Origin of the sequence: Streptomyces sp. NPDC051133, from assembly GCF_040682635.1 — a bacterium.
Lineage (GTDB): Bacteria > Actinomycetota > Actinomycetes > Streptomycetales > Streptomycetaceae > Streptomyces.
Map to the genome: position 1 here is coordinate 4,962 of NZ_JBFBBK010000054.1, position 53,854 is coordinate 58,815.

A 53,854-nucleotide genomic window follows, 5' to 3' on the forward strand; every position below is an offset into this window, starting at 1 on the left:
GCGCGGCCCCACGTTTTCCCCCGCGCCCTCACCCGGGGGGGTGTACCCGCCCCCCGCAAAACCCCCCCGCGGGGGGGCGGGCGCCCGCCCCCCCCCCGGCCCCGGCATGTCGGCTACGTGGAAGGACACGAGGTCGACGCTGAAGGAGATGTTCGCGCCGCTGTGTCCGGGGCGCGCTCGGTTCGGATCACGTGCTCCGCAGCCGGGTGACCGTGACCACGGCGTGCCGGGTCGTTCCGGCGAGGACCTCGACCACCAGCCCGGGAGCGACGGTGGTGTAGGTCTCCCCGGCTCGGGTGAGTGCGCTGCGGGGCGGGCCGCTGGCGGCGAAGTGCACCGCGACCTGAGCAGCGAGCGGCGCCTTTAGGGACTGGGTGAGCGCGGTACGTCCGTCGGGGAGGCGGACCGCGAGGGCCCGGGGCCGCGCGGTCGACCCGGTGTAGCCGACGACGTCAGCCTCCACGGTCTCGGCATGCCGGACCTTCTTCCAGATCCGGCCCGCCTTGTAGACGGAGGTGGCGCGCTTGGCCACGACTCCTTCGATCCCCTGCTCCGGGAGTTGTTGGTACCAGGTCATGGCCACCGTGGGGTCGTCTGTCATCGGCACCAGTTGGATCGGCGGTCTCACGTCGTACTCCTCGAATAGTTCGGTGAGCAGAGCACGGCGGTCGTCGTATCGGCGTGCTCGGACGTCTCCGTGCTCGGGGTGGAGCAGGATGTCCCAGGCCGCGAAATGGGCGGGCAGATCCTCGGCGAGACGGCGCGCGCGTGCCGGGGACGACAGGGCACGGGACTGCGCGGCCCCGAAATCGATCTTCCCATGGGTATAGATCACGGCTTCGCCGTCGAGGACCACGCCCGGTGGGAGCATCTCGAAGGCCGCGAGGGCCAGGTCCATCCACACCGCGGTGACGTCGCGCCCGGAACGGGCCTGGAGCCGGACGGTGTCTTCCTCACGCCAGACGACGGTCCGGTGCCCGTCCAGTTTCATCTCGTACCGCCAGCCCGTCCCGACCGGCAGAGCCGGGACGAGCTCGGCGAGGGCGACGTCGACGGGGAAGTCCACATCATCAGACTCCGGCCCCCGCGCCGCGCACGCATACGCAGGGGTACTACCTGAGCAGGGGCATCACCGCCTTCACGACCAGCGTGAGCGGCGTGTCCTGGGCGGCCAGAACGGCACCGTAGGCGATCGCGACGCGCTCGACGGCCTTGATCGCGGCGCACAGGACGCGGGCCTGGGGCTCGACGAGCTTGTCGCGGGCGTCGACCGTGAGCGAGGCGAGCGCGATCGCCGTGAGAGCGACGAGCGCCGCGAGCAGCGCGAGATGCTCGAACAGGTGGGACATGGATGCCTTTCCGGGCCGGACGGGGAGTCGTCGGCCTCACCCCTTCCGCCGAGAACCAGGCCCTCTTACAGGATCGAAAGACGAAGTGAGACGCACGTCACACGTGGACGCCGCGGGCCGCTGATTCAAGGTCAACCCGCTCCTTGCGTCCGCCGCGCGAGGTGGGACAGCACCAGTTCACTCATTCGCACACTTGTGCGAATTTGAGTTATCGTGGGATACCTGGAGTGGACACAGGTCAGGGAGGGGCACGCGAAAGACGGGAGGTGCGAGGCCGTGGATTTACTCATCTGCGAGTCGCCTCCGGATACGCCGCCCGTTACGGAGCCTCCCTCCCCGCCGCCCTCGTGCAGCGCGCCGCCGAGCGCGGGATGACGACGCTCGCGCTGACCGACCGGGACACCGTCGCGGGCACGGTCCGCTTCGCTACCGCCGCCGCGGCCGCCGGTATTCGGCCCGTCTTCGGTGTCGACGTCGCCGTCGCCCCCCTCGCCCCCCAGGACCCGACCGCCGGCCGGTCGCTTACGCCTGTGCGCGGCGGCGCGCACGTGATCGAGCCGCCGCTGCGGATCACGCTGCTCGCGCAGAACGCGGCCGGGTGGGCGCGGCTGTGCCGCCTGGTCTCCGCTGCACATGGCGAGGCAGACGGCGCGGCGCCGGTCGTGTCCTGGTCCGCCCTGCGCGCGTACGCCGACCAGGACCTGGTGGTGCTGCTCGGGCCGGCCTCCGAACCGGTACGGGCCCTGTCCGCCGGCCGCCCCGACGTCGCCGAGCAGCTGCTCGCGCCGTGGCGGGAGCTGGCCGGAGAGCGGCTGCGGATGGAAGCCGTGTACCTGGGACGGCAGGGTACTGGCGCCGGCTCGCTGCGGCTGGCCGCGCGCACCGTGGGCCTGGCAGACCAACTCGGCGTCCGTACGGTGCTGACGAACGCGGTCCGCTACGCCGACCCCGACCAGCACCGGCTGGCCGACGTTCTCGACTCAGCCCGGTTGCTGCGGCCCGTCGACCGACGGCATCTGGATGGCGGCGAACGCTGGCTGAAGGGCCCGGGCGCCATGGCGGCGGCCGCCGACCGCATCGCCCAGGCCGTCGGCAACGGCCCCGCCCGGGCGGTCCGCCTCCTGGCCGAGACCGAGGCCACCGGCCAGTCCTGCACCCTCACCCCGGCCGATCTCGGGCTCGGGCGGCCCCACTTCCCCGAACCCTCCGTCGTCGGCGCCGGCCCCGAGCACGGCTCGGCAATGCGGCTGCTGCGGCAGCGGTGTGAGACCGGGATGGTCGCCCGGGGCCTGGACACGGACGAACATGCCGTACGACAGCTCCGCTACGAGCTGGAGGTCATCGGACGGCTGGGCTTTGAGGGGTACTTCCTGGCCGTGGCCCAGGTCGTCGCGGACACCCGGGCGCTGGGAATCCGGGTCGCCGCGCGCGGCTCCGGCGCCGGCTCCATGGTCAACCACGCGCTGTTCGTCGCCACCGCCAACCCGCTCGAACACCGGCTCCTGTTCGAGCGGTTCCTCAGCGAGCGGCGCACGTCGTTGCCGGACATCGACCTCGACGTGGAGTCCGAGCGGCGCCTGGAGGTGTACGACGCGATCATCGAACGATTCGGTCGGGAGCGGACCGCGGTCACCGGCATGCCCGAGACCTACCGGGCCCGGCACGCCCTGAGGGACACCGGCCTTGCCCTCGGGATTCCGCCGCAGGTCGTCGGCGAGATAGCCAAGAGTTTTCCGCACGTCCGGGCCCGGGACATCCGCGGTGCCCTGGCCGAGCTGCCGGAGCTGCGGCAACTCGCCTCCCAGGCCGGAAAGTTCGGGCCACTGTGGGAGCTCGCCGAAGGCCTGGACGCGCTGCCCCGCGGCTACGCCATGCACCCGTGCGGAGTGATCCTGTCGAACGCGTCGCTGCTGGACCGGCTTCCGGTGCAGCCGACCCCGGCCGGCTATCCGATGGTGCAGGCCGACAAGGAGGACGTCGAAGATCTTGGTCTCCTGAAGCTCGACGTCCTAGGCGTCCGCATGCAATCCGCGATGGCGTACGCGGTCGCCGAGATCCGCCGCACGACCGGACGCGCGCTCGATCTCGACAACCCCGACCACGTCAGCCTCAACGACCAGCAGGCCTTCGAGATGATCCGGGCCTCGGACACCGTTGGCCTCTTCCAGCTCGAAAGCCCTGGTCAGCAGGATCTGGTGGGACGTCTGCAACCCCGGCACATGCAGGACGTCGTCGCGGACATCAGCCTATTTAGGCCAGGACCCGTATCAGGGGGCATGCCCGCTTTGTATATCGCCGCCCGGCACGGCGCCGCCCCCACGTACCCGCACCCGGACCTGGAGCCAGTGCTCAACGACACCTACGGCGTGGTCATCTGGCACGAGCAGATCATCGCGATTCTCGCGAGGATGACCGGCTGCGATCGTGCCGCCGGCGACGTCGCCCGCCGCGCGCTGGCCGACCCCGACCGGCTGCCGAAGGTCGAGCAGTGGTTCCGTCGCACGGCCGGGGAGCGCGGCTACGCCAAGGAGGTGCTGGATGAGGTGTGGGAGATCGTCTCCTCCTTCGGCGCGTACGGCTTCTGCCGCGCGCACGCGGTGGCCTTCGCCGTCCCCGCTCTGCAGTCCGCGTACCTGAAAGCGCACTTCCCGGCCTATCTGTACGCCGGGCTGCTGGAGCACGATCCGGGCATGTGGCCGCGCCGGGTCATCGTCGCCGACGCCCGCCGCCACGGCGTTGCTGTATTGCCCGTCGACGTCAACCACTCCCGCGGGCAGCACAGCGTGGAGAAGACCGGGCAGGGCTGGGCGGTGCGCCTGGCGTTCTCCACGGTCAAGGGCATCACCGAGGCGGAGACCACCCGCCTTGTGGCCGGCCAGCCCTATACCGGCCTGCAGGATCTATGGCTGCGCGCCCGCCCGTCCCTGCCGCTCGCCCAGCGCCTGATCCGCATCGGCGCCCTCGATGCCCTCTCCCCCGGTCTGACCCGGCGGGATCTGCTGCTGCAGGCCACCGAACTGCACCGGCAGTCCCGCAACCGCACGGCCACCGACGGGCAGCTGCCGCTGGGCGGCGAGCTGGTGACCGCCGGACCGAGCGGGCTGCCGGAAATGACCAGCCGCGACAAGCTCGGCGCCGAACTCGACACCCTCTCCATCGACGTGAGCCAGCATCTGATGGAGCACCACCACCGGCTGCTGCGTGAGCTCGGCGCGACCGACGCCGCGCACCTGCGCGGCATGGTGCCCGGGCAGAAGGTCCTCGTCGCCGGAGTACGAGCATCGACGCAGACGCCGCCAATCCCGTCCGGCAAGCGGATCATCTTCTGCACGCTGGAGGACGGCTCCGGCCTGGTCGACATCGCCTTCTTCGAGGACTCCCACGAGGCGTGCGCGCACACCGTGTTCCACTCCGGGCTGCTGCTGGTACGCGGCACCGTGGAGGCCCGCGGCCCGCGTCGCACCGTCGTCGGCGAGATGGCCTGGGATCTGGACGAGGTGGCGGCTGCCCGCCGCGACCATGGCCCCCAGGCGGCCCTCGACCTCCTCGGCCGCACCAGCCCAGCCCCCACCCCGGCCCAGCCGGCCGCCCCGCAGCGCACGCTCGCCGACGGCACCGCCGGGGCCCGCCTGCACCCGTACGCCGACCTCCAGCCCGCCGGCACCCGTTCGGCCGACCTGCGACGGCTAGGCCACCGGAGTCCGGGAAGTGCCGGGTGATCGCTATGGGTCGTCGCATCCTTCACCTGCGGTTCGGCCTCCCGGCCGGCTATGACACCGAACTCCCCGAGCGGCTGCGTCGCCTGTTGGAGGACATCACACCGCGTGTGCAGATGATCGAGCCGGACATGGCTGTGCTGGACCTGACCGGGGCGATTCGATACTGGAAGCGGGACGCCCGTGGCCTGACCGAGGTGGTCCAGCTGCGCGCGCTCGCCCACTTCGGCCTGCCCAGCTCGGCCGGTTGCGCCCCCAACCGGATGCTCGCCGCGATGGCCTGCGCCCTCACCCCGCCCGGGCAGCGCACCGTCATCGACGACTCCCCCGAAGCGATCGCCGACTTCCTGCGCCCACGCCCGGTCCGGGAGCTGCCCGGTGTGGGAGCGCGGACCGCCGCGACGCTCGGCGAGTACGGTCTGCACACCGTCGGCGATGTCGCCCAAGTCCCCCAGCTCACGCTGCAACGTCTGCTCGGTGCCCGGGCTGGCCGCGCCCTCCACGAGCACGCCCAGGGCCGCGACACCCAGGTCGTCGACCCCACCCCGGCCCCGGCGAGCATCAGCACCGAGCACCGCTTTGCCCACGACGAGCTCGACCCAGCCCAGCACCGTCGCGCCCTGCTCGCCCTCGCCGACGACCTCGGTGCCCGCCTCCGCACCTCCGGCCAGATCGCGAGCGGCCTGACCTGCACCATCCACTACGCCGACCAGAGCTCCACCCGCCGCAGCCGTGTCCTGTCCGAAGCGACTCAGCACACCGTGCTCCTGGCCCGCGCGGCGTACGCGGTCTACGAATCCCTCGGGCTCCAGCGCGCGCGGGTCCGCAGCATCGCACTGCGCGCAGACGCCCTTCGGCCCGTCGATCTGGCCACCCGGCAGCTCACCCTCGACGCGAGCGACGACAAGCCCCTCGCGATCGAAGCCGTCGCCGATCGCGCCCGCGCCCGCTACGGGCACCAGATGCTCTACCCCGCCGCCCTCGCCATCGGCTCACGTCGCCCCTCACCTCGTCCCCGGGATCAAGGCAGTCGTCCCGAAGGACCGCGTGCGATATAAGCGCGACAGCAGCAGGCAACGCTACGCACTCCCCTGCCGAGGAGCGGCGATGACTCAGGACAGCTATCGGGACCTGCGGGTCCCGGACGACAGCGGACGGCCAGTACGCGAGGAAGTCGCCCGACTGATCTATGCCTTCGACGCGATTGCGGACGAGCACCGCACCTACGCGGACTACCTCCAGGCGGCGGACAACGTGCTCGAGATCCTCAACCGGCGCGGGCTCCTCAAGCCAGAGGCAGCTGACCGAGCGGCCGACCGCGCTCAGTCTGCGCCTCCAACAGAGCGGCCACGTCCGGAGTCCTCGTGAAGACGGGGCCTTTCCAGTGTGCCGGGACCGCCACGGGCGCGAGGTCCACCTCGGTGCCGTGGACGCGTGCGGCGTCCAAGAGGGTCTGCAGCATCTGCACGCCCGCCAGGTCGAGCGCGCCAAGCCGGGCGTGCCACGTCTGCGTCTCCGGCTCGTACGCGGCGATCTCGCGGAGCTTGTCGAGTTGCTTCTGCCATTGGGCATCGGCGGCTGGCGCTGTCTGGATGGTGGCCTCCAACACCCACGCGTTGTCACGGGAGTTCGGCGAAGTGGTCATGTAGGGGACGGTAGACGTCGGCACTGACACTCGCCCGGTCGGGTGAATCCGGAGCCTGCAGAGAACCCCGGCGTGCGCGAAGACGTACTGACAGACGTGGAACCGATCCAAGAAGTGCACCTGTCCGAACCCGGCCTGCTCGTCATCGACGTGGCGGGTTTCGATGACGCCACCGTCCTCGCCTTCCAGGCCGCGATCGCCCGGACCTGGGGAACCGCGCCCGCCGAATGCACCACCCGAGATGCCGGCCAGCCGGGTGTGCGGCTGCGGATGTACACCGATCTGCGGCAGGTCCTCGAGGAGGCTTCCCCGCCCGAGCGGGTGTCGGCAGGGAGTTAGTGAGGCGTGGTCCGTCACCACGGGGGGAGTGACGGACCCGCCAGCGTCCACGGTGCCACACCAGTCCCCAGGTGCGCTGGGTCTCCGGGTGAAGTCGCCGCGGGTCAACTCGACGTCGGGCGAGCGGGGGTCGTGACAGGCCGGGCCGGGCTGTTCAGAGAAGGCGGAGGACGCCGACAACCTTGCCGAGGATCCGCGCCTCGTCGCCGGGGATCGGCTGGTACGACGCATTGCGCGGCATGAGCCACACCCGCCCGTCCTGTCGGCGCAGCACTTTCACCGTGGCCTCGTCGTCCAGGAGCGCGGCGACGATGTCGCCGTGGTCGGCGCTGTCCTGCCGCTTGACGGTGACGATGTCGCCGTCGCAGATCGCCGCGTCAATCATGGAGTCGCCGGACACAGTGAGGGCGAACAGGTCGCCGTCGCCCACGACCTGGCGGGGCAGGGAGTAGACGTCCTCGACCATCTCCGTGGCGAGCAGGGGTGCGCCGGCGGCGATCCGGCCGACGAGCGGCACGTCGACGGGCGCCTCGCTCCGGTCTCCCAGATCGGGCGCCCACGAGGGCCGCACCCGGTAGGCACGGGGACGGTGCGGATCACGGTAGAGGACACCCTTGCGTTCCAGCGACATCAGCTGGTGGGCGACCGAGGATGTGCTCGCGAGATGCACGGCCTGGCCGATCTCCCGCATCGACGGGGGGTAGCCCTGTCGGCGGACCGCCTCCGTGATACAGCGGACGATCGCCGCCTGGCGGCTCGTCAGCTCCCCCTCGGCAGTCCGGACACCCGGAGGACGACCTCGGCGTGCGGGCGCGGCGTTCTCCATCCGGGGCACCTCCGTACAAGATCTCGCAGAGCGCGACCATAACCCGCCATCCCTCGTAAAAGGAACACTGTTTACGACGTCCTCGGAGAAGAAGGTGCAGGTCTGCGCTTCGAGCATCTCCAGCTCGACGCACCGACCCGACGCGTCAAGGGGCAGCGGTCCCCCACTTCGCCCCACTTCCATGAGCGCAGCCCAGGGCCACTAAGCGGGGCGTACCGGACTTCCGGGGCTAGGGAGCGAAGGTGTAAAGCACCCCAATCCGGGGCTCCGGCGGGCTGCTCCCCACTTCATCCCACTTGCGGCAGAGGCCTCTGCTCGCCCAGCACCAGGTGCTTCGATCACTTCACGTACACGGATCGCGGGTTCTCGCGCATCGCGTGCACCGTTCACAAGGCTCACGCCCGACGGGGCTCGTGACCGAGGCGGTGTCGGCGTTCCATCGGAGTGCTGGCACAGAAGGGAGGACAGAGGTCCTGGGCGCTCCGGACAACCATGGTGCCGGGACGTATGTCAACGCCGAACCGCGGCCATTGCTTGGCCACTTCATGGCCATCTCGGCGAAGCGTGGCCACTTCGCGGCCACGTTCAGAGAGCTGCCCCGCACGCGAAACGACCGTGCTTCGATGACGGCGCGCTTAACGATCTCGCAGCCCGAAGAGGGTGTTGGCGCGCAGCGCGCTCGGCTTCGATCGGGGCCATGCCGGCGCGCGCACCGGTCCGAACTGCACCAACGATCTCCCGAGGGGAAGCCGGGCTGGACAGCCCGTCACGCCGGTCCGGCCGGCTTCTCCCCGGGTCACAGAAGAACCCCGGAACTGGAGGAGTACATCCCCGTGACTCAGACCGACCGTAGCCCCTCGGCGCCTTCATCGACCATGGCGAAGGCGCTCACCTGGATCAGCGCGTTATCCGTGCTGGGCACGATCATCGCCGTCATCGTGCTCACCCTCAGCGGCAACAGCGACTACCTAGCACCCGTGATCGGACTCGGAGCCGCGGCGGCCGCCACTGGCGGAACGGTCCAGGTCCGTATCCACGTCCGCCGCTGAACTCTGCTGTGGCCTGTGCAAGACCCGGCGCCGGGTCCGCCCTCGGGGGAAGGGGCGTGGCCCGGCGCCGGGAGCTGGTTTCCCGCTGTGCCGCTGGCCGGACGGCAGGGCTGTGTTCAGCTGTAGCCGCGCAGTACAACCGCCTTCTGGCTCCGGCTCAGCGAGTACGTCCGGCGGAATGCCCATCCGGAACTCAGAGCCTGGATCTCGTCTTCGGTGAAGCCGCGGTGGAAGGGATCGGCGTCCGGCCTCCTGCTTACGCCGGGCTGGTCGACATACACGAGCGCGTAGAAGGTGCCGGAGGGAAGCAGCCAGCGTCCGACGTCCGTCAGCAGCCGCTCGTACTGGAGATACGGGAGCCCGTAGCGGCAAGTCACGAGGTCGACGCTGCCCGGACGCAGGTTGTGGTGAATGGGATCGCCGTCGATATCCCAGTACGCGTACGTAACGTCGGGCGCCCCGGCCGCTGCGGCCTGGCGGAGGGCTTCGGCGGAGAAGTCGAAGCCGTGTGTGTTCAACCCCCAGGCGGCGAGCTGCCGAGTCCACTGGCCGTTGCCGCACGCGAGGTCCACGGCTGACGTTCCGGGGCTCGGGGCGACGTGGCTGTAGAAGAGCTGGGCTTCCTTGTGGCTGACCACGGTGGGCCAGCCGGTCTGGTACCAGCGGTCCCACTCCTCGGGCGACAGGCGCACTCCGTTTGGGCTGCCGGTTTCATGTCCTGCCGCATCGACGGAGGCCTGCGAGCGGATCACAGCGACACCTCGCCCGGCAGCAGCTGAGCCCGGACAGTCTTGAAGCGGACGTCCTCGGACATGAAGCAGCTAAGCCTCGCGCCCAGGAGGCGTGCGTACTTCAGCCCTCTTCCCTCCTCGCCATCGCGGGCGGCGTCGCTGAGCGGGACCTCCGGGCGCGGGTCCTGCACGTCGATCACCAGCGAATCGTCCTCGGTCACGGCCAGGCGTACGGCCATGCACGTCGGCGCCTCGTCGTCGGGCTGGGCGTGCACGACGGCGTTGTGCGCGAGCCGGGACAGCACCTCGATCGCGGTGGCGATGTCACCGGGCCATCCCAGCAGGGTCAGAAACATGCGGGCATGGTCCCGGAGTTGGCGCAGGCTCGCCGGGGCCATGGCGTAGGAACGGGACCATTCCCGGTCGACAGGCGTGGTGAGGTCGGCCTCTGGGTCGCCGGAGGCCTCGGTGACGGGTGGGAGCGTTTCGTGGTGTCCGGCGTGGGGGTAGGCGGCGAACGCCGGGAGGCTCAGCAGCCACTCGCGAAGTTCTCGCTGCTCTGCAGGGGTGGTGGCTACCTCGTGCTCGGCCGGTACGACCAGGCCGGCTGCCTTGCCGGTGGCCAGGAGCCGTTCGACGGTGCGCCAACCGGTGCGCTGTCGGGCCGGGATGTGCAGGGGTGCCAGGTCGTATGCCTCGTGCGCGACGGTCCACCCCTGTTGTTCGGCGAAGTTGCGCAGGGTCGCGAGCGTCTGAACGGCGATCCGGGAGTTGATGCTGGTCGTGTACAGCACGACGTCCGCACCGACCGGGGCGTCCGCCGCCGGTGTGCGGGGCGGGCCGGCAGTGATGGGTGTCGGATGTGTCATGCCGTCAACTCCAGAGCCTTCGAGGTGATCGTTCGGCGCGATGCAGCTGACGGAGGCGGGTCGCCGTGCGGGCGGGGAAGGTCACAGGGCTTCCCTTCCGGCGCCGGCCGTCTCGATCTCGGCCCAGATGACGGAAGTGCCGTCGTGCTGGGTGTGTCCAAAGCGGTCGGCGGTTCGCGTCAGGAAGGTGAGCACGTGGACGTGGACCGCTTCGCTGAGCGCAGCGGGGACCGGTGCCGAGATACGGAGACCGGTGTCGGTGGCTTCGGTCCGGACAGCCTCGGGATCGTCGTCGGCCAGAGGTATGCCGAGCGCGGTGCTGAGCATGGAGGCGATCGCGGTGGCCCTGGTCGTCGGCGAGCTCACGGATCTCCCCTGTACACGCGTGATCACGTAACGTATATCTGATGCATTAGCTTGAACCTGATGCATTAACTTGTCAATCGAGAGCCGTGAACCGGCACCGAGAGCAGCCGCCGACCAGTACGGAGTCCACGCATGGGCAACGCCGAGCCGCCGCCGCACCAGGTGGTCGCAAGCGACCTGCGGCGTCGACTCGCGCAGAGCGAGTGGGAGGTGGGCGCGAGGCTTCCCTCCCGCGCACAGCTCGCCCAGCACTACGGCGTGGGCCCCAACGTGCTGCAGAAGGCCATGGAGCGCCTCATTGTCGAAGGGCTCCTCGAGGGCCGCGCGGGGTCAGGAACCTACGTGGCCCCGCCGCGCGAGCGGCGCCGGATGATCCGCTCCCGGCACCGCGAGCGCCGCGGCGGCAGCCCCTTCCGCGCCGACATGTACGAGGTCGGCGGCAACGGAACCTGGGAGTCGGCCTCCGAGGCCCGCACGCCCGCCCCGGAGCGCATCGCCCGGCGCCTTGGCATCGAGCCCGGGGACCCGACCGTGCGCACGGCGTACGAGTTCCTCGCCGACGGCAAGCCCGCCCAGCTCTCCGTCAGTTGGGAGCCCATGGCCATCACCGGCGACACACCGATCCTGCTTCCCGAGATGGGCCCTCTCGCCGGCAAGGGCGTGGTCGAGCGGATGCGCTCCATCGGCGTCGACATCGAAACCTGGCTGGAGATCCCGCGGCCTGCCCGGGCCACCCAGGAGCAGGCCGCTCTGCTCGGCCTCAACACCGGCGACCTGGTACTGGCGATCGAGCGGACGTACTACAGCAGCGACGGTCGTGCCGTGGAGACAGCCGACATCGTCGTCCCGGACCGAAGTTGGGAAGTGGCCTACGAGTTCGCCGTCGACCCGCCCCCGTCCGGCTGACCCGACGTCGGTGGGTAATCCTGCGGTGGCTGAGCCCACCCCGACCGGCGAAAGGTCGACGTTCACAGGGAGTTCGAGGGCTCTCCGGTCGACGCCAAGAAGGTACGACACCCCCGGCCGCAGGTGGTGATTTGGATCACACACCGCCGCATCCTGTGCAAATCTCGGCCTGAACCGCGGGAAGCGTCTCTGAGCTGCGGAAAGGGCGCGGAACCTACTGTCAGTGCGATGCGCTGTGGGAGACGTTCCTTGGCGCAAGTCGAAGGGCCCCTTTTCCACAGCCGAATCCGGGGCCGGTTGTCAGTGGGGGCTGGGACACTCTCCCTCGACCGCATCGCCCCGGAAAGGACGGCACGCCGCGTATGGAGACATTCACGTTCGGGCCCTTCGCCGCCGGAGCAATCGCCTTCGCCATGACGGCCGGAATGATCTACATGACCCGCATGCGCAAGGAACAGGGCCTGCCCAACGGCGCTCTCATTCTGGTGCCGTGGGTGGTCGTCCTCACCGCCATCTCCCTGGCGCCGTGGGCCTTTTCCCACACCGTCAACGCCCACAAGCCCGACGACGTGTTCAAGGCCTGGTCCATCGGCTTCCCCATCGGCATCTTCCTCGGCTCCTTCGGCGGAATCTTCTGGACCCTCGCCGCTCTCAAGGCGCACTTCCCCGAACGGTACGGACGGCGATAACCGCACACCGCAGGACGCAGGCCGCCATCCCCAGGTCGGGGTGGCGGCCTGCGTTGCGTGGTGGATTTACGCCGCCCGGGCCTCGGGATGACGGGCTCGCTTCCGCAGGTCGGCCTTGACCTCGTACCGCGGCCTGCCCTTGTGGGCTCTCCCGGGCTGGCTCAGGGGCGGGTGGCGACGATGGCTTCCGTCCGTACGAGCTCGTCGAAGACGCCGGCCGGGCTGAATTCCGTCAGGGCGCGGCGCACGTCGCGTTCGAAAGCGTCCTTCTGGTCGCCCAGCTGTGCGGGGCTGGAGTAGCTGTAGGAGAACTGCAGGCCGATGACCTCGTCCAGGGTGCGGGTGACCGTGCGGTCCCAGCAGGCGGTGTCGATGTTGGAGAACGGGGAGCGGGCGAGCACGTCCTGGTGGCGTTCCTTGGGGTGGGTGTAGGTGCCGGATCCGGCCCGGCGCTCGGGGCCGAGGTAGTGGGTGCGGACGTCGGCGATGATCTGGAGCCAGGGGGCGGGATCGACGTCGCCGGGTGCTCCGCCGGAGGCGAGGACGACGGCGCCGTCGGGGTTGATGAGCTTGTCGAGGTCGCGCAGGGTCTGGTCGCGGTCCATCCAGTGAAAGGCGGCGCCCATCACGGTCAGAAGGACGGGGTCCAGGTTCATGGCGGGCACGGTGGTGGAGTCGCCTTCGACCCAGTCGATGTTGGTGAGGTTCTGCTCGGCGGCGAGCTTGCGGCCTTCGTCGAGCATGCCGGGCTCGGGGTCGATGGCGGTGACGTGGCCGACGAGCCGTGCCAGCGGGAGAGCGAGTACGCCGGTGCCGGTGCCCAGGTCCAGGATGCGCTGGGTGCCGTCGAGGGCGAACCGGGCGGCGAGCATGTCGTACAGGGCGGGGTCGTAGCCGGGGCGGAAGCGCGCGTAGTAGGGCGCGGTCGAGATGAACAGCTCGTGGGGGGTGCGGGCGGCGGTCATCGGGTGCGTCTCTCGCTTTCGGGTCGCGGGCGTGCGGCGGTGTCATCCCGGCAAACGAGCCGGGTGCGGGGTGAGGTGCTCCCACCAGGTGCGTAGGGGCGCTGCGCCGGCGCCTTCGTGTGCGATGGAGCCGTCCGGGTGCCGATCCGGCCGGCCCAGCAACTGCCGTTCGATGTCGCTGAGGCCCTCGCGTTGCAGCAGTTCGGGGGCAGGGTCGTCGATGGCGGCGAGCCAGCGGTAGCCGTACTGCATCATGACCGCGAGCCGGGGACGGCCGGAGGTATTCAGGCCACCCGCGTGCCAAAGCCGGTTCTCGAACAGCATGACGTCGTACGGCCCGACGTCGGGGGTGATGGCCCCGGGCGGGTCGATGGCCCCGGCAGGGACGATGACGGGGCCGGTGTCGGTGTGGCTACCGGGCACGACCATGGTGACGCCCGCGTCGGGGCTGAGCTCGCTGAGGTAGTAGGCGGCCTTGATCGACATTCGCCGGACGGAGTCGACGCCGAGGTCGCGGGTGGCGGTGCTCATGTCGCGGTGCCAGCCGTGCCGTTCGGGCACGCGGATGGTCCGCGGGGCACCGGGCGGCATGGAGGGGAGGTGGATGAGGTTGCTGGACATCAGGTACACGTTCGGGCTCAGCAGCGCAACGACGACGGGCAGCACGGTCGGGTTGGCCACCAAGGGCAGGAAGGTGGTGTCGTCCATGGCCACGATGCCGCGGAAGCCGTCCTTTCCGTCCACGCTGCGGTCCCGGCCGAGCATGCGGTCGCTGGCGAGCAGCCGCGTCGCCGCGGCGGCGGCCTCCTTGCGCCACTCCGGCGCGATGGCGTCACGCAGGACGACGTATCCATCGCGCTCGAACGCGTCGAGGATGTCCGGATCCGGTCGGTATGCCTTGTCGAGGGTCATGAGCTGCTCCCCTTGAGCAGGTGCGCGGCCTGGGCGCACAGGGTGGCGGCCGAGAGGCCGCACTGTTCCCGGAGGCCTTCGGGGGTGAGGGGGCGTCCGGGGTCTTGGTAGCCGACGACGTGGAAGCGGTGGGCCTCGCCGCGGGCGGCGAGGAGTGCGCGGACGGTGCTGGCGTAGGTGGGGACGGCCATGAGGACGGGGATGTCGTCGCCGAACAGGCGGGTGAACGTCCTCTCACTAAGAGCGTACGGCCGGTGCGGGGTGGGGCCGAGGACGGCGAGGTCGTTGACGTGCACGTAGCGGATCTTGGCTTCTGGGTGCGAGCGGCGCAGGGCGGCAACCGCGGCGGTCAGCTCGCGGGCCGGGACGTCGCCGGCCGAGGCGAGGACGATGTCCGGGATGCCGCGGTGGCTCAGCTGGGGCCAGACGGCGGCGCCGTCGGTGAGCTCCTCGCGGAAGGGGTCCGGCGGGAAGGCGGACCCGGGGTGCTTGTCGGTGATCAGGACGTTGACGCGGTCGCGACCGGTGAGCATGACGGAGAGCACGGCTGCGGCCCGCGTCGCGTCCGCCGGGGTGTAGACGTGCACGAAGCTGTCCTCGGTGTCCAGGAGTGAGGAGGCCAGGCCGGGGTTCTGGTGCGTGTAGGTGTTGCGCCAGCCCAGCGAGGTGATCAGGTAGTTGACGGAGGGCAGACCGCCGTGTCCGGCGCGATAGCGCAGGCGCCGGTGCTTGAGGTGCTGGACGAGCAGGCTGGTGTTGACCGCGGCGAAGGCCTCGTACGTGGCGAGCAGGGCATCCCGGCCGGACTCGGTGTAGCCCTGGAGCCAGCCGTGGCAGATCTCCTCGTTGAGGATTTCGACGGCCCAGGCCGACGACGAGCCGTACTCCGTCACCCGAAGGCGGTTGGAGGCGAGCTCGTCGGGACTGAACAGGCGGAAGGCGCCGTGCGCCGCGCGCTCGCGGATCACCGCGGACACGTCCGGCCGGGACCGGGGCTTGCGTACTGCCGGCGAGGTCGGAGGCGGGGCGGTCTCCGCCTCGGTCGGGGGCCCGGGCAGGGCTTGGCGGACCAGGTCGGTAGGACGGCCTTGGGTGGTGAACAGCTCGGCCGGCCGGTAGGAGGTGAGCCACGCCGTCAGCGCCGCGAGCTCGGCGTCGTCGTGGGCCGGGTTTTTCAGCGGCGTCTTGTGGACTGCCGGGGTTCCAGCGATCTGCCGTCCGGCCACCTGCACCGGGCCGGTGTGGCCTTTGGGCATGGTCAGCACGATCACAGGCTGCGGCCCGGCCTCGTCCAGCGGGCGCACCCGGGTGAAGGCTTCGTGCAGCAGTCGGCGGAAGGCTGGCAGATCGGTGCCGTCGGCGATCAGGGGTGTGTATCCGAGACCGGTGAAGTAGGCGTGGATCTCGCATGTGCTCATGCCGGCGAGCAGGGAGGGGCCGCCCATCTTCAACCCGTTGGCCAGCACGACGGGCAGCACCGCCCCGTGGTGCCCGCTGCCGACGAGGGCGCGGCGGGCGAGCCACGCCGCGGCGGTCGCCCCGGTCTCCAGTTCTCCGTCGCCGATCAGCGGAACGACGAGACGGTGCGGGGCGTCGAGCGCCATGCCCTGCGCGACGGCGAGCGCGGGCCCGAGCTGTCCGCCGGTGTGCCGTACCCCGGGGATGAGCGGTGTGATCTCTCCGCCGAACCGCTCGGTGTGCGGGAAGCCGGTGATCAAGGCCCGCAGGTCGGGCATCGACCAGCCGGGCCCCTTCCCGGTCAGGTGCAGCGAGCCGTTGAGGTAGGCGTGGGCGAGCGCGGACGGCCCGGCGTGCCCGGCGCCGTGCAGTACGAGCAGTTCGCAGTCGGCGGGCCGCCAGGCGTTCAGCGGCCCGAGGTGAGCGAGCAGGTAGTTGACCGGCGGGCAGACCCCCCAGTGCCCGCTCGGGGTGGCCTTGATATCGCTTGTCCTGAGCGGGCGGGCGAGGCGGGGGTTGTCGAGCAGGTAGAGCTGAGCGGCCGAGAGGTAGTTCAGCGCGCGCCACAGGGCGTCGATGGCTTGGTCGGGAACGGCGTCGGCGGCCTGGTGTGCCGCGAGAGTCCAGTCGGGGAAGCCCAGGGGCGGGCCGGTCGGCCGGGACGCGGGGCCGGTGCCCGGGTCCAAGTCCGTTGTGGTGGTCATGTCGATCAGCTCCGGGTGCGGGTGGCGACCGCGTCGATGACGGCGGTGATCCGGGCGGTGCGGATGTCGGCGGTGGCCGATTCGGTGATCAGGTGCAGCATCTGGGCCTGCTCATGGGCGGGCAGCACCGACCAGTCCAGCTCGGCGCGCTCCAGCGCGGCGGCCAGGTCGTCGGGCACCCCGTGGGCGGCCCGCTCCCGGATGGGCTGCAGGGCGAGCGGAATGCCTGGTCCGTCGGGCGCGATCGTCGCGGTGGTCTCGGCGGGGACGGAGATGGCGGCCTGGCCGTGCACGGAGACGGCGACGGCGGTGCGGCCGCGGCCGTCGGGGAACGTGACGCGCAGCCGTTTGCCGCGCAGGCCGGCCGGTCCAGCGCAGGGCAGCAACAGCATGCTGCGGGTGCCCGCGCCGAGCGGGCGGGCGAGAACATGCAGAGTCTCGACGCCTGCCGGCAGCGGGAGCAGGGATCGGTGGTCACGGGTCGGGGCCGTGGAGACAGGCAGCGGGGGCTGGGTGACGGCGATGATGCCACCCTCTCCCCCGCTGGCGCGGCGGGCGGCCTTGCTCGCGAACAGCAGGCGATCGGTGGTGGCCAGCAGACTGTCGGTGAAGTGGTGCTTCCAGCCGCCCGGGCCGCGCTCGGCGGGGAGGTGCTCGGAGGATGCGACGGTCAGGGCGAAGGACACCCGGACCGGCAGTTCGTCGGCGAGCCGGTCGCGCAACTCGGCGACGGCCCGGTGGAAGGCGGCCGCGTCATCCAGCGCCGCCGCGATGATGACTTCGTCCCCGCCGAAGGTGGCAGCGCAGCCGTGCTCCCAGGGCTGGGTGTGGAACCAGGTCCGGGTGACGGCACCGAGGCGTGCCATCACCCGGTTCCCGGCGAGGTGCCCGTAACAGGTCGGGTCGGTGGCGTTGGCCCGTTCGACGTGGTCCTTGAGGCCGTCGACATCGCCGATCGCGAGCCCGACCAGCGCGCCGTCGGTCAGGGCGGCGGCGAGGGCACGCGGGATGTTGCTGTGGAAGTCGGGGAAGGTGACCAGCCCCGTGAGCGGATCTTCGCGGCTGCCGGCGCACCAGTTGCGTAACGGCAGCTGCGCGGGGTCGAACAGCGGAACCGAGTGGGCCAGAGCGTCGGTAACGGAAGCTTTCGGGCAGGGGGTGCCTGGAGTGTCCATCAGCGGGCCTCCGAGTTCCTGGTCGCAACCGGGGTGGGTACGGCAGACAGCAGCAGGGGCAGAGTGGTGAGGGAGTGGAGGCAGACCGTGTCCGACGGCACGGCGATGTCCGCGCGGGTGCGGTTGAGCCAGGCGGTGTGCCAGCCGGCCGCGGTGGCGCCGTCGACGTCCGCGCGCAGCGAATTCCCGACGTGCAGGAGTTCGTGCGGGCTGAGCCCGGAGGCGGACTCGACGGCGGCGAAGGCCGCGCGTTCCGGTTTCACCGCGCCCGTCTCGGCGGAGTAGATCACCTGCGTCAGGTCCCGGAACGCCGCGGGGGCGTGCTCGGGGATGGAGGAGCCGAGGCTGTTGGTCATGGCGAACAGGGCCAGGCCCTGCTCACGGAGCGCGGCCAGGGTGGGCCGGACGTCGTCGTACACGTCGGGCTCTGACGCCCGATGGCGGGCTCGCTCCAGGACGGACGTGAGGCTGCCGACCAGGTCGGGTCGCTGGAAGTCGGCGGCCACTTCCCCGGCGAGGTCCGCGGGGCTGATCCGGCGGCGTTTGGCTTTCTGCTCCATCAGCGTGCGGGCCTCGGCCAGGGAGATACCGAGGAGTTCGGCGACCTGTCCGGTGGTCGGCTGGGCTTCCGGCCGGACCAGAGTGCCGCCCAGGTCGAAGGAAACCGCGCGGACGCCGGCCCAAGAGGGGCGGGAGCGGCGGGGCTGGCCGGTCATGGGCCGGTCACCTCCACCGCCGATGCCCCGGCGGGCAGCTTCAGGGGTTCGGCGAATCCAAGTGCAGTGCGTACCGGCAGCAGGCCGCTGTCCACCTGGAGAGGAGTGGAGTAGATCTCCTGGCGCAGCGGTTCCACGGTCAGGTGCCACTCGATGGCGGGGATCTTGTCGCGGCAGCACGTCCCGGCCAAGGCCAGCGCTGCGGGCAGCCGGTCGCCGTGGGGGAAAGTCGCCATGCCCAAGTCGGCGGCGAGTTCGGTGGTCTGCAGCGATCGGGCCAGTCCGCCGGACCATCCCGGATCGACCTGCCAGACGTCCACCGCGTCGCCAGCCAGCAGCCGGATCTGCTCGGCCTCGTCGACCGCGTGCTCCCCCGCCGCAAGCGCGACCCCTGCCCTGGCCGACCGCAGCCGATGCCAGGCCCAGGTGCCGGCCGGCACGAGTTCCTCGACGAAGGTGACCTCCAGGTCGGCGAGGACGGGCAGCAGCCCGATCGCCTCATCCACCCGGCAGCGGCCCAGGGCGTCGACCATGAACCGGCCGTCGCCCGCCGCCTCCCGCAGAGGCCGGAGCGTCTTCGCGACCGCCTTCGGCCCGGCCAGGATGAGCTGCTTGGGCAGAGGCCACTTCTGACCCCAGAACCCGGCCTGAGTGATCCAGGCCGCTGCTTCCGGGGCCGCCGGGTGCGCGGGGTCGAGACCGAGGGCCGTGGCGTACGCCGGGACGGTGGTACGGATGGTGCCGCCCAGCAGAGCGGTCACGCTCACTCCTGCGACGCGAGAGGCCAGGTCCCAGCAGGCCAGTTCGATCGCGGACGCGGCCTGCCGGGCGTGCGGGCCGCCGTGGTGCCGCCCGGTCTTCCTGCGGTAGGCGAGACGGCGCGGAGCGGTGGCGTCGTGCCCGATCAGCCCATGGGCGAGGTTGTCGGCGATGATCTGAGCGACCGGTTCGGAGACCGGGGCCTGCCAGCCGGAGACACCGTCGCCAACGAGTTCGACGGCGAAGCGGGTGCGGTGTTCCGCCCATGCCGGGCCTGCCGGCGGCTCGCCCGCCGCCGCGGCGATCGGTTCGGGCAGGCCCTGCGGGAGTCCGGCCGGCTGCGGCGCCAGCTGCCAGGTGCGGACCGCACGGATCACGCTGGCCGTCGGTCCGGCGCCCGGTAAGGGCGTGGGGAGGGTGAGGGCTGTCATCAGATCTTCGCCCCCGTCAGCTCCTCGCCGGCGAAGGTGAAGCACCACGGGCTGCGGTAGTTCTGCCACCACTGCGGGCGCAGGCCGGTCGGGTCGAACAGCTCCTCCATGTGGCGGCGCATCGTCAGATGCCACTCGATCGTGTCGGAGCCGGGGGTGCGGTAGATGTCCATGAAGGCGTTGTGGGCCTGGTAGGTCTGGACGCGGGGGAAGGTCGTCGTGACGTCGACGAAGTTCCGCAGGTGGGCGACGGCGTCCTCGATCGGGTCCAGGCCGACGATGTAGGTGAAGTCGGTGGTGATGCCCCGCCGCTTGGCCCTGCCGAGGGCGGCGACCATCTCCTCGGGCGTGAGCTTGGCCTTGGACTCCTTGAGGATCTGCCGTCGTTCGGTGAAGCACTCGGCGGTCAGCGTCAGGTGGAAGGGGCCCAGGCTGACGGCCGCGTCCATGCCTTCATCGGAGGTCAGCACCGAGGACAGGAAGTGCAGAGTGCCGGTGCAGTCGTTCGCGCCCATCGCCGCACGGACCTCGGCGAGGTGCTCCAGCGCGAGGTGCTCGTGGAGGAAGCACCCGGTGCAGATGGTGACGGTCTCCACGGTCGCGAGGTCGGACAGTCCGGAGTTCGCGGCGAGGGCGCTGAGGTAGCCGGCCATGTCCAGGGCCTTGATCTGCGGGTCGGAGGCACCTTCGAGGGTGTTGGGGCAGAACACGCAGCCGGTGCACTGGGAGCGTGCGTTGGAGTTGAGGGTCAGCATCTTGGTGCCGTTGCGCCAGTAGCCGAGGACCGCGTCGTCGTCTTCGATGCCGTCGACCTCGCCGACCTTCTCGCCACCCAGCCGCAGCTCGTGTTCGTCGAGCTCGAAGGGCGAGTCGGTGCGGCCGAGCGAGAGGATCAGGTAGAGGGGGGTGTCGGGGCGGGAGTCCAGGCGCAGTTGGAAGCGCATGCGGGGCTTGGCCAGCGGGGACCGGGCGCCGGACGCGTTGAGCGCGATCAGCAGCACGTCCTCGGGGTTGATGTTCCATTCGCGGGCCACCTGGTCGAGGTGGCGGACCGACGTGAGCATGGGCAATGCCCCTTTCGGGTGGAGGGAGTTGTCGTACCGGCAGCGGGTGATGCTGCTGGTGCGGAGATCAGGCGGGGGCCAGGGGCAGGCGGATGCTGATCTGCTTGCCGCCGGTTGCGGAGTCCGGGACAACCGCGGCGTTGCCGCCCGCCTCGTAGACGAGGGCGTTGACCAGGTGCAGGCCGCGGCCGCCGAAGTCGTGCGCGGCCATCAGCGGCTTGGGCTTGAAGGGGTGAGCATCCGCGACGGTCAGCACCAGGTCGCCCGTCTCGTCGACGGCGAGGGTGACGGTGGCGGTCGGTGACACGACGGAGGCGTGCCGTACGACGTTCGTGACCAGTTCTGTGATGATCAGGCACGAGGTGTCCACCAGCTCTTGGGGTAGATCCCAGTCGGTGAGCACCTTGGCGGTCTCGTGGCGTGCCAGCGGGACGTGCCCGGGCGTGGAGATCACCGGGAAGTCGTGACGCACCGGAGTGCTGGTCATCGCGTGCCTCACCCTCTCTGGGCGGGACCTACCCGGCCCATCACTGAAGGTAAGTGCGTTGACACACAGGGGTGTTCACGACGGTGAACCCACGTACTCGGGCCTCATGTCGGGCCGTATGTCCTGGTCAGCAGTCCCCAAGGGCCACCTGCATGGAGACGTCCGAGCGTGCTGTCGCGTGCGGATCGGGTGCGGACCGGGTGCGCCCTCGATCAGTTCGGCAGGCCGATGCGGTGGGCGAGGCCTCGCAGGTCCCGTGCGACGTGCACGGGCAGCGGCCGGTCGGTGAGGTACTCGACCGTGCTCCTCACCGGTGCGCTGGCGTGGATGCGCTGGGGGGCGATCTGCTCGGCGGTCAGCAGGGAAGAGACCGCGTCGGCTTCCCGGCCGCGCAGGTGCGCCAGGGAGCGGGCCAGGTCGGCGTGGTACGCGGCCTGTCGGCCGGGGGCGTCTTCCAGGACCTCGGGGTGTACCGCGCCCCCGGCGGTGACGGCCTCGCCGTGCAGGCCGAGGTCGGTGTTCAGGCTCACCTCGTGGATGCCGACGTTGGTGGGGCCGAAGTTCAGGTGCCAGGCCCGCGTCTCGCCCGTGCGGCCGGCGAGGTCGGCGGCCTCGGCGAGGTGGCCACGGATCTCTTCTGCCCGGGCGTTGCCGGCCCGGTGCCGGTCCTGGGTGAGGGAGGTAGCGGAGATCAGGTGGAGTTCGCCGAGCAGCGCGTGCGCATCAGGGCCGTGCAGATGTGCTTCCAGCGTGTTGGCGGCGGAGGTGGCCTGGGCGAGGGCCTGGGTGGGACTCCCGGCGGACATCAGCACGTGCGTGTGGAAGAAGCCGGACAGGGCGGAGTAGACCGGGTCGTCCAGCTCTGTGATCGCCTCGGCTGCTCGGGTGACGGCGATGAACGCCAGGTCGGTGTAGCCCAGGTTCTTCAGCAGCAGGGTGCAGGCCGGGTGGTAGGCGTCCGCCAGCAGTTTCAGCAGCTCGCTTCGGGCCGGACCTTCGGCGTCCTCCACAGCGGCGTGGAGGCTGGCCAGCAGGGAGGGCAGGCCAGCGGCGAGGGTGCCGTATTCGGCTGCGTGGTAGAGGCGGTTGGCCATCGCGACGCGTTCGGCCAGTACGTTCGTAGGAACCTGGGGCGGGCGGAGGTCTGGCGGGGTGGCCATGGTGATCCCCATCAGCGCCAGGCGCAGCGCCGGGATCGCCTCGTGGGCTGCGCTCGCGTGCGGGTCCACCGGTGCGAAGGGCTGGCCGGTCAGCTCGGACGGGGCGATCTGCAGGGCGTCGGCGAGAGCGGTGATCAAGCTGGAGCGGTCTAACAGCCTCTGCCCGTTCTCCACCATCGACAGGTAGCCAGTCGACACGCCAGCAGTGCCCGCGAGCGTGCGCAGGCTCATCCCCCGCTGTCGGCGGGCCGAACGAAGGCGCTCACCGATCTTCCGGGCCTGCTCTTCGTTCATGGTCCCCCGCCCAACTCCATGTCTCAGCCGTAGCCTAGGGCGGCCCGCCCGCTCACCTAGGTGGTTCCCGTCAAGACGGGCGGCGTCACCGCAGCCCGGCGCGCTCGGCCAGATTCCCCACTGCCGCGGCCTGGTAGGTGCCGGTGGTTCGTACGGCGAGCGTGGCGACCAGGTCCCGGGCCAGAGGGTCAAGTCGCAACCGAAAGGGTGCCGCGCTATCGGCCTCGAGAAGCCGGGCCACGGCCTGCTCGGTATGGTCCTGCCGAGCCTCCGCGGCTGCGGCAACCACCAGCAGACTCGACCGAGAGGCGCCCTCGAGTAGTCGTTGGTCCACCGCGCGGACATGGTCGACTGCTGCTTCGGGATCGCCGCATTCGATGGCAACGGCGGCACGGGCGGCGTCCATGGTGGCCCGGTCCCCCGCGCTCTCGGCTTGAGCGGCTGCCGTGTCCAGGAGCCGTTCGGCGTACCGCCGACGCCCGGCCATGGCCTGGGCCAGCGCGGTCAGGGGGACCAACTCCTGACCTGCCCCGGCGTCTTGGGCGCGCTCGGCGCGAGCCAGAGCGTACTCGGGCAGGCCGAGGTCGATCAGCAGGTGCACCTCCTCGACCAGTACCGGGAGAGGTTCCCCGATGCCGGGCCGGGCCCGGTGGAGCAGCATCCAGGCCAGGTCCTTGTAGCCCAGCCGCCGCAGTAGCCCGGCGCCCAGCACGTGGGCCTGTACCCGTAGCCGGTTCGCCTCCTCGGCTTCGGGCCGTGCCGCCGCGGCGACCGCGAGGTCGGCCGCGTCGATCAACTCGGGCAGTACGAGGGCGAGACGGTACTCGTCGCCTGCGGTGTCGGCCGTTACGGCATTCCGGACCAGCGCCGTCAGATCGTCGACCCGGCGGCCAGCAGAAGTTCCCAGGTCCCACTGCAGAACGCGGCGCCGCAGGTGAAAGGCGACGGCTCGTACGGCCGCATGTTCAGCTCCGCGCGGCGCATAGGGCTGCCCGGTCAGATCTGAGACGTCCAGCCGCAGCGCTCCGGCCAGGACTGCCAGCCGGCCGCGGCGGTCCACCCAATCAGCGCCTGTCTCCAGACCGACGACATACCCGACGTCCAGACCCGCTCGGGAGGCTACGTCCTCCCGGGAAAGTCTCCGATGGGCGCGCCAGGCAGCCAGGCGCGCCCCGATCGGGCTGCCGCCGGTCGTCTCATCCCGCTCTCGCATAGCCGCATCGCTCGCATACCTACTCGTCCGGACTGTGCACGCTGCCAGGACAAGGCCCACCCGTCCCGCTCGAAGACGGGCAGAGCGCGTATGCCCATGGCACGCCACATTAGTCACACCACTGAGCAGCAAGATCATGGAGCGAGGATGCAGGTTCAGAATCCTTCTGCCCTGCTTGAGGTCGGCCTGACCTGTGCGTCGTTGCGGCGTCCCTCACCCTGACCTCGCTCACCGTCCAGGTCCCGTCCCATTTCTGGTCCGGAACCTGATGGCCTGGCAGTGGAATACTGGCGCGCCATGACACTGGCTCACACTGCCAACAGTCGGCCTGTCGTGGATGTAGACAACCCCGCGACCTGGCCCCGGGCGCTGGCAGATCTCATCTACAGCATCGCCGACGAAACCGAACTGGATGAGCCGGATCTGTACGTCGACCTGGAATTGGAGGACAGGGAGGCGCAGATCCTCGACCTCCTCCGTGGCCACCTTCTACGAGCGCAGCACGGCACCAGGCTGCTCGACCACGAGGCCGACGCGATTCGTGCTCATGGCCTGCGCCCCCTGGACGCCGCTCTGGTTGATGACCGCCTGAACCACGCCCATGAGCGGGGCTATCTCACCGACGCGGAGCGTGAGGTACTGCGCTCCCAGAGCATGGTCGCCCCGGGGAGGCAGAAGTTGGGCAATCGCGAGGGCCAGGTCTGCCTGACCCTCTCCGCCGAGGCCACCTCCCACGACGTCAACGGGGTGTGGCGGCTGCTGTCCTTCTGGGGCGGCGAGGCGATCTACTGGCAGCACTGCGACGATCACGCCGGCGTTGCTCAGAAGCTGGGTTCCCTGGGCCGGCCAGCATTGGTCACCGCCTACGTGGACCTCGCTAGTCCCGGCAGGCACCTCGTCTTCAAGTCGGTGGTGCACACCTTCGTCGGCAAGGCCATCGGCTACACCCCAGCCAACGCCGACGTCCTCTACCGCAACGCGATCCCGCCGCAGCACATCGAGTCCATCGCCTTCCCCGGCGATCCCGCCTACGACCGGCTTCCGGGACTCCCCACCGCCTGATTGATCACTCCGGCACCGGCACGGTTGGACGTCCAGCTTGTCCCCTGGACAGACAGGAGACAGCGTGACCAGGAATAGGGCCATCAGAAACGCGATCCCAAGAGGATCCCGGCGAATGCTCCGGCCAGGAGGAATGGGCCGAAGGGGATCGCCGACTTACGCCCGGCCCGGCGCGCGAGGATGAGGCCGACACCGTACAGCGCACCCAACAGGTACCCGGCGAACGTGCCGATCAGCAGGATTCCCCAGCCGTACCAGCCCAGGACGGCGCCGAGTGCCGGGGCGAGTTTCACATCGCCGAAGCCGAAGCCCCTGGGGTTGATCAGAAACAGCACGAAGTAGCACGCGCCGAGCGTGAGGGAGCCGAGAAGCGCGGTCCTCCAGCTGCCGCCGGCACCGGGCAGCAGCTCGGCCCCCCCGAGCCCGATGAGCGCGGACGCCGCGAGCGGCAGGGTCACCACGTCGGGAAGACGGTGCACCGCGAAGTCGACGGTCGCAAGCAGCGCGGCGATCGGTGCGAGCAGCAGCCACACCAGCAGCTCGGGACGGGCCCCGGTGGCGGCCGCCAGTAGGGCGCAGACCACGATCATCACCAGGGCGATGATGGGCGTTCGCGGCCCGAACGTGTCCCCGTCCGCGCAGCGGGCCCGCCCCAGCCACCCATCCCCGATCCCGGCGAGGGGATGTCCTGCCGGGCAGGCCGTTCGCCACGGCTCCTCCGGCATCACAGAGAGCCGGTACGCGGCGCGCGGTATGAGCAGGCCCACGCCTGCACCCCACAGGACGGCCATGGCGATGATCCAGAACGTTTCCACCGCACGGAGCCTAAGCTCCGCCACGTGCGCGCGTGGGGCTGCCCGGCCTCGCTTGGGGCAGCAGGGAGCCCGATACGTAAATGCCGGGCACTGTGCCGAGTCCAGGCCTCAGAATCGGCGCAGCACACGAACCACCAGGAAGGCGCCGCACGATGGACGAACTGCGTTTCGACGCGCCCGTCGGGACCATGGCCATCGGCCACCGGGACAACAGCCTGATGCTCCTCAAGGAGCTCGGGGCACACAGCCTGCGCCTGCAACTGGAGGTGAAAATTCCGGCGGCCGTCGAGGCCGGGCGCGTGCTGATTCTGGACACCGTCTTGTGGGCGCCGTCCGACAACGGACAGCGGGGCATGCTCGGCACCGCCACGGCCACCGTTGCCTTCCGCCCCGACTCCGTCGAGCGCCCGGAGCTGCGCTTCATGCTCACCAGCGCGCAGGTGCGGGCCCTGGACGAACACCGCTCTGGCGACCTGCGCCTGGAGATCGAGGTCCGCGCCACCCTGTCCCAGGCGACCTCGTACCCGGGTGCCTCGGCGACGCTGTACATCTCAGTGGCCGAGAGCCGCTGGCGCCAGCAGATGGAGGGCCTCGGTCCGTCCCTCGCCGTCGAGATGTCCGTGCCCTTCCCCGCGGACGACGAAGGGCGCCAGGAAGCCGTCGGCTACCTGCGGGAGGCCCAGCGCCGACTGCGGGACGACGACATCGACGGCGCCATGCTCGAAGCACGCCGCACGCTGGAGTACATCAAGGTCAACAGCGGCTGGTCCTGGCCCGGCAGCAAGCCGGCCCGCGAGCGCACCCCGGAGGAACGCTGGGCCTGGATCCGGGCCGCGCTCGAGGACCAGGCGAGCGGCGCGCTCCACAAGGACGCCGTCACCAAGACGTTCACGTACAGCCGCGCCGAGGCGGAGACGATGATCGCGATGGCGGCCGCGCTGCTGCGCCTGCTTGCCTGACCCCGCCCCACCCGGGCCCGGGCCTCTTGGAGAACGGTCTCCTGGGGCTCACGGTCGTCAGCGGTGATAGAGAGGGCGCGAGCGGGGTGTTGTCAGTGCCGAGGGCGATGATGCCCGCATGGCGATCACGATGCAGAATTTTGCGCTCACCTGGACCGACCCGGACGGCACCCCGCGCTCCTCCGCCGTCGCCTATGACAAGCCGAGCGCCGGCAGACGCAAGCAAGGACTCGAGGACGCTGGTTGCCGCGACGTGCAGATCGTGGAGACCAAGCCGGGTCAGCTGCCCGAAGCGGTGGCATGACTCCTGCCCCCGGGCGGAGATCTCAATGTCTCTCCTGGACCGAGCCTGGGTTCAGGCTCGCTCGGTCCACTCCTTGAGCCTGTCGGCGAGGGCCCGTATGTCCACGTCCCCGGCCGTCACCTGCTCGGCCAGGTCGGCCGCCTCCTTGGCGGTGAACCGTGCCGTCCTGCCGCTGGCGTGCAGGTAGCCGGCCGCGACGGTGATGCCGAACAGGGCGTTGCTGTGCTCCAGCGCCGGGACGCGGCACAGCGAGTGGAACAGCGCGGCGGCGCGGTGGTGGGGCTGGTCGTAGATAAGGTCGTCCATCACGCGGAAGCAGTGCCGGGCGCGGGCGGCCTCCAGGGCTCCCCAGTCCGTCACGTCCGGGTCGCCGAGCTGGGTGCGGGCAAGCTCCAGCAGCCACGGAAGATCAATGGTCAGGTCCACTGCGGCAGGTCCGCCCTCACGCAGCGGTAGCGCTGGGCCCGGGCTGCGGGCCGAACCGGCTGGCGAACTCCTCGCGCATTCCCGGCGTGGCCAGGAACTCGGCGCAGCCCTGAAGGAACCGCGCCTTGTTCAGGCCGTCGGCCAGGACGCGGCTGGCGTACACATCCGGATCCTCGTGCCGCTGATGCGCCTCGCGCTTCAGCTGCTCGTACTGCTCGTCATCGATCTCGATGCGGATTTCCCTGGCCATGCCCCCACGGTAGCCGGACCCGGTCGCTGACGGGGAGGGATGAGCGGAGTGCTCTCCCATGAGGAATGAGTCCGCGACGGCGGCCGCGGCGGTCCCGGCAACCGTCTCGTCTGCCGACCGCGGCCGGATGCGGGAAGCGCAGCCCGATCCCACCGCAGCGGGCGGGTGTGCTATAAGCCGGCGGACAGTCGTGCTACGGCTTTCCGCCCCCTCATTCAGCCGTCAACGCAAGGCGAGCGACTTGCACTTGAGGTGACGTCTACTGTCGGGAGCCCCAGTAGTATGAATCCCGCCTCACCAGACCCTCTCTTGAACTCCGTGTTGGGGGACGCGAGTTCACAGACCACCGGGACCCGGACCGCGGGTGCCGGACGGAGGGAAAGGTGAGGTGGTGGTGCGATGTCCGACCTGGACAAGCACGGCAGGAAGAAGTGGACCGGCCCTGAGAAGTGGCAGGTCATCCTGTCCGCGCTGAGCTTCGGGGTGGCGGCCATCGCCCTGGTGGGACAGTTCGCTCAGTACTTCTGAGTGCCCACCCGAGGACCCGGTCGGACCGGCAGCTGCATGCAGCGAGCCCGGTCGGCATCTACTCGACCGGGCTCGTCAACTGCGTGAAGGCCTAGTTCTGGTTCCCGCCGGAGCTAGGCCCTTCGTGCTTTACACCCCTTCCGGGGCGAGACTTCATCGAGCTCTAGTTACTTCTAGTCTGCTCGACTTAGCTCGTACGACAATCTCTCACGTCATCGGATTCGATGCCAACATTCGCGATCGTTGTCGGAGTACCTTCTCGCTACGTCCTCCGTACGTTCTCACTGCAGTCTCGCAACACTCTGGCTTCGCGTGGAAGCCATCTCTGTGAGCCGTTGGGTGTTCTCCGGTGTCCGCCGATCTTGTCGTCGAGGGTGTTCCTTGCCCTGAGATCCGTCTCGAGTAAGCACGTCCGCGATTACTTCGACGTTCGCCGACGCCGTATCGGTCACGCCGAAGGAGATCTGGGACGTCTGGATGCCGTGTCCGTACCCCGCCGACTTCACGACTCGGCTCAAGACTTCCGCGCGATCACCGTTGAGAACGGGAGAAGCGGCCACTGACATCAGTCGCTCCGCAAGTCCGCTCGGTACGCGTCGCCCCTCGGATGAGACTGAGGGGCCGCTCAGCGATCAGGGGTGAGGTACCTAGTCACGCGGTTGACCGCGCTGCTGGAACTCGTGTAGGTCCCGGCTGCTCATGGGCGCAGGGTCAGGCCATGATCCCCGGCTGGCGTCGGCTGCGGAAGTGTCCTGGGTGGCAAAGACCTCGGTGAGCAGCGGGATGCGGTCGCGGGCTTCGCTGAGGGCCTTGAGGAACGGGTTACCGGCGGCCGCCTCGGCGCGGGCATCCTCGCTCGGCTCGAAGGGCGGCACCTGGGGTCCGGTCTGGTCCACGCGAGGGACGGTACCAGCGGGCCCGGCCCCTGCTGGCCGCGTTCGGGCAAGAAGAAAGGGGCAGCGGCCGCTAGACGGCGGGTGCCCCTTTAAGTCTGGAAGGATCGTACCACGTGATCGTCGCCTCGCGCGTGGTACAAGATCCCCTCGGCTAAGGTGCTGCGATGGCCTCCGCTCCCGCGTCTGATCCCTACGCCCGGCACGTCCTGGCTCGCATGTCGGATTTCTTCACCGATGAAGGCACGCCGTGGGCGCGCCGCCTGTGGGACATAGGTTCGGTGCTGGCCCTCGAGGAACTGTTGGAGGCCGGCTACTGGCAGGCCCATGGGGTGCTCTCGCAGTCCGCGTGCGACTGGCAGCGCATCCAGCTCAACGCTCTGATCGGCCCCGATCGGGGCCTCGGAGACCGGGACCTGCGCAGGGAACTCACCGGTCTGCTGAAGAACGCGCTGCCGGATCCCAGTCCTGAGCGCCGCCGCCTCAAGGAGATCATCGGGCGCGTCCGGGGCGGATATCTGGAGCGGTGGGCGGCGGCGGTCAAGGTCCCGGTTGAGGATCGTGTCAAACCGGAGCGGTTCTCCCGCACGGTGGCCTCTCACCTTCTCGACCTGGGCTACAGCGCCAGTCACCTCAAGGCCTGGGCGAAAGATCTCTACGATGCGCGCGCCACGACGGCGGATATAGCGGACAGCGCCGCCGCGCTCGCGCGGACGCCGGCCCGCGCGTACGAGGTGCTGGTGGCGCTGGAGAAGGTGCCGCGGCGGGATCTCGCCGAGCCGCTGGAGCATTGGTACGACAAGGGAAAGGTCGTCGCCTGGCTGCGCGAGCATGGCCACGACACCGCGGGCGTCCGTCCCGGAGGCGGCTTCGTCTACCGGTTCACGGCGCTGGACGCCTTCAGCGCGGCCGAGCAGGCCCGGCAGATGGTGGAGCGGATGACCGCTCGCTCTCTCTTCTTGCGCAAGGACCGTGGAGGGGTGGAGCCCCTCCCCTATATCTGGGTCGCCGGACACCCGCGGGCTATTCCGCTCGATCCCCCGGCGCGGGGCGCCGACGTCCTGACGCTGGTCAACGAGGGGCACCTCTACCAGGTCGCCGGAACCCGCAGCCGGATCGACGACGCCCTGGAGCTCGCGGCCGCGGTCAACCGCGGCCCGATGGCCCCGGCCGTCGCCGGTGCCTGGGCTGCCGTCGAGTCTCTGCTGACGCACCCGGACGACCCCAAGGGGGAGAACGAGCGGTCTGGGAAAGCCGTGGCGGCTGACCGCATGGCGGCCATCATCGCCTGCTCGTGGCCCCGGGCCGAGCTCACTGCCCTCGCGCACCGGCACAAGCCCCGTTCCCAGGACGATCTCGGCCGGAGTATCGCGGCCTGCAGCACGAACCAGGAGCGTGCCCGTCTGGTCGCGGACGCGTTGCTGACGGGCGGCGCCTCCGCTCTGGACTTCACCCGGGCTGCCACGAAGTACAGCGACCGGCCCGCGGCCCAGCGCATGGCCGACCTGGTCCACGACCCCCGCCCGGTGCTGGGCGACGTCACTGGCGCCTTCCGTATCGCGCTGCGGCGCCTGTACCGCACCAGGAACATCATCCTGCACGGCGGCGCTACCCAGGGCGTTGCTCTGGAGGCCTCGCTGCGTACCGCTGCACCGCTGGTCGGTGCGGGCCTGGACCGCATCGTGCACGCCGCGTATGCCGAAGACCTCGTCCCGCTCGACCTCGCGGCCCGCGCCGAGGTCGCCCTCCAGCTCGTCAACGGAGAGACGGGGCTGTCGGTCGTCGACCTCCTGGAACCCGTCTGACGGCAGGGCAGGCACGCGCGCAGCGACGTGCCCGCTTCGAGTGAGTGCCCCGCCGTACGGCACCACGAAGCACCTGCGCGGCTCTACGATGCGCGGATGGCTTCCTACGCGAAGGATCCGCGCTGCATCGCCATGGCCGAGGCCGTGGTTCCGTTGCTGCGCCGTGCCTGTCCCGAGGGTGCCGGCGGCTACGGCGGCTCGTACCAGGTCAATCTGGACGACGAGGAGGCCGTCGGCCTGGGCGGGGTGGAGCTGATCAGGGCCGCGATGCGTAAAGCGGCCCGGCAGCTCGGCTGGAAGGTCGAGTCGATCGGGTGGATCGGCACCCGCTTTGGCACGATGATCGCCATTCAGGACAAGCGGGGGGGTCCCCGAGGCGTATCGGGCTGTGGTCGACGCGGCGATGTACGAGCGGATGAGCGCCGCGGTGGCCAGGGTGTCGGCCGAGTCGGGCGAGGTTCCTGTCCAGCGCGGCTCGGTCGCCCTGATGACGCAGGAGTTCCGCGCGGCCGTCGCCACGGCGAACGCCTGACCCGCCCGTGGTCCCGTGCTGAGACGAGCGGCCAACCCGGGCTCCCGGCCGTTGAGCGGCCGGAAGCCAGCGGCCGGGCGAGTAGTGACTGCGGCCCTGCCCAGGGCGTTCACTGGTGCCATGGCGGATTACAGCGCTAGCTCCATAAAACGGCCCCGCCGCACAAAAGTGCAGGTGGAAGCCCTGCGAGCGGCGATCTGCCAGATCGCGGAAGCAGCGCGGCCGTGCAGCGTCCGCCACGTCTACTACCTGGGCATCGGGACCCTGTGGAACAAGGACGGCGGCCACTCCCGACGGAACTACTCGGTGGTCGTCCGCGAGCTTGGACATCTGAGGGAGACCGGCCGGCTGCCCTGGGAGTGGATCACCGACGGCACTCGCATAGTCCGGCAGGAGGCCCAGTACGACTCTCTCGACGATGCCCTGGTACGCACAACGGAGAGCTACCGCCGCAACCTGTGGGCATCGCAGAGCCGCCGCGTCGAGGTCTGGTGCGAGAGCGACTCCGTTGGGGGCGTCCTTCTCCCGGTGACCTCCGCCTGGGGCGTGGGCCTCTACTCCTGCCGCGGCCAGTCCTCCAAGACATTCGTCTACGAGGCGGTGCAGCAGTACGCGCGCCAAGGCAAGCCCGTGACGGTGATCTTCTGTGGTGACTGGGACCCTACCGGCAGATGTGTGCCTCGCTCGGTGGTCGAGCGAATGCAGCGCTATGGCAACGGCGAGCTTGATCTGGAGTTCCGGCAGATCGCCATCACCGCGGCTGACGTCCGCTCCGGCCGCCTGGCCACACATGATGTCAACACCCGCGACGTCAACTTCGCCCGGTTCCGCGAGGAGTGCCTGCGTGAAGGCATCGACCCGCACACTGCGGTCGAGGTTGAAGCCCTCAGCCCCGATCATCTGAGGCAGCGGCTCGAAGCGGCGATCGAGGGACTCGTCGACGACGTCCGGCAGTGGAACATCCAGTTCAGGACCGAAGACGCCGAGCGGGAGTTGCTGCGCTCCCTGCAAGGAGTGATGAAGAAGATCGTCCGGCGAACTACGGGCGAGTCAGCAGCAGAAGCTGCCGAAGACAAGTAGCCCGTGCACGCCTGTTACAGGACACTCAACAGGATTGCCCACGACGACGACCAGCGCCGCGCCCTGCCCGAATTCGTGCAGCAGTGGGGCGCGGCGGGTGAGCGAGGCGGGACGTCGTCCTAGCTAGTACTGCACTGGGGCCTGGGCGGCTTGGGCGAAGTGCATGACGACGGCCTTGGCTCCGGCGGCAACCTCATCGATCAGGGCGTTGCTGCGCGGGTGCGTCGGGTGCTTCATCGCCCAGAGCATGGAGAACTGGATGATCTGGTCGACGTCGCTCGGGCGCAGCAGGATCGCCTGGCCGGTGTGCAGCGGCTCGGGGGACTTGTGCTGCCACAAACGGTAGAAGCGGCCGTCCTCGTCGTTGAAGCCCAGGTGTCGGTCGCCGTGGGGGTTGATCAGGCTGGTGGTGAAAGGAAGGTCCTTCGAGCCCGGCTGCCAGGGCTGTTCCTGCTGGCTCAACGTGTCCTCCGTTGCCGTGCGGTGATCACAACAGACCCGAGTGTGGCAGTGCTGGCCGGAGGCAGGCAGACCTTCCGGCCACTTCGCCTGCACCATAAGGGTGTTGGGAACGCCCGGAGCCCCGCACAGGCGGGGCTCCGGTGGATGATGGTGTGGTGTCCGGGGCTGTTAACGGCAGTCCCGGGCACACCTACTTCTTGGTGCTCCCGGTCATCGTGTCCGTGCTGGTCCCCCGGAGTGCGAGGACCGTACGGCGGGGCATCCTGGCGCGGACGGCGATCTCGCCTTCGTTGCGGCCCCAGCCGATCGCCGCGGTGACGAGCGTCAGGCGTTCGGCGCGCATGGGCTCCAGGGCCTCCTCCGCGAGGGCCGGTTCGTCCTCTGCCCAGGCGATGTCCGCGCCGACCACGGCCAGGCGGTCCCAGCCTCGGTTGCGCAGCTGCTCCCGGTGAGCGGCGGCGGCCTCCCATACTCCCAGCAGGCGCCACCCCTGTCGTGCGGCGTTCTCCTCCTCGCGGTCGGCCCAGCGGTCGAGTTCGGCCTCGGTGGAGGTGGACGTGATGTCACCGACGGCCAGGCGGCCGTGCTCGGCGTCCCAGTCCTGGAACTCCTTGAGCGGACGGGGGTCACCGGCCATGAGGACGCTCCGATACCAGGCCCGGACGCCCAGGACGTCATGGCCCTTGCCGCTCCCGTCGCGGTACGGGACGCCGAAGGCCTCGTTGACCTCGGGGTGCCAGTGCTCGTTGCTCCCGAGGTACCGGGTGATCGACTCGCAGTCCTTGGCGAGTTCGTTCAGCGGCCGGCGCAGCAGGTTCGGCCGGTAGACCTGCGGGAAGCGGGCCACGATCGTGCTGTAGTCGACCAGGTCGGCGTCCGCCTCGGGCCCGGCGGCCTTCCGGTGCCGCTTGCACAGGCGCGTGATGTTGCGGCCGGCCCGGCCGGAGTCGGCGGACCAGTCGAGGTCGCCGCCGGAGTCGAACAGGCTGTCCAGCAGGGCCTGCGCAGTCGGCGTCAGCTCCTGCAGCAGCGCGTTGGCGGCGTCGACGTCGAGGTACGGGAGCTCCTCCACCCCGGAGTCGATGGTCCAGGACAGCATCTCGGGCACCGGCTCGAACCACTGGTGCGGTCCGACGCCCGAGAAGAACGTTCCGGGGTGCCACCGCTTGTACGTCTCGCGCGGCACGTCGCTGATCGTCTTCCAGGCCGGGTTCCACGGCTCCCACTGCTCCGGGATCTCGTGGAAGCGCAGCTCACCGGTGCGGGTGTCCAGCAGCACCTGCTGGTAGTGCCCCGGGCGCCGGCCGTCAAGCGGCTGGGCCGTGATCACTTCGGTCACCGGTAAGGCGTGGACTCGCGGTGCCGCGTAGCGGGCCACCGTGACCTCCGGCACCTTCATGCCCTCGTGCGTCATCTGGTCGTCCTCTCTGTCTCTTTGCGATGGGGTTGGTCGGTTGCGAGCGTGGGCCGGGTCAGTCCGTGCGGAGCATCCCGCCGGCCTTCAGCTCCTTCTTGTGGCGGTCGATCAGGCGGCGCACGCCGTCGTGGACGCCGGCCATGGAACTGCTGCGGTACACCTCGGCGGAGTACTCGATCACCCAGTTCGTGGAGTCGACGCCAGCTTCGGCGGCGGCCTCCTGGATGAGGGCGGAGGTGACGCAGACGCCGGCGAGGTGCTCATCGGCCAGTGCGGCCATGCGCTCGGCGTGGTTGTCCCAGTTCACCGCCGCTTCCCAGGCGGCGTCGTGGGCACGGGACAGCTTCAAGGTCTGCGACTTCCACCGGTTGTCCGGCGTGGTGTCGAACGCTGCGAACGTCTCCTCCATGGCGGCCTTGGCCGTCACGTAGGCGTTCCACAGCGGCGTCGCTTCCTTGGCGAGGGGGCGCAGCGCGGTCTTGAAGCGCGCGATCTGCCACTTCCTGTGAGCCTCGCGGTACTCGTCCGTCAGCTCCTGGGCGAGCTCGGGACCGAGGGTCGTGCGGTGGACGGCGTAGATGTTGTCGCCGCTCTCCGGTTCCGGCTCCTCGCCGGTGAACGGCCTGAAGACGAACTTCCGGTAGGAGCCTTCGCGGTCCACCCGCACCAGGTGCGAGTGGTGATGGCCGGCGAGCGGGTCGGTGGTCGTGGTGGTCACGTTCGTGTCCTCCGGAGGGGAGTTGAGGATCGTCCGGACGGTCCCCTTGGCCAGGCCGCTCGCTTCGATGATTTCGGCCTGTGACGCGCCTGCCCGGGCGGCGGCGGTGACCAGCGGGTCCCGGTCGTTCGTGAAGTCGCGCCAGGTGCGCAGCGCGGCGAGGGCCGCCTCTTTAGGGGATCGCTCTTCCATGGGTCAAAAATGTACTGGGCTATTTTTGACCCGCGATAGGTGCTGGGGGGCAACTGGCCGATTTACGCGGCAACTTGGCGCATCGGGGCGCAACGCGTCCGTGAACCGGCTGAGGAGCGGCCACAGCACCGTGTTGCGCCCCCACTCCGGGTCAATGAGCGTGACCTGCCACGCCGCGGCGACCTCGTGTACGGCCTGGCGGTCGCAGCCGGGCAGGATCCGCCGCACTGCGCGCGGCGACACCCAGTCCCCTATCCCGGTGTTGACGCGGGAGCCCCACACGGTGACGTCGACCGCGTCCCGCTTCCCGTTCTCGGCGATGCGGCTTCCGGGCCGGTACACCCGTACGACCAGTCCGGCCCCGGCGGCCCGCGCGTACAGGGCCCGGGCAAGCGCCGGGTCCGCGACGAACGCGGTGACGAACGCCCGCTGCCGCCAGGGCCGCCCGTGGAATGCGGCGAGTTCGCCGGGCTGGGACTGGTGGGTGAGGATCCCGACGCCGTTGGCGGCCGCGAGCACGTCTGCCAACGGCAGGGTCTCCGGATCCGGGCCGCCGCGATGGCCGTTGGGGTGGAAGAGCAGCAGTCCGCGCAGCCACTGGGCCGTCAGGACCGCCACGTCCTCGAGCGTCCTCGCGCTCTGCCAGGCGCGGACTTCGCTATGGCGCCTGCGGCCGGCGTCGCGCCACCGGGCCTGCAGCGCCTGCCCCTCCCCCGTGATTCCGAGGTAGCGGGTGGACCTGGTGCCCTCCGCCGTCCGCGCGTGGCGCGCGGCGGAGGGCACCAGGGAGATGGCCCGGCTCATGCCGCTGCCCGGATCGAGCAGACGTCGATGCTGCGGACGCCGGGGCGCAGAGCGGGTTCCTGCTCGACGTAGCCGCGCACCAGCACCTGGTCGCCGGCCTTGAGCTGACGGCCGAGGGACTGCTCGGCCGCGGTGAAGCGGCTGGCGGACACCCGGGCGTGCGCTGTCTCGCCGTCGTCGCTCTCCAGCAGCAGTCGTACGTGCCCGGCGAAGCGCCTCACCGCGGCGATCGTCACCGTGGCCTCGATGCGCTCGCCTGCCCGGATCCGCGACAGCGGCTTGAGGGAGGCGCCCAGGCTGTTGTGGTGCTCGACGAGCAGGTCGCCCGGCATCGGCGCGGGCTGGCGAGGATCCGGCAGGATCCTGCCGGCCCGGTAGGCCTCGGCCAGGTGGTCCAGGTGCTGGGGTCGGTAGCCGTCTGGCAGGTAGATGAGGGCGCAGGCACGGTCGAGGCGCCGGTAGAGGTCGCCCAGCTCGTCATCCGCGTCCCACATGGCTTGCCACTGCTCGCGGGTCAACTCGTTGCCGGGGATGTGCCGCAGGGGTTCGCTGGCCCGCTTGACCTCCAGGTAGCGGCGGATCGTCGCGACGACCTCGGCACGGCTGAGGAACTCGGTCGCGAACTGGCGGGCGTGATGCTCGTCGTACCAGGCCGGCAGGCAGTAGTCCGGGCTGGCGGCACGCCGGGTGTGCGCGAGGATCAAGGGCGTCACCGCGGTGGTGGGACGGGCCGTGGCCGGAGATGTAGTGGTGGTCGGGGTGGTCATCGCAATCGCCTCGCAGAAGCCTGGGGTCCGCCCCGGCCGGGTGGCCGGGGCGAAGGGGTTCGTGCTCGGAAGTGCTGACGGAGCTGGTGAGTTCAGTCCGGGGGTGGGCGGACGCGTGACGCGTCAGCCGGTCGTCCAATGGAGGTCGGAGACGGCCATGACGTCCTTGGCGCACAGGTCCCGCAGGTCGGCGGTGGACAGGCCGCGGCGCTGTGCTCCCTCCCAGACCAGTTGGGGCGAGACCGCGCCGACCAGGTGCTGCAGGGTGTTCGCGCAGAAGAGCGCCATCAGTCTGGCGTCGTCGGCGTGGCGGGCGCCGGCCTTCCTGGCGGCCGCGAGGGCCTTCGCGTACGGGCCGTCGGCCACGGGACCGGCGGGTGTGTCGCTCACGGCGGCGGGCTGGTCGGCGGGGGCGGCGTCCGGCTCGTACCAGCGGTACATCCCGCCGCGCGCCGCACGGAAGGTGGCCTCCGTTCGGACCTCGCGCACCCACTCGGTGCCGGCGGACGGCGAGCGCTGCGCGGTGCTGGGGATGCCGTAAACGGGGACCGAGCCCTCGTGGGACTTGTAGTTCCCGGAGTCACGCTCCGCTTCGAGCTCTTCGGCGGTCTGGGACGGCTTCTCGCCGTGGCGGCCACGAGGGCCTCCGTTGACGATGTCACCGGCCGGGTTGACGAGGTGCCAGGCCGATTCCACGGCGGCGAGGCGCGAGACGCGGGCGCTGATGTCGAGGCTGCCGTCGGCGTTGCGGTAGACGGCGACCTTGCGCCGGATGGTGGCGTCGGAGCCGTCACCGAACATCATCTCGATGAGGCTCAGAGCCCACCCTTCCAGGCGGGTGACGAGGCCAGGGCCGTTGTAGACGAAGATCAGGTCTCCGGGAGCGAGGGGGTTGGCCGGGGCTGACTGTTCAGTGCCGGCCGTTCCGTTCGTGCTCATGCGATCCCCTTTGAGGGAGGCGAATTGAGTTGGTGTGGTGCCCTGCGGAACAAGTTGCCGCTTGATCCGCAAAATCAATTATACGCTCATGCTGGCTGGCGTCAAGCCCCTCCCCCGGCCTGGCGCCCGCCTCGGGCAGCACCGCAAAAGGGCAGGCGGAACCACGGAGCACCCTGGGATCATTGAGCCGTGGTTGCACAACTGCCGCCTGCGGGACGCGATGACATGACCCGCATCACCGAACTCGCCTCCGAGACCGACGCACCGGTCAAGCGCCAGCACCTCATCTCCCAGGTGCTGCTCGCCCAGTTCGCCACGCCCATCCGGCACACTGCCGGCCTCCACGTCCAGCCGCACGACCTGCGCAATCCGCAGCGCCCGTGCAAGGCCCGCACCCCGCGCGGGGTCGGCTGGATCGAGGACTTCGTCCCGTACGCCTCCGCTTCCATCGAGCACGTGTGGAAGCAGGTCGAGCAGCACCTGCCCGAGGTCTTCGCCTCGGTTGCCGCGGGCACGGCCCTGGACAAGCCCCACACGGTCGACCTGCTGCGGGACGTGATCGCCCTGCACTGGGTGCGCTCGCAGCACTACCGCGACCTGCACCAAGTCATCTTCCGTGCCTTCTACCAGGAACGCTTCCGCCGGTTCCTCGACGAGGACCAGGTCGTGCTGCAGTTGGCCGCGTGGAAGAAGACCGGCCTGCTCGTCACCGGCCGCGAGGGCCTGGCCCTGCACGCCGAACGCGTCCTGGCGCCCATGGCCGACGCGTACGAGAGCGGCGCGCTGTTCCGGGTCCGTATCGAGGCCTCGTTCGCGAAGGCCCGCAGTCTTCTGGCCGGCCACGCCGTGCAGATCCTGCGCCCGGAGCAGGGCGAGTTCCTCATCGGCGACACCCCGGCCCTGACGATGCGCCGCGACGGCCCGATGGTCTCGTACAACATGGCCATCGGCGACGCGCACTCGGTCCTGCTGCCGATCAGCCCCGGGTATGTGCTGTCCATCGGCCCGAACCCGGCGTACCTGTCGGCGTCCCGCGCCGAGGTCGACGAGCTGAACACGCTGCAGATCTGCGCTGCACGCCGTTACGTCTACACCCGCCCGGGCAGCACCCTGTTGCGGCCGTTCATCATCCGGCAGGTCCGCAAGCACCGTCTGCCGAGCGAGCCGCTCTCCCGGACGGCGTGAGCCGAGCTGGGGGTGCCGCCGGCCGGCGGCACCCCCAGCGGAGCGGCCGGCGCCAAGTAGGCCACGGGCTTTCACCGTTGGGCGTACCGGGCGAGGCGTACGACGTCGCACTAGCAGGCGCCACCGTGGGCCACCGCATGGAGCTCCTGGATGGTCCAGCCGCACGTCTTCTCGGGTGCGCCGGTACTGCTGTACGACTGCGTGGTGCCGTTGCTGGGACCACTGTAGGGACCGGAGAGGGAGTCGAAGCCCCACCCCTTGACGTGGATCTCGTTGCCGCGCGGGCCGGTCCGGGTGGTGATGGTGCCGATCTGGAGCATCCGCAACCGGCCTGCCTGCCGGGCCCGTTCGAGGTCCGTGGCCGCGGCCTGCTGCTGGGCATTCTCGGCGCGGCGGTCCTGCCGGGACTTCTGGTCGGCGCGACGGCGCTCTTCGGCGAGGCGGGCATCGACGGGGCCGCGGCAGGTCGCGTACGAGTGGCCGGTGACCGTGTGTCCGGAGGCGCTGGAGCACCAGGAGCAGGTCTCCGGGGGCTTGGGCTTGAGCGCGACGAGCGATTCGGTGAGGTAGTAGCTGAGTCCGACGTAGAGCACGGCGCCGAGCAGCATCCACAGGTACCAGGGCATGGTGCCCCCCTCGGCCTCCCCAGGGAGGCAAGCGAGTTGGTGCGGAGCAAGTTGCCGCTTGCTCCTTGAAATCCATTCTGCGCTGATCGGGAGGGTGTCACTAGAGTCGGAGTGGCGCCCGAAGCCACTTCCGATGGCTTCGGGCGCCGTCCGTTGCGTCGCGCGGTATCAGACGCGGGTGGGTGCGATGTAGTGCCGGACGGCGACCATGAGGCATCCGGCGGCGGCGAATCCGGTCAGGACACCGCCGACCCGTGCGCCGGCGGCGCCGGAGCCGGTCAGGTGCATGGCGTTGGCCAGTTCGAGGGAGCCGGCGAAGGCCCCGGCGCACAGCGCCATGCAGCCCAGGAAGAGCAGGGCGAGGCGGGCTCCGAGAGGGAGCCAGTCGGGGCCTTTGGAGGGGCCGAGGCGGGTGTTGACGTGGGCGATGTGGTCGGCGAGGGCCTGGTCCCGGCGCCTGCCGGGTGGGGCGGCATCCGGCCGCAGGAGCAGTCGGCACGGTACTGGGCCTCACCGGCGGCGATGGATGCGTCCTCGTCGATGACGATCTTCGGCAGGTGCCGTCCGTCGTCGATGGCGAACCGGTCAAGCACGGGGTCCTCCTTGTCGGTTGTGGGTGATGGCTCGCTGTGCGGGCCGGCGGTCACGGCAGTCGTACGGGCAGCCGCCGCAAGCCGGCGTTCCCGCGTCAGCCGGTCTTCTCCGGGGGCAGTGCCAGGTCGAGGTACGCGGTGAGGCTAGCGCTGTCGAGCTTGCCGTCCATCGACAGGGACCGCAGCAGCGTGTCGGCGACGGCGTCGCGAGGGATGTCAAGACGGCTCTGGGCCTCGCGGACGATGTCGCCGATGGCGTACTGGCCGTAGTCGGGGTGGTGGCGGATCAGCCAGTCCAGGGTCTTGGCGACGGGGGTGGTCAGGGCGTAGAAGTGCGTGCGGTCATCGCCTTCGTCGCTGTCCCAGCCGTGCTGCTCAGTCAGTTCGTCGAGGACGGCGTGACGGATGGTGGCGGCCAGGTGGTCGGTGGGGATGATGTCGTCCAGGCGGGTGGCGACGTGCAGGGCGAGTTCGTCGGAGACCTCCCGCACGTCCGGCTCGTTGCGGTGGCGCAGCACCCAGCGCTTACGGGTCTGCGGGCGGCCCCACAGTACGGCCTGGAACCTGGCGGTGAGGCGTTCGCGCAGGTCGCTCACGCCGGCGGGAAGGGCGTCGGGGTCGGGCCCGGCCACCGCGGCCGCGACGTTCTCCCGGCTGCGCTGGGTGACCCAGTCCTGGGCGACCGGGCGGGACCAGGCACTGCGTCCGCTGACCGTGGCCTGGGGCAGGGGAACGTTGCCTTCGCCGCGGGAGGCGTACGAGCGCAGGGTGGAAGCGGCGATGCCGGCCAGGCCCGCGAACTCGGTGACGCCCAGCAGCTGGTCGGCGGCGAGTTCGGGAGCGGAGAGCTGGACCACGCACTGGCTGAGAGGGAAGTCGCCGTCGCGGTTCGCGCGGCGCTTCGCCCACAGGGCGAGGTGGTCGCTCCATCGTCCGGCGAGCGGTGCGTCCGGGTCGAAGGAGGTGACCTTGAGAAGGCGGCCGGCGTCCGGGGCGGCGGTGTCGTCCAGGAGCTGGTCGGCGGTGACGGCGATCGCGGCCGGGACCGGGGAACGGACGAAGTCCTCATCCGCCGCGTCCCAGATCTGGCCCGGCCGGAACCAGGTGGCGCCGTTCCACCAGTAGCCGCCCGCCCGGAACAGCAGCGGGCCGCCGTGCCATGCGGCGTGCAGTTCGTTGGCGTCCTCGTCGCGCACGAGGAGGACCGTCCGGCCGTGGTCGGGGTGGTAGCGCACGCACCAGGCGAACTCGTTGCGCTGGGGGTCGGTGGTGTAGGCGCGCCATCCGCCGGCGGTGCGTTCGAGGTCGTAGCGGCCCCACATGCCCTCGCCGCGCTTGCGGCCGACGGCTTCGAGCTCGCGGGGGTCGTCGAGGGGGATGTGGGAGTCGTCGACGAACGGGAGGTCGGGGACGGGGTGGTCGGTTCGCAGGCCGTTGGCCAGGGGGCGCAGCTTGTACACGAGGTGTGTTGTGTCCTTTCCCGCTGCAGCGCTGTAGATATCTACAGCGTACCGCTTTCATGTCTACAGCTAAACCAAGTAGGCGGCATTGGCGGGAAGTTGCCGCACCGCTCCGGACGCCACGGCGCGGGGAAGAAGGCTGTGCAGAGGCACCGCACCGCTGGTCTGCGACCTGTCGGCCAGCGGCCCGTTCCTCTTTCCCGGCGCTGTGCTCTCTGGCCAAAAACGCGCAGCCCGCCTCCGTCCAACCGGACTCCCCTGGCGGGCCTTCCGCCCCAGCCGATCAGCTATCCGTGCGGCCAGCGGCCGCATCGCCCCCGGTGAGAGGTGGGTAGCAACATCAGCGCCCCGCAGAATTCGCGGGCACCGCTGCACACGTCCTGGAGGAGGCCCAGGTGGCCAAGCGGAAGAAGAAACCCCTCGCCCAGCAGAAGCCGTTCCGTGTCCGCTCGGCCCGCTTCTCGGACGAGGACGTCATGATGCGCATACTCGCCCTCGCCGATCCCGACGACCCCGCACCCTTCGAGAGCTCGCGCACCGTCCTCTTACGAGGCCCCCAGGGCCCCCTCTCCCACGGCCGCGCCCTTCTCCTGGTCGCTCAGCACCAGGACGGTGCCGTCGCCGGCGCGCTGACCGCCGCGCCGCCGGACTGGATCGTCAACCATCCGGGCGTCACCGGCGAGCACAACCAAGCCGCCCTGATCAACCGGCTCGGCACCGTTCATGGAATCGCCGTTGACGAGCCCTACCGCGGACAGGGCATCGCCCGAGCCCTCATCGCCGAAGCCGAGCGCTACCTCTCCCGGCAGGGCTACGGGCTCATCACTCTGGACCACAGGCCGGATCTGACCGAGTTCTACGCCCGCCTCGGATACGCCCACGGCGCCCAGCTCGTCATCCACACTCCCGGGCCGCTGATCGCCCAGCCCGCCCACACCGGCATGATCCATTCCTTCAAGCCGCTGGAAGGCAACGTCCGGCTGCGCATGATCCCCGGCTATCCCGAACCGATGGTCTCCGGCCTGGTCTCCCGTACCCACATTCCGGAAGGCACACAATTCCTGCCCGGCCGCGGCCTGTTCGTTCCCCGCGGTGCATAGCCCACAGCCAGCCTCTGCTCCAAGTACTTGCAGGTCCGACCGCGGACCATGACGCCCGCGTTGCGTCAACTGGGTGATTCCTGCTCCGTCGAACGGATGGCGACGTCCAACGATGTCCGGGCAGCGGGTGCAGGGTGTGGGCGAAGAGCCGTTTGAGCCCCGGGCGTTGACTGCTCCTTCGTGCGTCGTATGCGCTACGCTGCCGCCGATGGTGCGGCACGCGCATGCCAGGCCATGTCAGATCCCGGCCGGAACCGCACCCACGCGCCCGGCAAGCGGACAAGGGTCTCAGACTCGCGCAGCAATCTCTCCTTGAACGTGATGACTCCTGCTGCGGCATGGGCGTGGGCATGCTGCGGAAGGACTGGCATGACGAGGGACAAGAAGCGCAAGGCCGCGATCCGCGAGACGCAGGTTCAAACAGGCCGCCGCTACACCCAGGTCGCCCGCGAGATGGCTGCCGCGACCGACCGGGAGCCAAAGGGCTTCCTGCTCTCCCAGCTGCTGACCGAGTGCGCCACCGTTGCCCCGGCAGACGTCGACTGGGGCTACGACTCCGAGCTCGCGCCGGAGGTGTTCCACTCCCGGCTGCTCGGCGGTGCCGTGCCTTACGGCACCGTTCTGGAACTCGCGGGCTCACTAGCGCAAGAGGGACGCTCCGCACGTCTCACGCTGGAGTCCATGAGTCCTCTGGAAGAGGCAGTCGTCGTCTGCGGCAACCGCCGCTTCCAGCTCGTCCTCACGCAGGACATGGTCAGGGAGCTGTGCCAGACATCCGCCTGCCGGAACGACCAGCCCGGCTGGGCCTTCCTCCAGTGTTCCAGCCACCTGCCGGACTGCAGCGGCGATGCTCTGGTCTCCATGACCGAGGAATGGGCGTACAGCTTCAAGCCGGACGCCGGCCGTGACGTGGACCGTCTCGAAGGCAGCGCGGAAGCAGACCTCCTCATCAAGGCCGCCACCGCAAACGGCACCTATGAGCGTGTCAGCAAGGCTCTGCTCGATTCCCTCTTCGTAGCCCCCGAGGCGCTCGATGACATGTTCTGGAGCGAAGAGGAGACACTGGCCATGCAGCACACGATCGAACGGGAGCGTCTTCGCCTGCACAACGTGGCGCGTGCCGAAGCACGGCGCCTTGGGAAGGTCTTCGGCGCCTGCGTGACCTGCGGCGGCCGCCTCAACACCTACGGCTGGGATCCGGGTGTTCCGCCACGGTTCTGCTCAGCGAACTGCGTTCCGCCTGCTCCCAGTTCCTCCCCGGAGTCGGCCACGACCGAACGCCCGGCTAGTCAGCGGCCGGCAGAAGAACCCGTCTGGTAGGGCGATTTAGGGCCAACCCGTGACGAACTACCGGTGGGTGCCTGCCAGGCAGGCGCCCACCGGCTCCTGCGTGTCTCGCCGGTCTAGGGCACAACCTTCGGACTCGCGGCGGTGCGGGCCGGGTGCCGGCGGCCGTGACGTGGGCACAGGCGTACGCGCCGGTGCCCCAGGGGCAGGTCTCTCCGATGCCGCGTTCGTGGACGGGCCGCGCGAGACCGTGCTGGTCACTGGGGGCAACGCATTCCACGGTGGCGCCGTAGGTGGAGGCGTCGGCGCGCTGCAGGCCTGTCGAGTCCTCCTCACCACTCTAAACAGGAGTACTGCTGAGCGCTTTACAGTAGAGTGGTTACTGGCCGTGCCGCGTCGTTCAGAGGAGACCCGCGTTGCCCACCGTGAGCCTGCACTTCGACTCGTCCCTGATCGCCCGCCTGGCCGCCGCGGGGCCGGAAGAGACCGTTCACATCACTCTGTCTCTCGACCTCGCGCCCCACGGGGCCCCGGAGGGTGATGCCTCCGGTCCCGGGCGTGCCGTGGCCCCGCAGGGCCCGCTGGCTGAGCTGCTGCTGAAGGGGCTGCTGCAGGCCGGGGACACGCTGTCCTTCCAGCAGCGGCGGGCGGGCCGGGAGGCAGTGGCGACGGTGACCGCTGACGGGCGGCTAATCGTCGAAGGGCAGGCGGTGCCGTACACCTCGCCGTCGAAGGCGGCCTCAGCGGTCACCGGCACGTCGTCGAACGGGTGGGTGTTGTGGCGGACCGCGGACGGCCGCACCCTCGATGCGCTGCGCCAGCAGCTGCAGCAGGACTCATCGACGGCTCAGGTCTAGGCCGGAGCCGGGGCTCCCCAGCACCGCTTGTCACCAGTTCGTTCGTGGAGGAGTACGTGAGTGCGCCGCACCGCCCCCGTCCCGCGTCGCCGCTGGCACAGCTGCCGGGCACGGGCCCGGCGGCGTCTGGTGCCGCAGTGCCGGCCGGTGATTGGTCCGAGGAGGTCCTGACCGGAACCGTCCTGCCCAGCGTCCTGGGCGGCGCACTGCCGCAGCCGGAACCGGTGCGCCCGGTGGTGGTGTTCGTCGCCGGGCAGGCAGGCAGCGGCAAGACGCTCGTCGTCGACCTGGTGCACGCCGCGCTGGAGCGGCGAGGCGGTGCGGTGCGGGTGGACCGCGACGCCTACAAGAACATCCACCCCCGCTACGCAGCCCTGCTCAGCGAGGACGTACGGACTGCTGGCGTGCGGGTGCGGGCGGAGACCTACCAGTGGCAGGCCGAAGTGGAGGCTCGGGCACGAGCCGGCCGGTATGACGCGGTGGTGGAGGCGCCGTTGGCCCACCCCCAAGAGTTCCTGACTGGGATGGCCGCGTACCGGCAGGCGGGCTACCGCGTCGAGCTGGTGGCCCTGGCCGTGCCCGAGGCGGTCAGCCAGCTCGGCATTTTGGACCGGTACCTGCGCCTCGCCCAGGAGGGCCGGGCCCGGTACGTCTCCTGGGACAACCACGACCAGTGCGCTGTCGCCCTGGTCGACACCCTCAGCATGGTGGAGGCCGCGCACCTGGCGGACCGGATCTTCGTCGTCCGGCGCTCCACGGAGACCGCGCTGGAGGCCGTGTACGACAACGAACTTGCGTCCACCGGGCAATGGCGCCGCCCGGCGGGCGCGGCACGCGCGGTGCTCGCTGAGCGCAGGCGCCCATGGGACGCCAGGGAGACGGGCCGATTCCGCCGTCAGCTCGCCGACGCCGACCGGCGCCTGACCGACCCCCGACTGCCCGAGGACTGGACGCTGGCGGTCCGCCGCGACACCGAACGCGCCGCTGCCCTGGCCGAGCCGGTCCGACGCACCGCCCAGCCGCGCCGGGAGCCTCCCGGGGTCGACTACCACCGGCTCTCCGCAGAGGAACACCGCTGGATCTTCGACGAGTTGATCGTTCCGATGTTGGGACCGATCACACCGCAGGACAGACCCGTCGCGGTATACGTGATGGGCCAGCCCGGCGCCGGCAAGACCCGGGCCGCTCAGATGGTCCGACGCACCCTGCGCGACGGCCCTGCCCACATCACGGGTGACGACTTCAAATTCTCCCACCCGGACTACCTGCAGCTCTTGCGTGAGGAGCCGCGCACGGCCTCCGCGCGGATCCGCGCCGACTACCGGGCCTGGCAGGCTCAAGCCGAAGCGTACGTGCGCGAGCGGCGCGGGGACGTGGTCATCGAGATCACCCCGGAAAACGCCGCCGCCTTCGTCACCAGCGCGTCTCTGTACCGGCAGGCCGGATACCGGGTGGAGCTGCTGGTCCTGGCCGTGCGCGCAGCCGATTCCCGGCAGGGCACGGCCGTCCGCTACGCCCAGGTGAGTCAGCGAGGCGTGCCCGCACGGTTCACCACCGCCGCCGGGCACGACACTCACTTCGCCGTCCTCCCCGAGGTGGTGGCGGCTGCCGAGCAGCTGTCCGTGGTCGACTCGGTCACGGTGATGCGGCGGGACGCCCACGTCCTCTACCGCAACGAACAAATCACCCAGGGACGGTGGGCACGGCGTCCCGCCGCCGCCTGGGCCCTGGCTGCGGAGCAGTCCCGCCCCTACACCACCGAGGAAGCCGCGCGGTTCTGTGCCGCCCAGCGCTGGCTGCGTTCCGCGATGCCGCAGTACCGCGACGAACTCATCGCGATCGGACGCCTGGCATGCCCGTTAATGCCCCCGGCCCTGCAGCCGCATCAGCTCGACGCGCATGCCCCCGTGGCCGCGCTCCCCATGCCCGTCAGCGCCATGCTGTAGCTTGATCGGTAGGCGCGGGGCCTGGGCGGTCGAGGTGTGACCGCTGGAGAGTCCAGGAGGACTCGTGCCCATAGTCCGCGTCAACGCCGCGAAGTTCATCGCTCGCCTTCTGCCAGAACCGCACGAGACGGATCTCGGCGGCGAGCCCGCCCACCACCTACTGGCCACCGCTCACGCCGACCGGGTATGCCCACCGTCAGGCCACAGCATCAGCTGGACGGACTGCTACGCCAGTGCGGACATGCTGCCTCTGCCCCACAAAGCGGATCTGCTGCTTGAGCCGGACGGCAAACCAAGGTCGATTCCGGATCATCTGGTCGGTGAGGCACGTGAGCGGGCGGAGCGGGTCGGCCGCCAAGCGGCGTGGATCCGTCGGGAAGCTCACCGTCGCGGACTTCACTGACGCCGCCCGTCGTCCAGCGCCCGCCCTACCCCGGGGCGGGCGTTCGCGTGGTCAGTCCCCGTATTCGCGCACTGACCAGCCGTCTGGCACTTCGCGGACTTCGAAGCCTGGCGCGATGATCTGGTGGAGTGTTTCGCCGTCGGTCCAATCTTTGAGCGTGTCGGCGAGAGTGGTGATCAGCGGCTCGTCCACGTTGTCGAAGAGGATGACGGGCTCGACGGCCAGTTGGGCATCGGTTCGCCGCATGCCGTCGACGGGGGTGGCCCAGCCGACGATTGGCATCACCAGAATCACGCCGTCGTCGGGGCATTTGATCGCCACTCGCCACCCGTCCGGGGCGGCAGCGAAAGGGAACGGGACTGCGGTCATGACGGCAGACTCTAGCCCCGCGGTTCGGGCAGCTGCCCGGGCGTGACAGGCACGGTGGCGCCGAAGCTACGACTCGGGCTGCGCCTCGCTGGCTTCCAACTCCTTCAGGCGTGCGGCATAGACGGCGGCGATGCGCGCGATCTCGTCGGGCCCAGCCGTCCTCAGCCGGTTCTGGTCCTCCACGCACTCCTGACGCCGCGCCTTCAGTTCCTCCAGGCGCTGCTCGTCCCCGGAGCGCCGCGCGAGGAGGAGCTGTCGGCTGTACCAGGCGATGACGTTCCCCACGATCTCGTGCGCCACCTCATACCCGGCGTCGCCGCCGTCCGGGTCCCAAGCCGGTCCCGACGATGGTGAACGTGGCGGTTCCGGGGAGGACGATGCGGGGTCGTGCACGGAGAACCACCTCGAGGCGCGTTGAGAACCGGACGGCGAAAAGATCATTGTCCGGCGTGGGCGGGAACCAGTCCATCACCGGCTCCTCTCGGCCTGCATATCCCGCCGGGGCTGCCGCCGGCCACCGCCCGCAGCATAAATTGGGACCGCAGGTGATCACTTCGGGGGGACACACCACATGACCGACCTTCGTGCGCTGTTCAGCTCCAATGACCCCGTGGGCAGCAACGAGGCGTTCACCAACCGCCAAGACCAGTGGGATCTCGTCGCCACCGCCATCGAGGAGCACCTGCGGCACATCGCCGCTCCGGCCTTCAACGTTGAGGATCTTGAGGTCCCTCGCAACAACGTGATCGTGTTTCACGGGGTGGGCGGCGTCGGCAAGTCGACCCTGCTGCGCAAACTCGAATCCTCGCTCACCGCAGCGGACCAGCGTCCCGTGCACTGGGGTGCCCCCGCCTGGGCGGGCGAGAAGATCCTGCCCATCCGCATCGACCTGGCCCGCTCGGCATCGACCGGTTCGGACTTCGAGCGCGTCGTGCTGACGATCCGTCTGGCCCTGGCTGCGACCGTCGGCCGCCCTCTGCCGAGCTTCGACCTCGCGCTGCGCCGCTACTGGGATGCTCAGCACCCTGGTGAGCCGCTGGAGGAGTACGTCCGGCGCACCGGCCTGGTGGGGAAGTTCGGACAGATGCTGCCCGGGCAGTTGCAGGCCGCGGTCAGTGAGGCCATCGGCGCCCTGCAACTGCCCGGCCTGGTGGGCTCGGCGGCCGGGCAGGTCACCACTGCGCTCGTACAGGCCCTGCGTGAGCGCCGCGAACGGGCGCGGGCCCTCGCCGGCTGTGCCCGCACCGCCGCCCTGCTCGAGGCCGAACCCGACCTGGAGGCACTCTCCTTCTACCCGCACCTGCTGGCGTGGGAGATCAGCCGCCTGCCCGCGAAGAAGGCGGCCGTGCCGGTCCTGCTGCTGGACACCTTCGAGGACACCAGCGACCGCCACCGCGACACCGAACGGCTCCTGCAACGCCTCGTGTGGCTCATGCCGAACTGCTTCTTCGTCATCAGCGGCCGCAACCGTCTGCAGTGGGCCGATACCGCCCTTCAGGGCCAGCTCGACTACACCGGCCCCGCCGCCTGGCCCGGCCTGACCCCCCAAGCAGGGCAGCCGGCACGCGCCGCCGGACAGGGCGGCGCCCGCCAGCACCTGATCGGGGACTTCTCCGAACAGGACTGCGACACCTACCTCGCCCAGCGCCTCACCCAGGACGGCCAGCCGCTGATCAGCCCTGACATCCGCGCCGTCATCACCCAGCGCTCGCACGGCCTGCCGCTCCACCTCGACCTGGCCGTCGCCCGCTTCCTGGAGATCCGCCGCACCGGCCGCACCCCCACCCCGGCCGACTTCGACCACACCTTCCCCGCGCTCATCGCCCGCACCCTCTCCGACCTCACCGCCGACGAGCGCCACGTCCTGCGCAGCGCCAGCCTGCTCGATGCCTTTGACCTGGACCTGGCCACCCACGCCGCAGGCCTCACCCACCAAGCCGCGGCCCGCAGGCTCATCGAACGGCCCATGATCACCGAAGACCCCTACGCGATCTGGCCCTACCACCTCCACGGCGCCATCCGCACCGCACTACGCACCGCCGACGACCACACCGAGGACCGCTGGACCTCCGCCGACTGGCACCGGGCCGCCGAACGCGCCCTCGCCGCCCTCGGCCAGCAGAGGCAGGACGGCCGCGCCGACGTCCCCGGCCGGACCCTCCTCGTCGCGTGCCTGCGCCAGGGCCTGCGCCTGGCCCGCGACCACCGGCTGGACGACCTCAGCTGGCTCACCGACGCCGCATTCGCCTACACCGACGACTCCGTGTGGGAACCCCTCGCCCCGCCCACCCACGCTCTGGTCTCCGCTGGAACCGGCCCGGATACGGGTCCGGACACGCCCGCCGACGCTCTGGCCGAACTCCTCGTCGCCATCGGCCGCCGCCAGCACGAACACCGCGAACGCACCGCTGAGCGCTTCACCGCCGTCCTGGACACCGGCCTGCTGTCCGGCGAACTTGCCGAACTCGCCCTGTACTACCGGGCCAAAGCCCACAAGGACCTCGGCCGCACCGACGCCGCCGCGGACGGCATGCGCCAGGTCGCCGACGCCGGCGGCCGGCTCGCCGTGCGCGCCCGCCGCGGCCTGGCCAACCTCGCCCGCATCCGCGGCGACTTCCCCACCGCCCTCGCCGCCGTCCCCACCCTGGGCTGGAAAGGCCGCCACCACCGCGTCCTCGGCCACATCCGGTGGCCCCACGGCGACATCGACCGCGCCACCGCCGCCTTCGAAGCCGCACGGACCGAAGCCGAACAGCACGACGCCCCGGGCGAGCGGGCCATCGCCCAGACCCACATCGCCCTGGTCACCGCCTTCGCCGACCCGGCCCGTGCCGACGACGAGCTCGCCCTCGCCCACCAGCTCCTGGCCCACCTCGACCAGCGCGCCACCACCCTCCTCGCCCACGTCGTCGGCCTCGTACGCGACGCCGGCACCGACCGCGACGTCACCGACCGCGCCACCGTGCTGCGCACCGAGATCACCGTCGCCGGGCTCACCTGGCTCACCCCGCTCCTGGAAACCGCCCTCGCCTTCCACCACGCTGTACGCGGCGCACAAGACGACCTGGCGGCCACCCTCGACCGTCTGCACGAGGTGACCGCGAACGGCGACTTCGGCTACTACCGCCACATCGCAGCCGCCATGGGAGACCTGCCCCAGCCCGCCGGGCCCGCCATACGCTGGCTCGACGATGAACTCACCGTCCGTACCCGCTGGCGCGCCCTCGTCACCGCCCGCCAACAGCGCCTGCACGGCACTCAGTAACAGCCGGTTCAGCCGCCGTCCTCGTCCTCGGTGTACGGCTCCGCAAGGCGCAGCCCGAGGTCGTCTGGAAGTCTCATGCCGCAGCGGCGGCCGCCACCAGCTCTGGGAAACGCTGCTCCCAGCAGGTGCGCACCGGCTTGCCCAGGGCGATCCGCAGGCGTGGCCAGTGCCTCACGAGCAGATCGGCGTTGAGGTAGCCGGTGAGGTCCTCGCGTAGACCGTTCGTGAGCACGATGCGGTACAGGCCCAGCAGCAGCTTCTCGTCACTGACCTCGAAGCGCCTCAGCCCCGACCAGGCCAGATGCAACGGCAGCTCGACCGTCCCGGTCGCGGGACCGGACAGCTCCTCGAGGTGAGCGGGCAGACGCTCGGCCACATGAGCCCAGCGGGAAGCGGTGGCATGGTGCACGGTCACGGCTTCAGTGTGGTCCCTCTTAGCAGGACCCATCGTCCATCAGGGGAAGCCGATCGTGTGCCAGCGCATCCGGTCGCAGCCTGCCGCCGCCCGGCAGTCGTCAAGGTTCCGGCCAGCCGGCTGCTCACGCTCTGTCCAAGGTGATCAACGGTTCGGGGCCTGTGAGGCTCATGGAACGGGCTCGCGCCCGCGAATCGCGGACGCGAGCCTGAGGACGTCTCTGAGGCGACCGGTCTACCCGGCGCTGTAGGCAGCCTGCAGCCGGGCGAGGAGGTCGCGTGTGTCCTTCGCGGAGAACGCGGTGACGTCGTTCTGTTCCGCGCCTTCGACGGCGATGTTCCACTCACCGTCGCCTGCTGCCGCCACTTGGATGGGCGGCTGGGCCATCCACATGACGTCGATGCCGCGCCGGACCACCACGGCGATGAGGCTGGGCAGCAGCACCGCGCCGCCTGCGCCGCCTGGACCCATGAGCAGGTCGGCGAGGGCCTCGGTGGCGTTGTCACCGCGGACGCTTTCCGTGGTGAGGGCGACTTGCCCACCACCGGCGCTGGTGAGCATCACGGCCATGTGCGTGCAGTCCTCGTTCCGCTGCCACGGGGGAATCTTCCAGTCGAAGGTCATGCGCTCATCTTGCCCACGCAGCACGGCAGTTGATGCCGCTCGTGGTGTCCCACGTCGTGGTTTCGATTACTCGAGGACGGTCGAGGCAGATGGAGCGGGCGTCTGAGGAGAGCTGGCTCATCGGCCTCTGTAGACGTCTTCGTCAACCGGCGGTTCGTCCCCGACGTAGTCGTAGGGGTCGTCGTCCAAGAGAACGTCCTCGTCCAGGTCGCCGAGGTGGAAGAGAAGTTTGCTGCTCACTTCGAGGTCGCATGCCGCGCAGTGGAATCCGTAAGGGACGAGGTAGACCCCTTCCTGGCCGGCGATGCCCTGGACGTTCACTAGACCGGCCACCCACCCCTGAGAACCGCAGGCCGGGCACTGTTTCGGTGCTTCCCGGCTCATGGTGATCAGCGGCTGACTGGTGATTGCGGCCAAAACCACATCACGCTCTTTGCGGGACATATGCCCGAAGCGCTGTTCAAACAGTGAGCGTGCCTTGACGAGCAGAGCTTCCGCCGCGACGCGCTCTTGTCGCACCTGCTCATCGACCAGCTTGTCGTGCAGGACCCGGTAGGGGCCCCAGTAGCCGTTCGGATCGACTCTCAGTTCTTCGAGAACCGGGTCGACGAGGCGCAAGCAGACCGTGAATACCGCTTCAGCTTGTGCGGCGTCGTGTATCGCGCTGTGGGCAACCCCATTGCGGGCGTCCGCCAGGGGCTCGAGGGCCTTCTTGTCGATCGGGATCTTCCTGGGAAGGAGCCTCAGCACCCGCTCATGGGCTTCAGCGAGGCCGATGGTCTTGACCTTGGTCAGAGGAGCCGCGTGGGAGCCCAGGCCCGTGGCATGGAGCAACGAGTCGAAGTGCCGGCCGTCGACGATCAGAGCCGGGTGGATTCCAGCGAGGTAGGCCTTGAGCAGATGCTCTGTAGCGACGCCGGCGTGGTGAACGGCGAAGTCGTAGCTTTCAGTCCCCTCGACAAAGGCTGCCAGCGCCGCATTCATCCACTTTTGAGATGAACTTTTCAACTGCTCTGAATCCATGGCCGAGACGATAGGGCCGCTGGACCGTCAAGCGCTCCTGTTCGGGACCGCAGCCGTTCCGGCAGAGCCAGAATGCGCCTGGGGATTCAGGTGGAGTTCAGCCGGCGTGACACCGGAGCCGCCATACGGACTGGGCCAAGCAAGGGAGAGATGACCGGCGACGCGCCGTCCACCAGCGGAGGCACGCCATGGCCACTGCCCGCTGATCTCGACTGGAGACGGAGGCCCTGGCCTGCTCACGCCAGAGTGTCGGGGTCAATGCCCTGGGCCCGGGCCAGAGCGAACAGAACGCGCTCCATACCCTCCAGCCGTTGATCGAGGCCATCCAACCGTTGCGTGATCGTGCGATCTCCCGGCGCGCCGATGGCGTTGGCGAGTGAGTCGATGTTCCCGAACGCCGTGGTCTGCTGCTCGCGGATCTCTCCGAGCTGCTCGCCGTGCTCGGCCAGGGTGCGCCCCGTTCGGAACGCCGACGCCTCCAGGTCCCGGAGCCGTTCGTCGTGCGTCTTTGTCTCTCCCGCCATCCCCCCATCCTGGCAGATGCGGACCGGCGCTGGTGCCGGCCGCCCGCCAGTCCACCAGTGGGCACCATCACACCAGGTCAGCACCTCGCACGGTGGCCCGAGCGCGAACACCCCGGCATGATCGGAGAAATGTTCGACAAGCTCCGTCGCCGCCGTCCCTGCCCGGCGGCTTCCCCCGTTCCGCCTCCGGCCGCAGCGGCCCCGGCACTGGCCGACGCTGCCATGCTCGCCGACATCGGCCGCGTACGCGCCGCCCTCGTCGCCGTCGGCGTCGATTTCGAGGGGCCTGGTGGCGCTCACGAACCTGCCTGACGCGGCTGCGAGGCCCGGAAACGCTGCCTGACGTCCCGGTGGCCAGCCAGGGATTCCGCGTCACGCGACTCCGATCATGGTGGCGAGCG

General features: G+C 70.1%; 55 protein-coding genes. 19 read left to right on the forward strand and 36 right to left on the reverse strand.

The genetic code is table 11. The features are described from left to right. Positions 1 to 187: 187 nt before the first annotated feature. Together AB0N17_RS36880 and AB0N17_RS36885 are read right to left on the reverse strand one after the other, a co-directional pair. Positions 188 to 1,066: a DNA ligase gene (locus tag AB0N17_RS36880; protein WP_366016007.1), complete on the reverse strand. Its 879-nt coding sequence runs from the start codon at positions 1,064 to 1,066 to the stop codon at positions 188 to 190. A gap of 46 nt (positions 1,067 to 1,112) precedes the next feature. Further along, positions 1,113 to 1,349, reverse strand: a complete 237-nt coding sequence (locus tag AB0N17_RS36885; RefSeq protein ID WP_352054048.1) for a hypothetical protein — start codon at positions 1,347 to 1,349, stop codon at positions 1,113 to 1,115. A 266-nt stretch (positions 1,350 to 1,615) separates the two neighbouring features. Here AB0N17_RS36885 and dnaE point away from each other — a divergent pair, with 266 nt between their 5' ends. Further along, a complete protein-coding gene (gene dnaE / locus AB0N17_RS36890) occupies positions 1,616 to 5,068 on the forward strand; it encodes a DNA polymerase III subunit alpha (RefSeq protein WP_366016008.1) in 3,453 nt (1,150 codons plus the stop codon). Positions 5,069 to 5,073: 5 nt separating this feature from the next. After that, complete coding sequence (locus AB0N17_RS36895; RefSeq protein ID WP_366016009.1) at positions 5,074 to 6,123, forward strand: hypothetical protein; 1,050 nt, start codon at positions 5,074 to 5,076, stop codon at positions 6,121 to 6,123. A gap of 227 nt (positions 6,124 to 6,350) precedes the next feature. On the opposite strand, the gene AB0N17_RS36900 is transcribed toward AB0N17_RS36895, so the two are convergent. Beyond that, complete coding sequence (locus AB0N17_RS36900) at positions 6,351 to 6,710, reverse strand: hypothetical protein (RefSeq protein ID WP_366016011.1); 360 nt, start codon at positions 6,708 to 6,710, stop codon at positions 6,351 to 6,353. A gap of 96 nt (positions 6,711 to 6,806) precedes the next feature. On the opposite strand from AB0N17_RS36900, the gene AB0N17_RS36905 reads away from it, so the two are divergent. Beyond that, positions 6,807 to 7,049, forward strand: coding sequence for a DUF6207 family protein (locus AB0N17_RS36905; RefSeq protein ID WP_366016012.1), 243 nt, complete (start codon positions 6,807 to 6,809; stop codon positions 7,047 to 7,049). A gap of 154 nt (positions 7,050 to 7,203) precedes the next feature. On the opposite strand, the gene lexA is transcribed toward AB0N17_RS36905, so the two are convergent. Continuing rightward, positions 7,204 to 7,875 (reverse strand): transcriptional repressor LexA, encoded by a 672-nt coding sequence (lexA, locus tag AB0N17_RS36910; RefSeq protein ID WP_366016013.1) that lies wholly within the window; start codon positions 7,873 to 7,875, stop codon positions 7,204 to 7,206. Between the two features lie 833 nt (positions 7,876 to 8,708). Between lexA and AB0N17_RS36915 the strand changes: the two genes are divergently transcribed. After that, entirely contained in the window at positions 8,709 to 8,924 is a 216-nt protein-coding gene (locus AB0N17_RS36915; protein ID WP_359438249.1) for a hypothetical protein, read from the forward strand. 116 nt (positions 8,925 to 9,040) lie between these two features. Here AB0N17_RS36915 and AB0N17_RS36920 read toward each other — a convergent pair whose 3' ends face one another. The 3 genes from AB0N17_RS36920 to AB0N17_RS36930 form a co-directional block, all read right to left on the reverse strand. After that, positions 9,041 to 9,676, reverse strand: a complete 636-nt coding sequence (locus AB0N17_RS36920; protein ID WP_366016014.1) for a methyltransferase domain-containing protein — start codon at positions 9,674 to 9,676, stop codon at positions 9,041 to 9,043. Next, entirely contained in the window at positions 9,673 to 10,524 is an 852-nt protein-coding gene (locus AB0N17_RS36925) for a hypothetical protein (RefSeq protein WP_366016015.1), read from the reverse strand. Before AB0N17_RS36925 ends, AB0N17_RS36920 begins: the two co-directional genes overlap by 4 nt. Positions 10,525 to 10,605: 81 nt before the next feature. Continuing rightward, positions 10,606 to 10,890, reverse strand: a complete 285-nt coding sequence (locus AB0N17_RS36930; RefSeq protein ID WP_366016016.1) for a hypothetical protein — start codon at positions 10,888 to 10,890, stop codon at positions 10,606 to 10,608. A 132-nt stretch (positions 10,891 to 11,022) separates the two neighbouring features. Here AB0N17_RS36930 and AB0N17_RS36935 point away from each other — a divergent pair, with 132 nt between their 5' ends. Further along, positions 11,023 to 11,796: a GntR family transcriptional regulator gene (locus AB0N17_RS36935; protein WP_366016017.1), complete on the forward strand. Its 774-nt coding sequence runs from the start codon at positions 11,023 to 11,025 to the stop codon at positions 11,794 to 11,796. A 362-nt stretch (positions 11,797 to 12,158) separates the two neighbouring features. Beyond that, positions 12,159 to 12,485 (forward strand): hypothetical protein, encoded by a 327-nt coding sequence (locus AB0N17_RS36940; protein ID WP_366016018.1) that lies wholly within the window; start codon positions 12,159 to 12,161, stop codon positions 12,483 to 12,485. A gap of 161 nt (positions 12,486 to 12,646) precedes the next feature. Here the strand turns inward: AB0N17_RS36940 and AB0N17_RS36945 are convergent, their stop codons facing one another. The 10 genes from AB0N17_RS36945 to AB0N17_RS36990 form a co-directional block, all read right to left on the reverse strand. Further along, entirely contained in the window at positions 12,647 to 13,450 is an 804-nt protein-coding gene (locus AB0N17_RS36945) for a class I SAM-dependent methyltransferase (protein ID WP_366016019.1), read from the reverse strand. Between the two features lie 42 nt (positions 13,451 to 13,492). Next, a complete protein-coding gene (locus tag AB0N17_RS36950) occupies positions 13,493 to 14,362 on the reverse strand; it encodes a phytanoyl-CoA dioxygenase family protein (RefSeq protein ID WP_366016020.1) in 870 nt (289 codons plus the stop codon). Further along, positions 14,359 to 16,524, reverse strand: coding sequence for a phosphoketolase (locus AB0N17_RS36955; RefSeq protein WP_366016021.1), 2,166 nt, complete (start codon positions 16,522 to 16,524; stop codon positions 14,359 to 14,361). Before AB0N17_RS36955 ends, AB0N17_RS36950 begins: the two co-directional genes overlap by 4 nt. 5 nt (positions 16,525 to 16,529) lie before the next feature. Further along, complete coding sequence (locus AB0N17_RS36960; protein WP_366016022.1) at positions 16,530 to 17,699, reverse strand: hypothetical protein; 1,170 nt, start codon at positions 17,697 to 17,699, stop codon at positions 16,530 to 16,532. Next, the gene (locus AB0N17_RS36965; RefSeq protein ID WP_366016023.1) at positions 17,699 to 18,415 is read right to left on the reverse strand and encodes an HAD family hydrolase; all 717 of its coding nucleotides are present in this window, start codon (positions 18,413 to 18,415) and stop codon (positions 17,699 to 17,701) included. The genes AB0N17_RS36960 and AB0N17_RS36965 overlap by 1 nt, the downstream gene beginning before the upstream one ends. Then, the gene (locus AB0N17_RS36970; protein ID WP_366016024.1) at positions 18,412 to 19,551 is read right to left on the reverse strand and encodes an enolase C-terminal domain-like protein; all 1,140 of its coding nucleotides are present in this window, start codon (positions 19,549 to 19,551) and stop codon (positions 18,412 to 18,414) included. The genes AB0N17_RS36965 and AB0N17_RS36970 overlap by 4 nt, the downstream gene beginning before the upstream one ends. Positions 19,552 to 19,604: 53 nt before the next feature. Continuing rightward, positions 19,605 to 20,669, reverse strand: a complete 1,065-nt coding sequence (locus AB0N17_RS36975; RefSeq protein ID WP_366016025.1) for a radical SAM protein — start codon at positions 20,667 to 20,669, stop codon at positions 19,605 to 19,607. A gap of 67 nt (positions 20,670 to 20,736) precedes the next feature. Next, positions 20,737 to 21,156, reverse strand: coding sequence for an ATP-binding protein (locus tag AB0N17_RS36980; protein WP_366016026.1), 420 nt, complete (start codon positions 21,154 to 21,156; stop codon positions 20,737 to 20,739). A 212-nt stretch (positions 21,157 to 21,368) separates the two neighbouring features. Further along, positions 21,369 to 22,610, reverse strand: a complete 1,242-nt coding sequence (locus AB0N17_RS36985; RefSeq protein ID WP_366016027.1) for a helix-turn-helix domain-containing protein — start codon at positions 22,608 to 22,610, stop codon at positions 21,369 to 21,371. A gap of 85 nt (positions 22,611 to 22,695) precedes the next feature. Then, positions 22,696 to 23,823 carry a helix-turn-helix transcriptional regulator gene (locus AB0N17_RS36990; RefSeq protein ID WP_366016028.1) on the reverse strand — a complete coding sequence of 376 codons (1,128 nt, stop codon included), beginning with the start codon at positions 23,821 to 23,823 and terminating at the stop codon, positions 22,696 to 22,698. 333 nt (positions 23,824 to 24,156) lie between these two features. Here AB0N17_RS36990 and AB0N17_RS36995 point away from each other — a divergent pair, with 333 nt between their 5' ends. Further along, positions 24,157 to 24,885, forward strand: coding sequence for a hypothetical protein (locus AB0N17_RS36995; protein ID WP_366016029.1), 729 nt, complete (start codon positions 24,157 to 24,159; stop codon positions 24,883 to 24,885). 83 nt (positions 24,886 to 24,968) lie between these two features. On the opposite strand, the gene AB0N17_RS37000 is transcribed toward AB0N17_RS36995, so the two are convergent. Beyond that, positions 24,969 to 25,676, reverse strand: coding sequence for an A24 family peptidase (locus AB0N17_RS37000; RefSeq protein WP_366016059.1), 708 nt, complete (start codon positions 25,674 to 25,676; stop codon positions 24,969 to 24,971). A 176-nt stretch (positions 25,677 to 25,852) separates the two neighbouring features. Between AB0N17_RS37000 and AB0N17_RS37005 the strand changes: the two genes are divergently transcribed. After that, positions 25,853 to 26,659: a hypothetical protein gene (locus AB0N17_RS37005; protein WP_366016030.1), complete on the forward strand. Its 807-nt coding sequence runs from the start codon at positions 25,853 to 25,855 to the stop codon at positions 26,657 to 26,659. Positions 26,660 to 26,777: 118 nt separating this feature from the next. Beyond that, a complete protein-coding gene (locus tag AB0N17_RS37010) occupies positions 26,778 to 26,963 on the forward strand; it encodes a hypothetical protein (protein ID WP_366016031.1) in 186 nt (61 codons plus the stop codon). A gap of 51 nt (positions 26,964 to 27,014) precedes the next feature. Here AB0N17_RS37010 and AB0N17_RS37015 read toward each other — a convergent pair whose 3' ends face one another. Together AB0N17_RS37015 and AB0N17_RS37020 are read right to left on the reverse strand one after the other, a co-directional pair. After that, on the reverse strand, positions 27,015 to 27,389 hold the full coding sequence (locus AB0N17_RS37015; protein ID WP_366016032.1) for a fic family toxin-antitoxin system, toxin component: 375 nt from the start codon (positions 27,387 to 27,389) through the stop codon (positions 27,015 to 27,017). Between the two features lie 16 nt (positions 27,390 to 27,405). Beyond that, entirely contained in the window at positions 27,406 to 27,639 is a 234-nt protein-coding gene (locus AB0N17_RS37020; protein ID WP_366016033.1) for a hypothetical protein, read from the reverse strand. Positions 27,640 to 28,038: 399 nt separating this feature from the next. On the opposite strand from AB0N17_RS37020, the gene AB0N17_RS37025 reads away from it, so the two are divergent. Continuing rightward, positions 28,039 to 28,167 carry a hypothetical protein gene (locus AB0N17_RS37025; RefSeq protein WP_275297652.1) on the forward strand — a complete coding sequence of 43 codons (129 nt, stop codon included), beginning with the start codon at positions 28,039 to 28,041 and terminating at the stop codon, positions 28,165 to 28,167. A 647-nt stretch (positions 28,168 to 28,814) separates the two neighbouring features. Here AB0N17_RS37025 and AB0N17_RS37030 read toward each other — a convergent pair. Then, positions 28,815 to 29,063 (reverse strand): hypothetical protein, encoded by a 249-nt coding sequence (locus tag AB0N17_RS37030; protein WP_366016034.1) that lies wholly within the window; start codon positions 29,061 to 29,063, stop codon positions 28,815 to 28,817. Between the two features lie 164 nt (positions 29,064 to 29,227). Here AB0N17_RS37030 and AB0N17_RS37035 point away from each other — a divergent pair, with 164 nt between their 5' ends. From AB0N17_RS37035 to AB0N17_RS37045, 3 genes are all read left to right on the forward strand, one after another. Beyond that, positions 29,228 to 30,865 (forward strand): integrase, encoded by a 1,638-nt coding sequence (locus tag AB0N17_RS37035; RefSeq protein ID WP_366016035.1) that lies wholly within the window; start codon positions 29,228 to 29,230, stop codon positions 30,863 to 30,865. Between the two features lie 388 nt (positions 30,866 to 31,253). Continuing rightward, positions 31,254 to 31,397, forward strand: coding sequence for a hypothetical protein (locus AB0N17_RS37040; RefSeq protein ID WP_366016036.1), 144 nt, complete (start codon positions 31,254 to 31,256; stop codon positions 31,395 to 31,397). 120 nt (positions 31,398 to 31,517) lie between these two features. Further along, positions 31,518 to 32,477 carry a hypothetical protein gene (locus AB0N17_RS37045; protein WP_366016037.1) on the forward strand — a complete coding sequence of 320 codons (960 nt, stop codon included), beginning with the start codon at positions 31,518 to 31,520 and terminating at the stop codon, positions 32,475 to 32,477. Positions 32,478 to 32,600: 123 nt separating this feature from the next. Here AB0N17_RS37045 and AB0N17_RS37050 read toward each other — a convergent pair whose 3' ends face one another. The 6 genes from AB0N17_RS37050 to AB0N17_RS37075 form a co-directional block, all read right to left on the reverse strand. Beyond that, positions 32,601 to 32,939 carry a hypothetical protein gene (locus AB0N17_RS37050; RefSeq protein ID WP_366016038.1) on the reverse strand — a complete coding sequence of 113 codons (339 nt, stop codon included), beginning with the start codon at positions 32,937 to 32,939 and terminating at the stop codon, positions 32,601 to 32,603. A gap of 190 nt (positions 32,940 to 33,129) precedes the next feature. Next, positions 33,130 to 34,353, reverse strand: a complete 1,224-nt coding sequence (locus tag AB0N17_RS37055; protein WP_366016039.1) for a hypothetical protein — start codon at positions 34,351 to 34,353, stop codon at positions 33,130 to 33,132. Positions 34,354 to 34,411: 58 nt separating this feature from the next. Then, positions 34,412 to 35,266, reverse strand: a complete 855-nt coding sequence (locus AB0N17_RS37060) for a hypothetical protein (protein WP_366016040.1) — start codon at positions 35,264 to 35,266, stop codon at positions 34,412 to 34,414. Positions 35,267 to 35,269: 3 nt separating this feature from the next. Continuing rightward, positions 35,270 to 36,070: a hypothetical protein gene (locus tag AB0N17_RS37065; RefSeq protein WP_366016041.1), complete on the reverse strand. Its 801-nt coding sequence runs from the start codon at positions 36,068 to 36,070 to the stop codon at positions 35,270 to 35,272. Further along, positions 36,067 to 36,837, reverse strand: a complete 771-nt coding sequence (locus tag AB0N17_RS37070; protein ID WP_366016042.1) for a hypothetical protein — start codon at positions 36,835 to 36,837, stop codon at positions 36,067 to 36,069. Before AB0N17_RS37070 ends, AB0N17_RS37065 begins: the two co-directional genes overlap by 4 nt. A 123-nt stretch (positions 36,838 to 36,960) precedes the next feature. Continuing rightward, on the reverse strand, positions 36,961 to 37,776 hold the full coding sequence (locus AB0N17_RS37075; RefSeq protein WP_366016043.1) for a hypothetical protein: 816 nt from the start codon (positions 37,774 to 37,776) through the stop codon (positions 36,961 to 36,963). 225 nt (positions 37,777 to 38,001) lie between these two features. On the opposite strand from AB0N17_RS37075, the gene AB0N17_RS37080 reads away from it, so the two are divergent. Further along, the gene (locus AB0N17_RS37080) at positions 38,002 to 38,961 is read left to right on the forward strand and encodes a DUF4238 domain-containing protein (protein WP_366016044.1); all 960 of its coding nucleotides are present in this window, start codon (positions 38,002 to 38,004) and stop codon (positions 38,959 to 38,961) included. Positions 38,962 to 39,071: 110 nt separating this feature from the next. On the opposite strand, the gene AB0N17_RS37085 is transcribed toward AB0N17_RS37080, so the two are convergent. From AB0N17_RS37085 to AB0N17_RS37095, 3 genes are all read right to left on the reverse strand, one after another. Next, positions 39,072 to 39,587 (reverse strand): hypothetical protein, encoded by a 516-nt coding sequence (locus AB0N17_RS37085; protein WP_366016045.1) that lies wholly within the window; start codon positions 39,585 to 39,587, stop codon positions 39,072 to 39,074. Between the two features lie 168 nt (positions 39,588 to 39,755). Beyond that, complete coding sequence (locus AB0N17_RS37090) at positions 39,756 to 39,926, reverse strand: hypothetical protein (RefSeq protein ID WP_366016046.1); 171 nt, start codon at positions 39,924 to 39,926, stop codon at positions 39,756 to 39,758. Between the two features lie 349 nt (positions 39,927 to 40,275). Then, the gene (locus AB0N17_RS37095; protein WP_366016047.1) at positions 40,276 to 41,640 is read right to left on the reverse strand and encodes a hypothetical protein; all 1,365 of its coding nucleotides are present in this window, start codon (positions 41,638 to 41,640) and stop codon (positions 40,276 to 40,278) included. A gap of 395 nt (positions 41,641 to 42,035) precedes the next feature. Between AB0N17_RS37095 and AB0N17_RS37100 the strand changes: the two genes are divergently transcribed. The 4 genes from AB0N17_RS37100 to AB0N17_RS37115 all read left to right on the forward strand — a co-directional run bounded on the left by AB0N17_RS37100 (position 42,036) and on the right by AB0N17_RS37115 (position 46,830). Further along, positions 42,036 to 42,740 (forward strand): GNAT family N-acetyltransferase, encoded by a 705-nt coding sequence (locus tag AB0N17_RS37100; RefSeq protein WP_366016048.1) that lies wholly within the window; start codon positions 42,036 to 42,038, stop codon positions 42,738 to 42,740. 369 nt (positions 42,741 to 43,109) lie between these two features. After that, a complete protein-coding gene (locus AB0N17_RS37105) occupies positions 43,110 to 44,060 on the forward strand; it encodes a hypothetical protein (RefSeq protein ID WP_366016049.1) in 951 nt (316 codons plus the stop codon). 392 nt (positions 44,061 to 44,452) lie between these two features. Then, the gene (locus tag AB0N17_RS37110) at positions 44,453 to 44,884 is read left to right on the forward strand and encodes a DUF4357 domain-containing protein (protein ID WP_366016060.1); all 432 of its coding nucleotides are present in this window, start codon (positions 44,453 to 44,455) and stop codon (positions 44,882 to 44,884) included. Positions 44,885 to 44,940: 56 nt separating this feature from the next. Continuing rightward, positions 44,941 to 46,830, forward strand: coding sequence for a zeta toxin family protein (locus tag AB0N17_RS37115; protein ID WP_366016050.1), 1,890 nt, complete (start codon positions 44,941 to 44,943; stop codon positions 46,828 to 46,830). Positions 46,831 to 47,284: 454 nt separating this feature from the next. Here AB0N17_RS37115 and AB0N17_RS37120 read toward each other — a convergent pair whose 3' ends face one another. Together AB0N17_RS37120 and AB0N17_RS37125 are read right to left on the reverse strand one after the other, a co-directional pair. Beyond that, positions 47,285 to 47,602, reverse strand: a complete 318-nt coding sequence (locus AB0N17_RS37120; protein WP_366016051.1) for a hypothetical protein — start codon at positions 47,600 to 47,602, stop codon at positions 47,285 to 47,287. 66 nt (positions 47,603 to 47,668) lie between these two features. Then, positions 47,669 to 47,887, reverse strand: a complete 219-nt coding sequence (locus tag AB0N17_RS37125; protein ID WP_366016052.1) for a hypothetical protein — start codon at positions 47,885 to 47,887, stop codon at positions 47,669 to 47,671. 286 nt (positions 47,888 to 48,173) lie between these two features. Here AB0N17_RS37125 and AB0N17_RS37130 point away from each other — a divergent pair, with 286 nt between their 5' ends. Further along, positions 48,174 to 50,867 carry an ATP/GTP-binding protein gene (locus AB0N17_RS37130; RefSeq protein WP_366016053.1) on the forward strand — a complete coding sequence of 898 codons (2,694 nt, stop codon included), beginning with the start codon at positions 48,174 to 48,176 and terminating at the stop codon, positions 50,865 to 50,867. 73 nt (positions 50,868 to 50,940) lie between these two features. Here AB0N17_RS37130 and AB0N17_RS37135 read toward each other — a convergent pair whose 3' ends face one another. The 4 genes from AB0N17_RS37135 to AB0N17_RS37150 all read right to left on the reverse strand — a co-directional run bounded on the left by AB0N17_RS37135 (position 50,941) and on the right by AB0N17_RS37150 (position 53,753). After that, complete coding sequence (locus AB0N17_RS37135) at positions 50,941 to 51,282, reverse strand: hypothetical protein (protein ID WP_366016055.1); 342 nt, start codon at positions 51,280 to 51,282, stop codon at positions 50,941 to 50,943. A 234-nt stretch (positions 51,283 to 51,516) separates the two neighbouring features. Then, a complete protein-coding gene (locus AB0N17_RS37140; RefSeq protein ID WP_058928873.1) occupies positions 51,517 to 51,906 on the reverse strand; it encodes a hypothetical protein in 390 nt (129 codons plus the stop codon). Between the two features lie 117 nt (positions 51,907 to 52,023). Beyond that, positions 52,024 to 52,929, reverse strand: coding sequence for a hypothetical protein (locus AB0N17_RS37145; RefSeq protein WP_366016057.1), 906 nt, complete (start codon positions 52,927 to 52,929; stop codon positions 52,024 to 52,026). A gap of 236 nt (positions 52,930 to 53,165) precedes the next feature. Further along, positions 53,166 to 53,753, reverse strand: coding sequence for a hypothetical protein (locus tag AB0N17_RS37150; RefSeq protein WP_366016058.1), 588 nt, complete (start codon positions 53,751 to 53,753; stop codon positions 53,166 to 53,168). Between the last annotated feature and the right edge of the window lie 101 nt (positions 53,754 to 53,854).

What these genes read in the sequence shown, in the direction of transcription:
- AB0N17_RS36895 (WP_366016009.1), top strand. Translation starts at nt 5,074, where the DNA reads ATGGGTCGTCGCATCCTTCACCTGCGGTTCGGCCTCCCGGCCGGCTAT.
- AB0N17_RS36940 (WP_366016018.1), top strand. Translation starts at nt 12,159, where the DNA reads ATGGAGACATTCACGTTCGGGCCCTTCGCCGCCGGAGCAATCGCCTTC.
- lexA (WP_366016013.1), bottom strand. Translation starts at nt 7,875, where the DNA reads ATGGAGAACGCCGCGCCCGCACGCCGAGGTCGTCCTCCGGGTGTCCGG.
- AB0N17_RS37085 (WP_366016045.1), bottom strand. Translation starts at nt 39,587, where the DNA reads ATGCCCTGGTACCTGTGGATGCTGCTCGGCGCCGTGCTCTACGTCGGA.
- AB0N17_RS37020 (WP_366016033.1), bottom strand. Translation starts at nt 27,639, where the DNA reads ATGGCCAGGGAAATCCGCATCGAGATCGATGACGAGCAGTACGAGCAG.
- AB0N17_RS37080 (WP_366016044.1), top strand. Translation starts at nt 38,002, where the DNA reads ATGACCCGCATCACCGAACTCGCCTCCGAGACCGACGCACCGGTCAAG.
- AB0N17_RS36925 (WP_366016015.1), bottom strand. Translation starts at nt 10,524, where the DNA reads ATGACACATCCGACACCCATCACTGCCGGCCCGCCCCGCACACCGGCG.
- AB0N17_RS37005 (WP_366016030.1), top strand. Translation starts at nt 25,853, where the DNA reads ATGGACGAACTGCGTTTCGACGCGCCCGTCGGGACCATGGCCATCGGC.
- AB0N17_RS37140 (WP_058928873.1), bottom strand. Translation starts at nt 51,906, where the DNA reads ATGACCTTCGACTGGAAGATTCCCCCGTGGCAGCGGAACGAGGACTGC.
- AB0N17_RS37145 (WP_366016057.1), bottom strand. Translation starts at nt 52,929, where the DNA reads ATGGATTCAGAGCAGTTGAAAAGTTCATCTCAAAAGTGGATGAATGCG.
- AB0N17_RS37045 (WP_366016037.1), top strand. Translation starts at nt 31,518, where the DNA reads ATGGCGGATTACAGCGCTAGCTCCATAAAACGGCCCCGCCGCACAAAA.
- AB0N17_RS36945 (WP_366016019.1), bottom strand. Translation starts at nt 13,450, where the DNA reads ATGACCGCCGCCCGCACCCCCCACGAGCTGTTCATCTCGACCGCGCCC.
- AB0N17_RS37000 (WP_366016059.1), bottom strand. Translation starts at nt 25,676, where the DNA reads ATGGCCGTCCTGTGGGGTGCAGGCGTGGGCCTGCTCATACCGCGCGCC.
- AB0N17_RS36990 (WP_366016028.1), bottom strand. Translation starts at nt 23,823, where the DNA reads ATGCGAGAGCGGGATGAGACGACCGGCGGCAGCCCGATCGGGGCGCGC.
- AB0N17_RS36885 (WP_352054048.1), bottom strand. Translation starts at nt 1,349, where the DNA reads ATGTCCCACCTGTTCGAGCATCTCGCGCTGCTCGCGGCGCTCGTCGCT.
- AB0N17_RS36935 (WP_366016017.1), top strand. Translation starts at nt 11,023, where the DNA reads ATGGGCAACGCCGAGCCGCCGCCGCACCAGGTGGTCGCAAGCGACCTG.
- AB0N17_RS36900 (WP_366016011.1), bottom strand. Translation starts at nt 6,710, where the DNA reads ATGACCACTTCGCCGAACTCCCGTGACAACGCGTGGGTGTTGGAGGCC.
- AB0N17_RS36975 (WP_366016025.1), bottom strand. Translation starts at nt 20,669, where the DNA reads ATGCTCACGTCGGTCCGCCACCTCGACCAGGTGGCCCGCGAATGGAAC.
- AB0N17_RS37070 (WP_366016042.1), bottom strand. Translation starts at nt 36,837, where the DNA reads ATGACCACCCCGACCACCACTACATCTCCGGCCACGGCCCGTCCCACC.
- AB0N17_RS36950 (WP_366016020.1), bottom strand. Translation starts at nt 14,362, where the DNA reads ATGACCCTCGACAAGGCATACCGACCGGATCCGGACATCCTCGACGCG.
- AB0N17_RS36960 (WP_366016022.1), bottom strand. Translation starts at nt 17,699, where the DNA reads ATGGACACTCCAGGCACCCCCTGCCCGAAAGCTTCCGTTACCGACGCT.
- AB0N17_RS37035 (WP_366016035.1), top strand. Translation starts at nt 29,228, where the DNA reads ATGGCCTCCGCTCCCGCGTCTGATCCCTACGCCCGGCACGTCCTGGCT.
- AB0N17_RS37075 (WP_366016043.1), bottom strand. Translation starts at nt 37,776, where the DNA reads ATGAGCACGAACGGAACGGCCGGCACTGAACAGTCAGCCCCGGCCAAC.
- AB0N17_RS37055 (WP_366016039.1), bottom strand. Translation starts at nt 34,353, where the DNA reads ATGACGCACGAGGGCATGAAGGTGCCGGAGGTCACGGTGGCCCGCTAC.
- AB0N17_RS37060 (WP_366016040.1), bottom strand. Translation starts at nt 35,266, where the DNA reads ATGGAAGAGCGATCCCCTAAAGAGGCGGCCCTCGCCGCGCTGCGCACC.
- AB0N17_RS37130 (WP_366016053.1), top strand. Translation starts at nt 48,174, where the DNA reads ATGACCGACCTTCGTGCGCTGTTCAGCTCCAATGACCCCGTGGGCAGC.
- AB0N17_RS37105 (WP_366016049.1), top strand. Translation starts at nt 43,110, where the DNA reads ATGACGAGGGACAAGAAGCGCAAGGCCGCGATCCGCGAGACGCAGGTT.
- AB0N17_RS36980 (WP_366016026.1), bottom strand. Translation starts at nt 21,156, where the DNA reads ATGACCAGCACTCCGGTGCGTCACGACTTCCCGGTGATCTCCACGCCC.
- AB0N17_RS36965 (WP_366016023.1), bottom strand. Translation starts at nt 18,415, where the DNA reads ATGACCGGCCAGCCCCGCCGCTCCCGCCCCTCTTGGGCCGGCGTCCGC.
- AB0N17_RS36955 (WP_366016021.1), bottom strand. Translation starts at nt 16,524, where the DNA reads ATGACCACCACAACGGACTTGGACCCGGGCACCGGCCCCGCGTCCCGG.
- AB0N17_RS37025 (WP_275297652.1), top strand. Translation starts at nt 28,039, where the DNA reads ATGTCCGACCTGGACAAGCACGGCAGGAAGAAGTGGACCGGCCCTGAG.
- AB0N17_RS36985 (WP_366016027.1), bottom strand. Translation starts at nt 22,610, where the DNA reads ATGAACGAAGAGCAGGCCCGGAAGATCGGTGAGCGCCTTCGTTCGGCC.
- AB0N17_RS37090 (WP_366016046.1), bottom strand. Translation starts at nt 39,926, where the DNA reads ATGGCGCTGTGCGCCGGGGCCTTCGCCGGCTCCCTCGAACTGGCCAAC.
- AB0N17_RS37120 (WP_366016051.1), bottom strand. Translation starts at nt 47,602, where the DNA reads ATGACCGCAGTCCCGTTCCCTTTCGCTGCCGCCCCGGACGGGTGGCGA.
- AB0N17_RS37065 (WP_366016041.1), bottom strand. Translation starts at nt 36,070, where the DNA reads ATGAGCCGGGCCATCTCCCTGGTGCCCTCCGCCGCGCGCCACGCGCGG.
- AB0N17_RS37010 (WP_366016031.1), top strand. Translation starts at nt 26,778, where the DNA reads ATGGCGATCACGATGCAGAATTTTGCGCTCACCTGGACCGACCCGGAC.